Source organism: Butyrivibrio proteoclasticus, assembly GCF_900115735.1.
Taxonomy (GTDB): domain Bacteria; phylum Bacillota; class Clostridia; order Lachnospirales; family Lachnospiraceae; genus Butyrivibrio; species Butyrivibrio proteoclasticus_B.
The window spans coordinates 1-46868 of the sequence record NZ_FOXO01000030.1 but is presented as its reverse complement, the minus strand read 5'-3'; the positions used below and the strand labels follow the sequence as shown (position 1 = coordinate 46868).

Annotated in this window: 41 protein-coding genes; 3 read left to right on the top strand and 38 right to left on the bottom strand. The window is 39.1% G+C overall.

The features are described from left to right. The 7 genes from BM146_RS15360 to BM146_RS15330 form a co-directional block, all read right to left on the bottom strand. On the bottom strand, positions 1-533 hold a 533-nt coding region (locus BM146_RS15360; protein WP_074890959.1), incomplete at its 3' end, for a GNAT family N-acetyltransferase. A 453-nt stretch (positions 534-986) separates the two neighbouring features. Next, complete coding sequence (locus BM146_RS15355) at positions 987-2945, bottom strand: glycoside hydrolase family 31 protein (RefSeq protein WP_074890957.1); 1959 nt, start codon at positions 2943-2945, stop codon at positions 987-989. Further along, positions 2945-3778, bottom strand: a complete 834-nt coding sequence (locus BM146_RS15350; protein ID WP_074890954.1) for a carbohydrate ABC transporter permease — start codon at positions 3776-3778, stop codon at positions 2945-2947. Before BM146_RS15350 ends, BM146_RS15355 begins: the two co-directional genes overlap by 1 nt. Next, entirely contained in the window at positions 3768-4574 is an 807-nt protein-coding gene (locus tag BM146_RS15345; protein ID WP_242949418.1) for a carbohydrate ABC transporter permease, read from the bottom strand. Before BM146_RS15345 ends, BM146_RS15350 begins: the two co-directional genes overlap by 11 nt. Positions 4575-4744: 170 nt before the next feature. Continuing rightward, positions 4745-6085 (bottom strand): ABC transporter substrate-binding protein, encoded by a 1341-nt coding sequence (locus BM146_RS15340; protein ID WP_074890948.1) that lies wholly within the window; start codon positions 6083-6085, stop codon positions 4745-4747. A gap of 12 nt (positions 6086-6097) precedes the next feature. Next, positions 6098-7915 (bottom strand): glycoside hydrolase family 31 protein, encoded by a 1818-nt coding sequence (locus BM146_RS15335; protein WP_074890945.1) that lies wholly within the window; start codon positions 7913-7915, stop codon positions 6098-6100. Then, a complete protein-coding gene (locus BM146_RS15330) occupies positions 7912-8934 on the bottom strand; it encodes a LacI family DNA-binding transcriptional regulator (RefSeq protein WP_074890942.1) in 1023 nt (340 codons plus the stop codon). Before BM146_RS15330 ends, BM146_RS15335 begins: the two co-directional genes overlap by 4 nt. A gap of 131 nt (positions 8935-9065) precedes the next feature. Here BM146_RS15330 and BM146_RS15325 point away from each other — a divergent pair, with 131 nt between their 5' ends. Beyond that, positions 9066-9347: a hypothetical protein gene (locus BM146_RS15325; RefSeq protein WP_074890939.1), complete on the top strand. Its 282-nt coding sequence runs from the start codon at positions 9066-9068 to the stop codon at positions 9345-9347. 372 nt (positions 9348-9719) lie between these two features. On the opposite strand, the gene BM146_RS15315 is transcribed toward BM146_RS15325, so the two are convergent. Further along, a complete protein-coding gene (locus tag BM146_RS15315) occupies positions 9720-11126 on the bottom strand; it encodes an aldehyde dehydrogenase family protein (RefSeq protein ID WP_074890933.1) in 1407 nt (468 codons plus the stop codon). Positions 11127-11247: 121 nt separating this feature from the next. On the opposite strand from BM146_RS15315, the gene BM146_RS15310 reads away from it, so the two are divergent. Beyond that, positions 11248-12273, top strand: coding sequence for a DUF2804 domain-containing protein (locus tag BM146_RS15310; protein ID WP_074890931.1), 1026 nt, complete (start codon positions 11248-11250; stop codon positions 12271-12273). Positions 12274-12327: 54 nt separating this feature from the next. Here BM146_RS15310 and BM146_RS15305 read toward each other — a convergent pair whose 3' ends face one another. The 26 genes from BM146_RS15305 to BM146_RS15185 form a co-directional block, all read right to left on the bottom strand. Continuing rightward, positions 12328-13428 (bottom strand): HAD family hydrolase, encoded by a 1101-nt coding sequence (locus BM146_RS15305; protein WP_074890928.1) that lies wholly within the window; start codon positions 13426-13428, stop codon positions 12328-12330. A gap of 311 nt (positions 13429-13739) precedes the next feature. After that, positions 13740-14303, bottom strand: coding sequence for a biotin transporter BioY (locus BM146_RS15300; protein WP_074890926.1), 564 nt, complete (start codon positions 14301-14303; stop codon positions 13740-13742). A 100-nt stretch (positions 14304-14403) separates the two neighbouring features. Beyond that, entirely contained in the window at positions 14404-15216 is an 813-nt protein-coding gene (locus BM146_RS15295) for a biotin--[acetyl-CoA-carboxylase] ligase (RefSeq protein ID WP_242949417.1), read from the bottom strand. A 125-nt stretch (positions 15217-15341) separates the two neighbouring features. Next, the gene (locus tag BM146_RS15290; RefSeq protein ID WP_074890922.1) at positions 15342-15758 is read right to left on the bottom strand and encodes a DUF6608 family protein; all 417 of its coding nucleotides are present in this window, start codon (positions 15756-15758) and stop codon (positions 15342-15344) included. Beyond that, the gene (locus tag BM146_RS15285) at positions 15758-16228 is read right to left on the bottom strand and encodes a LytTR family DNA-binding domain-containing protein (RefSeq protein WP_074890919.1); all 471 of its coding nucleotides are present in this window, start codon (positions 16226-16228) and stop codon (positions 15758-15760) included. The genes BM146_RS15290 and BM146_RS15285 overlap by 1 nt, the downstream gene beginning before the upstream one ends. A gap of 9 nt (positions 16229-16237) precedes the next feature. Next, complete coding sequence (locus tag BM146_RS15280; RefSeq protein WP_074890916.1) at positions 16238-17200, bottom strand: alpha/beta hydrolase; 963 nt, start codon at positions 17198-17200, stop codon at positions 16238-16240. Positions 17201-17429: 229 nt separating this feature from the next. After that, positions 17430-19061, bottom strand: a complete 1632-nt coding sequence (locus BM146_RS15275; RefSeq protein WP_074890913.1) for an RsiV family protein — start codon at positions 19059-19061, stop codon at positions 17430-17432. Between the two features lie 30 nt (positions 19062-19091). Further along, positions 19092-19853 carry a tRNA threonylcarbamoyladenosine dehydratase gene (locus tag BM146_RS15270; RefSeq protein ID WP_074890911.1) on the bottom strand — a complete coding sequence of 254 codons (762 nt, stop codon included), beginning with the start codon at positions 19851-19853 and terminating at the stop codon, positions 19092-19094. 23 nt (positions 19854-19876) lie between these two features. Beyond that, complete coding sequence (locus tag BM146_RS15265) at positions 19877-20740, bottom strand: YitT family protein (protein ID WP_074890909.1); 864 nt, start codon at positions 20738-20740, stop codon at positions 19877-19879. A 354-nt stretch (positions 20741-21094) separates the two neighbouring features. Then, the gene (budA, locus tag BM146_RS15260; protein ID WP_083413589.1) at positions 21095-21916 is read right to left on the bottom strand and encodes an acetolactate decarboxylase; all 822 of its coding nucleotides are present in this window, start codon (positions 21914-21916) and stop codon (positions 21095-21097) included. A gap of 40 nt (positions 21917-21956) precedes the next feature. After that, complete coding sequence (locus BM146_RS19610) at positions 21957-22130, bottom strand: hypothetical protein (protein WP_177201694.1); 174 nt, start codon at positions 22128-22130, stop codon at positions 21957-21959. 137 nt (positions 22131-22267) lie between these two features. Next, positions 22268-23680 (bottom strand): radical SAM/SPASM domain-containing protein, encoded by a 1413-nt coding sequence (locus BM146_RS15255; protein ID WP_074890907.1) that lies wholly within the window; start codon positions 23678-23680, stop codon positions 22268-22270. Between the two features lie 9 nt (positions 23681-23689). After that, on the bottom strand, positions 23690-26203 hold the full coding sequence (locus BM146_RS15250; RefSeq protein WP_207649937.1) for a DUF4135 domain-containing protein: 2514 nt from the start codon (positions 26201-26203) through the stop codon (positions 23690-23692). A gap of 104 nt (positions 26204-26307) precedes the next feature. Beyond that, positions 26308-26613 carry a Nif11-like leader peptide family RiPP precursor gene (locus tag BM146_RS15245; RefSeq protein ID WP_074890902.1) on the bottom strand — a complete coding sequence of 102 codons (306 nt, stop codon included), beginning with the start codon at positions 26611-26613 and terminating at the stop codon, positions 26308-26310. Positions 26614-26901: 288 nt separating this feature from the next. Further along, entirely contained in the window at positions 26902-29109 is a 2208-nt protein-coding gene (locus BM146_RS15240) for an NHLP bacteriocin export ABC transporter permease/ATPase subunit (RefSeq protein WP_074890899.1), read from the bottom strand. A gap of 15 nt (positions 29110-29124) precedes the next feature. Further along, positions 29125-31299 carry an NHLP family bacteriocin export ABC transporter peptidase/permease/ATPase subunit gene (locus tag BM146_RS15235; protein WP_278308521.1) on the bottom strand — a complete coding sequence of 725 codons (2175 nt, stop codon included), beginning with the start codon at positions 31297-31299 and terminating at the stop codon, positions 29125-29127. A 5-nt stretch (positions 31300-31304) separates the two neighbouring features. Then, the gene (locus BM146_RS15230; protein WP_074890896.1) at positions 31305-31724 is read right to left on the bottom strand and encodes a hypothetical protein; all 420 of its coding nucleotides are present in this window, start codon (positions 31722-31724) and stop codon (positions 31305-31307) included. 30 nt (positions 31725-31754) lie between these two features. Then, entirely contained in the window at positions 31755-32060 is a 306-nt protein-coding gene (locus tag BM146_RS15225; protein ID WP_074890893.1) for an STAS domain-containing protein, read from the bottom strand. Between the two features lie 9 nt (positions 32061-32069). Next, positions 32070-33566, bottom strand: a complete 1497-nt coding sequence (locus tag BM146_RS15220; RefSeq protein ID WP_074890891.1) for a PP2C family protein-serine/threonine phosphatase — start codon at positions 33564-33566, stop codon at positions 32070-32072. 338 nt (positions 33567-33904) lie between these two features. Beyond that, positions 33905-34090: a hypothetical protein gene (locus BM146_RS15215; protein WP_074890888.1), complete on the bottom strand. Its 186-nt coding sequence runs from the start codon at positions 34088-34090 to the stop codon at positions 33905-33907. A 39-nt stretch (positions 34091-34129) separates the two neighbouring features. Then, entirely contained in the window at positions 34130-35263 is a 1134-nt protein-coding gene (locus tag BM146_RS15210) for a M20/M25/M40 family metallo-hydrolase (RefSeq protein WP_074890885.1), read from the bottom strand. 106 nt (positions 35264-35369) lie between these two features. Beyond that, complete coding sequence (locus tag BM146_RS15205) at positions 35370-36485, bottom strand: hypothetical protein (RefSeq protein WP_177201693.1); 1116 nt, start codon at positions 36483-36485, stop codon at positions 35370-35372. Between the two features lie 222 nt (positions 36486-36707). After that, positions 36708-38423, bottom strand: a complete 1716-nt coding sequence (locus BM146_RS15200; RefSeq protein ID WP_074890881.1) for a patatin-like phospholipase family protein — start codon at positions 38421-38423, stop codon at positions 36708-36710. Between the two features lie 303 nt (positions 38424-38726). Continuing rightward, positions 38727-39041, bottom strand: coding sequence for a hypothetical protein (locus BM146_RS15195; RefSeq protein WP_074890879.1), 315 nt, complete (start codon positions 39039-39041; stop codon positions 38727-38729). Between the two features lie 18 nt (positions 39042-39059). Next, a complete protein-coding gene (locus tag BM146_RS15190; RefSeq protein WP_074890877.1) occupies positions 39060-40277 on the bottom strand; it encodes an iron-containing alcohol dehydrogenase in 1218 nt (405 codons plus the stop codon). A 152-nt stretch (positions 40278-40429) separates the two neighbouring features. Continuing rightward, a complete protein-coding gene (locus tag BM146_RS15185) occupies positions 40430-40894 on the bottom strand; it encodes an Hsp20/alpha crystallin family protein (protein WP_074890875.1) in 465 nt (154 codons plus the stop codon). Positions 40895-41228: 334 nt separating this feature from the next. Here BM146_RS15185 and BM146_RS15180 point away from each other — a divergent pair, with 334 nt between their 5' ends. Further along, on the top strand, positions 41229-42236 hold the full coding sequence (locus BM146_RS15180) for an asparaginase (RefSeq protein ID WP_074890873.1): 1008 nt from the start codon (positions 41229-41231) through the stop codon (positions 42234-42236). A gap of 52 nt (positions 42237-42288) precedes the next feature. Here the strand turns inward: BM146_RS15180 and BM146_RS15175 are convergent, their stop codons facing one another. The 4 genes from BM146_RS15175 to BM146_RS19605 form a co-directional block, all read right to left on the bottom strand. Then, positions 42289-42696: a hypothetical protein gene (locus BM146_RS15175; protein ID WP_074890871.1), complete on the bottom strand. Its 408-nt coding sequence runs from the start codon at positions 42694-42696 to the stop codon at positions 42289-42291. Positions 42697-42809: 113 nt separating this feature from the next. Continuing rightward, complete coding sequence (locus tag BM146_RS15170; RefSeq protein WP_074890868.1) at positions 42810-44462, bottom strand: amino acid ABC transporter ATP-binding/permease protein; 1653 nt, start codon at positions 44460-44462, stop codon at positions 42810-42812. After that, positions 44455-46200 carry an ABC transporter ATP-binding protein/permease gene (locus BM146_RS15165; RefSeq protein ID WP_074890865.1) on the bottom strand — a complete coding sequence of 582 codons (1746 nt, stop codon included), beginning with the start codon at positions 46198-46200 and terminating at the stop codon, positions 44455-44457. Before BM146_RS15165 ends, BM146_RS15170 begins: the two co-directional genes overlap by 8 nt. 164 nt (positions 46201-46364) lie before the next feature. Continuing rightward, on the bottom strand, positions 46365-46541 hold the full coding sequence (locus tag BM146_RS19605) for a hypothetical protein (RefSeq protein ID WP_177201692.1): 177 nt from the start codon (positions 46539-46541) through the stop codon (positions 46365-46367). Positions 46542-46868: the final 327 nt, after the last annotated feature.

Sequence of the window (46868 nt, the reverse complement as noted above, 5' to 3'; positions counted from 1 at the left end):
ATCCAATATGCATCCATATAGGATCTATCAGCATATTTCATGTTATCAGGGAATGTACCAAACTTCTCAAATCCCAACTTCTCATACATAGCAATGGCATCCTTATTCTCTGCCATAACTTCAAGCTCTGCCTGCTCATAGCCTATGTTCTTCGCAACATCAAGTACAGTCTGAAGCATAGCTTTCCCTATACCGCATCCACAGAATTCTTTGTATAGAGCAATTTCAACATCACACCTGTGGCTGTACCTCTTATATGGTGCAATGCTCATAAGGGAGCAATTACCGATATGCTTACCATCAATAAAGGCAACAAGCATAAGCTCACGCTCTGCATCTATTTTAGCCTGAATGAATTTATTCTCTTGTTCCTCTGTAATTGTGATTTCTTCAGGTTCTCTGATCAGATAAGGAGTCTCGGCACTAGTTGTTCTCAGATACTCTATAAGAGCCGCTGAATCTTCCGGCCTTGCATTTCTCAGTATTACAGTTCTGCCAAGTTTATCCTTAATAGAAATTTCCCCAAATTCCATAATTGCCCTCCAACAAAAACATATTTTTACTATAACAGAAAAAGAGCCATTTAACAGTAAATTATACTGTCAAACGGCAATTTTTCTGACATATTGAGAACCATTTACGAAATATTATAGCCTTGTATCCTTAATAACATTTTGGATTTACAAGGCTTAAATTATTGCTATAATTATGCTATTTGGTCTTGGCTATTCCATCGGTAGGAATAGCAAGCATTAAAATAACCGCCCCAGTCTCACAAACTAAGCGGTTATTTTAATAACTGTCAAATTTCGGACTAACCGTTGCTGTACGGGTAGCACCTTTTTCTACTTACAATATAAGCGTTTACGTGGCTTGTGTCAATAAATATCAGCTCATTTTTATGAGAGTTTCATAAATCGACAGTTTATGAACCATTACCTATATAATTCTATATAATTTTTCCGTATCTATATAATACTATATAATCACCTGGAAATACCATCATCTGTAAACAGCTCATATGTGCTATTATCACAGTCATAGCATTCATAACTAATGTTATTGTAATCAATCTGTTCTGTTCTACCTGCAGGTACTGCAATGGGAAGCGCGTGGCCTTTTTTGATAAACACTAGTACTTCATTCAGCGCTGCCTCGATATAGTGATGACCCTTTGATATGATCTCAACATCGTAGTCATTGTAGCTTCTAAATCTGCAAAGCTTCATGTCTTCCGGAAGGTACACATATCTGCCGGTAGCATTCTGTTTATATACAGGCGCAACCATAATGCTCTCGCCCACAAAAAGCTGGTCCTCTACTTCGTAAGCCATTTCATCATCCGGATAATCAAAACATACAGGTCTGAACAGCATTTCGTCGTTATTTACTGCCTTCATGAACTCTGAATAAAGGTACGGAATCAGCGCGTATCTGAGCCTAAGAATGTTTTTAAAGCTCTCTTTGTCAGTAAATCTGTAGAATTCCTGTCTTCTGGTGCCATCTGCGGAATGATTTCTGAAAAGAGGCGTGAAAATACCAAATTCAGCCCATCTCATAAGCAGGTCCTCTGTGACATCAGCTCCAAACCCGCCTATATCTGCGCCACTATAGATAAATCCACACATATTGAGCGCCGGCATCTGCTGGATATTAAGCAGTAAATGGCTCCACCAGGATTTGTTGTCGCCACACCAGACTCCTCCGTAGCGGTGCATTCCAATATATGATGACCTTGAGAACATGAGAATTCTTTTATCTGGTGAAAGTCTCTCAAATGCCTCGCCCGCAGCTCTTGTCATATTATAGCCAAATAAGTTGTGAACTTTATCGTGGCGATATATCTTACCTTTATACTTGTGGTAAAATCTCCTGTAATCCTCTTCATTATTGGCAAGTCCCCCAACTATATCCTGAAATTTAAAGAAGGAGCTTATATCCAGATTTTTCCCCTCTAGCTCTTTTATCTGCTCAAAGACCTCTTTCAAATGGTCCTCGGTATAAAAAATAGCCGGTTCGTTCATGTCATTCCAAAAGCCGTCGATTCCATAGTCCAAAAGAACTTTATATTTTTCGCCAAACCATTTTCTGGCATCCTCGTTAAGGAAGTCAGGGAAATACACTTTTCCGGGCCAAACCGCAGCAACAAGGTTCTCTCCATTTTCTTTTTTGCAAAAGAAATTATTCTTTACCCCTTCTTCATAGACGTCATATCCTTCTTCAATCTTCACTCCTGCGTCAATGATCGGGACAAGATGTATGTTTCTGTCAGCCATTTCCTTCACAAATGCACTAAAATCAGGAAATCTCTCATCGCTGACAGTGAAGTCCTTATATCTTTCCATATAGTCGATGTCCAGGTACACGCTGTCAATAGGAATGTCCAGCTCATCGTACTTGTCAACGACTTCCCTTACCTGGTCTTCATTCATGTAACTCCATCTGCTCTGACCAAATCCAAAGGCCCACCTTGGAGGAATATAGCTCTTTCCTATTATTCCGCGGAACTCTTTTACAATCTCAAGGATGCTCTCGCCTTCAATCACGTAAACATAGGCATCGAAGTCCTCAAAGGCAATGGAAAAAACGTCCTTATCCGTATATCCTATATCAAAAGAGACCCTGCCTGGTGTATCAACATACATTCCAAAACCCTTACCGTTCCCCCAGATAACAAAGAAATTCTGGGCGGCGTAAAGAGATCTTTTGTCTTCGGTATGATTTGGATCATCAGAGCAATTGCTGACGTAGATATACCCTCTTTTATTTATTCCGCGCACAGTTTCACCAAGTCCGAAAACACGGTCTTTTGCACCCATATTATATTTCAGTTCATTTTTCCCCTGAACTCTTTCAAAATATGGGATTTCTTTTGTCTCATTGTCAAAAGAAACCACGACTGAATCTGTTTCTATTGGATTACCAATTTTGTATTTTTTGACCATTATCCCTTTACTCCTCCTACTGTGATTCCCTGTTTCATCTGGGTTTGAGCAATTATATAAATAATTATTATCGGCACCATCGAAATTAGGCTTCCTGCCATAAGTACATTATACTCTGTATCATACTGTCCGTTTAGTGTATTTAAGGCCAGTGTCAGTGTCATCTTGTTTTTATCAGATAGCATAACAAGCGGCCACAAGTAATCATTCCAGGCCTCCATGAACGTTGTTATTGCCAGTGTCGCAACTGTGGGAACCATCATGGGCATGATAATATCCCTGTAGATCTTGAACAGCCCTGCCCCATCTATTCTGGCAGCTTCAAGATAGTCGTCCGGAAGTGCTCTCATATTCTGAACCAGCAAAAAGATAGCAAACGCCTTGAAAATCGCCGGAGAAATAACGCTTGCATATTTGTTGATCAAAGAAAATTTATTCATAATAATGAACATTGGTATAAGCGTTATCTGAACCGGTATCATCATCGATGTCAGATACAATGCAAAAATGAAATTTGCACCTTTAAATCTTATCTTAGCAATGGCAAATGCCGCCATTGATGCAGAGATAATAGTTATACCAACATACATAACCGTAATAAAAGCACTGTTAAACATTGCTCTTGCAAATGGGAATAATGTAAATACTTTTTTGTAAGAATTAAGAGTAGGCTTTTTTGGAATCCACTGGATTGGGAGTGCCATCAGCGCACCTTTTGATTTTAAAGATGTAGATATCATCCAATACAGCGGAACAGTTACAATAACTACCAATACAGCTGCCCCAAGGTAAAACAAAATATTAAAGATTATCTTTTGTGTTTTATGATTCATAATGCACCCAAACTTTCTGCAGCTTAAGCTGTATCAGTGTTAACAAGAGGATTATCACAAACAGTAACCATGAATATGCTGCAGCATACCCCATCTTGAAATAGCTAAAGGCATATGTGTAAATTCGCTCTACCATGACCTGCGTGGCACCATTTGGCCCGCCTTCAGTCATGATCTGCACCTGTGGAAAAAGCTGAAATGCATTGATCAGCGACATTATCAGACAATAAAAAAGTGTTGGTGATAAAAGCGGCATTGTAACACTAAACAGAGTCCACATTTTTCCGGCGCCATCTACCTTTGCCGCCTCATAATAAGTAGGATCGATTCCTCTAAGTCCACCGAAAATATAAAGGCCGTAGTATCCCATATCTTTCCATACAGAGGCCAGTACAATACCAGGCATAGCCCAGTATTTGTTCGTAAGCCAATCCGGTCCTTTCATGCCAAACACACCGATTACTGAATTTATTACTCCATATTGTGAGCTAAGAACCCATTTCCATATGAGGCTCGCAGCTACCCATGAAGTTAATACGGGTATATAGAAAAGAACTCTCATAACTCCCGTAAATCTTTTCTCAGTATTCAAAACAAGCGCAATTACCATCGATAATAAGAATCCAAGTGGAATATATAGGACGATATAGTAAAGAACATGCAAAAGAGTACTCCAAAACTCTTCTCGCGTAAGTAGCTGAATATAATTCTGGAATCCCACAAAATGATCCGGAATAGTATGGATCGTAAATTTTTCCAGTCCGCTCCAATCCGTCATGCTTAGTGCTGTAGCCATAATAATTGGGAGAAAACTAAATATTATCATTCCTATGAAACTGGGTAGCATAAATGGAATCGCTTGTAGTATTTTCTTCTTCTCTTTTGTCATAATATCAACCTTTTTTAAGCAAAACTGAAATACAATATACGAGCCTGCAGTCCAATATGGATGCAGGCTCCATGTTTCTACTGAAGTGTAATCTGCTCTTCACAAAGCTTTTGCGCTTCATTAAGTGCTTCTTCCGGGGAACTCTCACCACTTGCTGCCTTACTTACTGCATTTGAAATAATGTCTGACATCTGACTGTAATCTGTAATAATTGGCGGTAATACAAGTGAATCAAGTGATTCAAATACAGCCTTTCTGTTATCAGGAGGAGTAATCTCAAGATAACTTGAAAGTGCGTTCATGTCACTAAGAGCAGGCAGATCCCATCCTGCATCCAGACGGATCTTGGCTGCCTCATCACTTGATGAAAGGAATGATATCCATTTCTGTGCAGCTACTTTTGCGGCGTCACTGGCATCATTATTTACTACAAGTGCATTAGCGAAGAAATGGGTAGCTTTCTGAGTCTGGCCTGGCTCAACGCATATATCCCATGCAAAATCGCATGCCTCTGTAAATGTATTGAAGCACCATGTGCCTGTAGGAATCATTCCAAGTCTTCCACTTTCAAATAAATCCCAGTCGCCCATTCCGCCCATCTGCTCTGCTGTAGGCTGTACATTGGTCTTCTGAACTCTGTCAACCATACTCTGAAGAGCTGCAATATTCTCAGGCGAATTAATTGTAAACTTAGAACCATCTTCACTTATGAGACTTCCGCCATACTGAGCTGCAACTTTATAAAATTCATTGTATGTGACAGGCTGGTAGATGCCGAAAATATTATCTCCGAGGGCTCTAATTGCTTCAGCTGCCTTATCAACATCCTCTCTGGTCCATGATGATGTAGGATAGTCAATTCCTGCCTGATCAAAAAGATCCTTGTTATAAACAAGTATTACTGTTGAAAAGTTTTCCGGCAGTGCATACTGCTTTCCGCCATATGAAAAAGCAGATAATGCCGTTTGATTAAGAGAGCTTGTATCTACTTCTGAAAGCTCAGCCAGTATTCCTTTTGAAGCATATGCTGCAAAGTTTTCAATGTTCATTTCAAAGCAGTCCGGAGCCGTCCCACCTGCTATCCTTGTCTGAAGTGTAGTGAAATAATCATCCATTGCAATAGTTTCAATTTCTACAGTAATATCAGGATTTTGCTCATGAAAAGCCTGATACATTGAATTCAGCGTTGCTTCGTTGCCACCGGATGCGTTAAAATTAGCATATGTAATTGTGATTGGTTCAGCAGTCTCCTGTGTAGTTTCAGCTGCTGGTTCTGCCTCTTTTGAGGCTTCAGTCTCAGTTACCTTTTCAGTTGACGCTTCTGTCTGCGCTGCGTCTGGATTCGCACTCCCACAGCCCGACAGAAGTGTTGCTACTATAGCTACTTGTGTCAATAAAGAAATAGTTTTTCGTTTCATAAATACCTCCCTCTAAAAATGCTTTTTTATATCTTCGAAGAAGCTGCAGTCTTCCTCGCAAATATCTGATTCTTTGCCGCCTTTTATGAAAACAGGATATTTTTCCAATATAGAATCTACGATTTGCCCGCCTTCATATTTCTTTTGACTAAAAAATCCTGTCCACTCTCCACTTGGTAAATACAACCGTCTGTTATTTATACTCTCCTCAAATATAGGCGCAACCAGCAAATCTTCGCCAAAAAAGTATTCATCTTCCCATTCAAATGAGTTGCAATCTTCCGGATTGATCATAAATAAAGGCTTCATCAACGGTTGTCCATTTTCAGCCGCCTTTACTGCTTCTTTATATATGTAGGGCAATAACTTCATCCTAAGATGATGCCATTTTCTTATTTCATCAATGAAGCCCGGTGCCTTGTATGATTCTGCGATATTCCAAGGGCTTCTTTCGTTATTACCTTCTGCACTTGGCAATAACTCTTTAAACTGGCCGCCATCCGGTTCAGAATGCCATTGCATTATCGGGCAAAAGCAGGCAAATTGAGTTGATTTTAGATATAAGTCCATAGCTGGCAACGGTCCTGCAAATCCCCCTATATCAAATCCCCAGAATATTATGCCTGAGCAAGCCGCTGAAATTGCAGCTGTATACACATTTCTTAGTTCTTCATATGTTGATTGATGATCTCCTGCCCATAAAATAGGCGTTCTCTGAGTTCCTGTATAACCCGCTCTTGAAAACAGTACGTGTTCTTTCCCAAGCGTCTCATAGTATGAATTTATGTACTGCTGACAATAAGAGTTCTTTAGCTCTTTTCCTGTTTTTTGGTCAAAAGATATTACATCATCTTCATATATAAACTCTCCGCCATCAGTTTTGAAGCCATCTATTCCCATATCAAGAAGGTACTTGCGCTTTGCAAACCATGCTCTTTTTGTATCAGGATTAGAAAAATCAGGTACAAGAGATCCGGCAAACCAGTTGCCTTCAGGAATCCTATATGGTAATCCATCTTTTTTATACAGGCAAAGCTTGTTCTTTATAGCGTATTCCTCATCCATTATGTTTTGGGAATTATATGCGCCTTTTTCCATCTTCTTATATACCGGAATCTGCCACAGCACAGTATGAATTCCTTTTTCTTTCAGCTTTTGGACCATTTCTTTAGGGTTGGTCCAATATTTGCTTTCTGAAAAATCCAGATCCTCATATCTTAATTCTTCATTTCCATCTATTCCTCTGCATTTTGCACCGTTCCATATATAGAATGTCGCCTCATCACTCCAGGCTTCAAGTACCAGAACTGTCGCAGGAAAATCGTATTTTTCAAGTTTTTTGACGACATCCTCAACATCTTTTTGTGAATTCCAGCGATTGGCTGAAATCCATGGTCCAAAGGCATATTTTGGTGGAACACTGATTTTCCCAAGATAGGTGTTAAACTCGCCTGTAATATCTGCGGGCGAACCACTAAACAGCAATAATGACGCGTCATTTGGAAGAACACACCTGATCTCATGGTTAAATTCAAATGTAGTAACACAATCCGTCTCTACAAATAAGCCCCAACCTGTATCAGTAAAGAAAAAGGGAACGCTGCAATATGTTTTTTCTCCCTGATTGCAAAACTTCTCTTCCACACAGTTAATGCATTTATGGCCTTTCTGATCTATATGATCAAACTTCTCTCCAAGGCCATATACATGATTGTAACTGGCTCTGATAATGGCATAACTTTGTTGGCCGTCTTTACTATATTCTATTGTCAGCAAGCCCTTTTCTAATTGAATTTCCTCTTTGTCTTTTTCTATATCCAGCTTAATCATTGAAGCTCCCTAACACTTTCTCTCTCTATTAATTCAAACGGAATAATTATGTCCTGTTTGGGATAAGACTTATCTTCAAGTGATCTTGACAGTATTTCAACAGCAAGTCGGCCTTTTCCATATATATCCTGCTTGATGGTAGTTAATCCCGGTGTAATATACTTAGAGATTTCCAAGTCATCAAAACCGACAACTGAATAGTCAGCCGGGACATTTTTCCCCTTATTATGGAATCCTTTAATTGCGCCTATTGCTAAAACATCTGCAGTAGTCACGATTCCTGTTACTGGAATTGTGTCTCTTACGATTCTCTCTGCAATCTCAATTCCACTGTCAAAATCAACTTCCCCCTCAAAAATCAGGTCCTTATCATAACGGATTCCATATTCAGAAAGCGCTCTTTTGTAGCCTTCATGTCGCTTTTTAATTACTCCATCTTCCTTCATCTTTCCGGAAAGGAATCCTACTTTTTTATGATGTTTATCAAGCATATATTTTGTGGCAAGGTATCCACCAAGTTCGTCGTCTATCCTAATGTTATGAAATCCCTCATCCTTGCAATAGCTATCTATAAGAACTGCAGGAATCCCTATCTTTTTGAACTGATCAAAAAACTCATCCGGATATACGCCAATAGCTATTACTGCATCAAGATTTCTCTCGTAGATATGCTTAATGTAGGACTCATCTACATTTGTCCCTGAAATCAATATATGATAGCCAATCTTTCTTGCGTAGTATTCAATTGAGCTGATTATTTCACTATAAAAACTGTTATGAAACATCAGTTGACTACCGGGCTCGGTCTGCGGAATAACAACACCAATCATCTTTGAAGTTTTATTTGTAAGAGATGCCGCACCCAAATCCGGAACATAGTTCAGTTCCTCCATGGCTTTTTTTACTCTTGCCTTTGTTTCCTCAGTAATAGGCTTATTGGAGTTATTTAATATGTACGAAACTGTTGCTTTTGACACTCCAGCTCGTTCAGCTACGTCCTTTAATGTAGTTTTTTTCATCTAGTATCCTCGCTCATTTAACCGGTTAAATAAATAATAAATCCATTCTGCGATAAATTCAATACTATATTTTATTTTTTCTTTTAAACTTTTAGTGTATTCTAATACTAAAGACTAGCAGGAGGTGCACTATGGAGATTACAGAAAAACTAGACGCATTATTAGAAAAAGCCAGCAATGACAGTGTTCTCAAAGACAAACTTTTAGCTACAAGGCAGTCTCCCAACCCCATTGCCGACTTTTGCGACATTGCAAATGAATATGGTATTCAGATAAGTGTTATGGATATAGTAAATCAAGGAGAAGAATTCTACGCAGAAATTAAGCGTAGCACCAATGGCGGCGGCGAAAATTCTCCTGACCTTGATTTTCAGAATGATGAATATTCTATTTTTATGATGAGACTACATTAAGGATTACGTCAAAGAGAAGGCTTTTTATACACGATTTTTATTTTTTAAGTTTTCACATTCTGCAGGCGTGATCCTTGAATACATATTTCTAGCCGTACAATGAGCATTTCTACAAGTGTGGCAATCAAATGAAATAGAATTGCCATACATTTTTTTGCAGTTTAAAGAGCAAAACACTCGTTTATGATTTGCAGCAAGAAACAATCGTCCACAGTTCACGCACATTCGTTTGTTACGTAGCATATTATCACTTCCTTTATACTATTCCCCAACATAATAATTATATATTACATCCATTAAAAGAGCCAACTATCAAGTATGATATTATTAGCTATTTTTCTTTTTCATTTATGTGCCACGAGGATGCACTCTTTATCGCTCAAAGAGCTCTATTAGTGCTCTTTTCCAGCTTCTTCCATACGGGTGCTCCCGCATTGACAGATTCCCTTTTGTTGCACCAATAAGGACTGTTGTTGGATGCGTAAATTCGTCAAATCCCCATATGCCATGGTATGCTCCCATACCGGAGTGGCCTACACCATTAAACGGAACGCCCTTGACCATCATATGAAGGCATACTTCATTTATGCATCCACCGCCAAACTGCATCCTTTGCATGACCTTTTTGGCCCATTCCACATTGCGAGTAAAGATATAGAGCGTAAGGCCATGCTCTCTTTCGGAAATTGTATTTAGCACATCCCTGACTGCACTGTCTTTATATTTTACTACAGGAAGAATCGGGCAAAAAAGCTCTTTTTGAACTAATTCTTCATCAATATCTACCGGATATATAACAGTAGGTTCGTATTTTAAAGAGCTCTCATCACCTTTTCCGCCATATACCACTCTCTCCCTATAGTCATTTACTATACCTGCGCACTTGTCATAGGCAGTTTTCCCAATGAGGTGCGGATACTCAGGATTATTTAGTGGATCGTCACCTATTTGCTTGGAAAAAGCTTTTTTCAGCTCATGGACAAATTCATCACTGACTTCCTCAGCAACGGCAATCTGGTTTATATTTGTGCATATCTGTCCGGAGTTTAACAGCTTAAAAAATGCGATTTTTCTTGCAGCATCTTTTAAATCCGCATCTTTCCTGATTATGCACCAGTTTCCTGTTTCTCCTCCGAGTTCAAGAGCAGTTGAAGTCAGATTTTTTGCAGCCTCTGAGAGTACATGAACTCCAACTTTCGGAGATCCTGTGTAAAAGATCTTGTCAAAACGCTGTGCCAGGCACATATCCGCAACATCATGACCGCCATCCAGTACTGTTACATACTTTTCCGGAAAGATCTCAGCAATCATCTTTTTTAAAAGAGCAGTGCTTGAAGTTGACTTGGAACTGGCCTTAATAACTGCAGTATTTCCTCCAGCTATACTTGCGATCAAAACGCCTATTGACAGCATAAACGGGAAGTTGAACGGGCTGATTATAAGCGATACTCCGTAAGGCATCTTGTAAGCTTTTGTTATCACGCTTGGGAAACAGTGAATACCGCTGAAATGGTTCTCCGGCTTTGCCCATTTCCTAATGCCTCGTATTGTCTCATTAATTTCGAGAACAAGGCTTCCAACATCACAAAAATAGGCCTCAAGAGGAGTACGTCCAAGGTCATTATAAAGAGCATCTTCTATATCAGTTCTATGTTCCAATACCAATTTTTTCAGCCTTTGAAGCTGCCTTATACGAAAATCTATGTCCAAGGTCTTTCCTGACCTAAAAAAATCTCGCTGCATTTCTACTATTCTTTTAACTTCAGTCTCTGTATACATAACCTGCCCTCCTTATGAGCTAGCCCATTAACAAAATTGTATCACGCAGTATATTAAAAAAACTCAGCGAGTGATAATATTATTATATCAATCAATAATAATCGTGAAAACGGAGGGGATTATGGGGAGAAATCATGAGGTTACAACTGTTCATCCACTTCTGGGGCCCGACGGTGAGCTGATAGAACCTGGCTGGTCAAGATCTCTTTTGCAAAAATATGACAGAGCAATGATAAAGGCTCCCAAGTGGCGAATTAAAGAGTGGGATTATTATCTCGTTTTATCAGATTCTTTTGCCGGTGCCTTCACAATTTCTGATGATGGCTACATTGGTCTGCAATCTGTCTCGCTCCTTGAATTTGGAGACAATCAATGGGAACACACAGAAACCGTACTTAACGCATTTCCTATGGGAAAGCTCGCTCTCCCTTCATCTTCCGAATCCGGTGTAACCCTTTATGAAGATGAGAGGCTTCAGATGAAATTTGAAGCCAATGATGGTAAAAGACATATCACATGCCATTTTGAGAACTTTTTTGAAGGAAAAACTTTTGCCTGTGACATTACCCTTGCGCAGCCACCAATGGATTCCATGGTAATTGCCACTCCTTGGGATAAAAAGCACGCATTTTACTATAATCAAAAGATAAACTGCATGCGTGCGTCAGGCTTTATGGAGTTTAATGGGAAAAAATATGAATTCAACCCCTCCACAGACTTTGGCACTCTTGATTGGGGACGAGGTGTTTGGACCTATGACAATACATGGCACTGGGGATCAGGCAATGCTGATATAGATGGTAACTCCTTTGGTTTTAACATAGGTTACGGCTTTGGAAACACCAAAGCCGCAACTGAAAATATCATTTTTTACAATGGAAAAGCCCACAAACTCGATGATATCACATTCCATATCCCAGAAAACAGCTATATGGAGCCTTGGATATTCACGTCATCAGATGGCCGTTTTGAAATGGATTTTGTCCCTGTTCTGGACCGAGCAGCATGTCTTGATTACAAAATCATCGTTTCAGACCAGCACCAGGTTTTTGGTAGAATGAGTGGCACTGCTATTCTTGATGATGACACGGAAATCAATGTTAAAAATATCATGTGTTTTGCTGAAAAAGTGCATAACAAGTACTAAGATCTGTTATACTGCCTGCTAAAACGAACCACTAACCCGTACCTCCGGGCCATTTTATGCAGCTCCCTCTCCTTCTTCCTGCTCCTCTGGCTCAACAAACTGTACTTCTGACCGCTTAATTGTATCTGGGTAGATTTTCAGAAAGTCATTTTTCATTGAAACAGGTACATAGCCCTGTTCTCTGTATTCAGCAGATTTCTCAGTCCAATCCTGCTTGCCCCACTCACGTACATCATCATCAGCTACGACCATGTAAGCCTGAGATGGATACGGGTTTCTCTTATCAAGAACATAATTCATCATACTTGTATCACTGCCACTGTTTCCAAAGGCAAGAACCGGTCGAACTCCAATCTCTCTTTCTATATAGATTACTTTGTTAGAATTTAGATTTTTCTGGATAAATCCGCCTGTAAACACCAGGTCATCGCCATCAGCGTACTTGTAATCCATATTTGACGGAACGTCCTCATTACCCCTTTGCTTAACTTCAAATTCAGTTCCAATTACATGCGCCGGTGAAACATACTCACTTATTGGTGAATTGGCAATAATGGCACGTGAAGTTGTTCGCTCTGTTCCGCTGACAACATAAATTGTAAAGTCGTTATCGTAGAGATATTTTACTACTTCCACCATCGGAAGGTAGAAGCCATCGATGTATCTCATATTTTGGAAGCTGTCTGTATTCTTCTGTCCAAACTCAACAGCATAATCGTATAACTCCTGAATAGTCATACCTGCATAAGCCTTAGCAAAGTTTCTCGCAAGTTCTTCGCCTGCTGTATATCCAGGTCGTATTTCTGCAGCGGCTGTTTTTAGCTCATCTGATACTTTTTCAGGATGATCTGTCAGACAGTAATTGATAAACATCATGGTGTCATAATATGTATAGAATGTTTCACAAGTCAGAGTTCCATCCATGTCAAAAACAGCAATTCTATCCTCTACAGGGATGAAATGCTCTTTATCTTTTTCATTGGTAACCATCGCTACATAACTTCTCAGGCTCTCTGCTGCTTCCGAATTCTCAGACCAATACTGGTTAAGCGCCTTGCCTTTCTGGCTGCCACATCCGGTTATTCCTGCACAAACAAATATCATTACCATTACCAACAGCGTGGATAATACCTTTAGTCTGCTTCTCTTTTTCATAATTATTCTCCTTTATCATGAAGTGATAATAACATTATAGCAATCATTTCAAAACGTGGAAATGATAATTACAAGCTATGCATTCTTGAATCAACAATTCAAGAATGCATCAACCAAGCCAATTAAAATCGACTTCGTCGATGAGGCTTGGTTGACTCTTCACTCATATTCTCACGAAATCCGCAGTATATGCGGATTTCTGGAATTTAGTTCAAGATGTCATGCTATTTTATACGAATGAAAAAGAAAAAAGAAAGTGTTGCAGCATATTTTGCCTCAACACTTTCTTAAATAATCATCAATTTATTTTTTTATTTTATCACAGGCTCAATTCTCTTTGCTACAACTACAGCAAGTGCCATCTTGATAAGATCAGGAATAATGAATGGGAATACGCACCAGCCAAGTACTGTAAGAAGTCCAACTTCGCCGCTGCTCTTAATATACACATGCATGAACCATGCTGTTCCAAATGCATAGCATACTGCAAGCCCAAGAACAAGTGCTACAATCTTCATAACAATATTCTTCTTAAAAAATTTTTCAAATAGAATGTAAATAAGACCTACAAATAAAAATCCAATGATGTATCCGCCTGTACTTCCCAGAAGAATTCCGATTCCTCCGCTAAAGCCAGCAAATACAGGTACTCCAACAGCTCCAAGCAGCACATATACAAGAGTCGCTATTGTTCCCCTCTCGCCTCCAAGTAAAAGAAGCACAAAAAATACAGCAAATGTCTGAAGTGTAAATGGAACTGCTGTAGGAATGCTTATCCAGGAGCATATAGCTATCAGTGCTGCGCTGATTGCTATGTATACCATATCCAATACTTTTGAATTCTCTCGTGTTTTAACTACTTCTGCATTACTCATGATGTATTAGCCCTCCAACTATAATCTAAATTCGCGAATACACGATTCAAAACGCTTATATGAAGGTACCACATCAAAAATAGATTGTCAACCAATTATATTATCTAGGTTGACAATCTAAAATTTTCTCAATTATTCGCGCTATAAGGGCATTTTTTGTAATTGTTGCCTTCCCGGCCTCAAACAAACTAGACGCTCGCTCTTTTACATCCTCGGGGAATCCGCTTATATCAGAATCAAAGTTGATTCCTATTCCGGCAACTATCCACTGAAGGGTATTACTGTCAAATTCACTGCCGGACTCAAGCAAAATACCACAGATTTTTTTGCCTTCAACATAAAGGTCATTGATTCCTCCGATATAGGCTTCTATACCCGAAAGTTCCCTAATGGCGTCTATTACAGCCCTACCGGTAAAAGAAGTAACTTCTTTACTGTCTGTACTAAACAAAAGCTCAGGTCTTAAAACAATGCTCATGTACAGTCCGCCCTCTGGAGAAAAGAATGAATGGTCCTTTCTGCCCCTTCCGCCGGTCTGTGTCGCAGCTACTATGACTGTGCCGTGCGGTGCTCCTGCCATAGCAAGCTCTTTTGCCTTATCACTGGTTGATTTAAGACTGTTATATACAAATATGTCAGCTTTATTAAAATCATCCGGTAATTCAGCCTTTATCCCCTCGACAGATATAATGTCATTATTATCTGCCAGTCTATAGCCTTTGTTGCTGACCGCCTCAATATTGTATCCCTTCTCTCGAAGATCCTTTATGGCTTTCCACACTGCATTCCTGGAAACGCTGCACTGCTTTGCCATCTCTTCTCCGGATGTATAGTTATCTTTATTGGATTCAAGTATAAATAAAACTCGCTCAGATGTGCTCATATATGTCTCCCATCTTATTGTCCTATTCATTTATACCATCATTTTCGTTTATCTGCTATAACTCCTTGCCTGTCGACGGATACATAACGCTTCAAAAAGAAAGCCCCTGACGCATATAACTTAATATAATTCCATAACTACTATCGCCCTGGCAATCATCCAGCCCGTTTCTGTAGGTCCTTAATTATGCTGTCCTTTTTCTTTGTATCAGCAAACACACTGTAGTAATATACCCCTGCAAGAATCACATATGGAATCGTAAATGAGCGGTATAGGTCCAGCCATCCTTGTATAGTTATAGTGTCAAAGTGACTCACGATTAAAAGCATTACTGCTATCAGTACACACGCTAACAGATATTGGATGACCATCATGGCCAGTGGGCTTATACTGTCAAAGAGCCTATGAAGGGATAAAACAACAGAGGCTATGATACAGATAGCAAGCATCATCAGCTCATTCATATTATTTGTCTGACCGCCAAAAATAATGTTGATGACAGCAGAAGAAACAGAAACCACTGTGTATGACATAAAAATCATTAAGGCTAAATTCTTAAAATATTCTTTCACTATACCATTCTCCGCATTTTCTGAAGATACTGATCAAATTCCTTCTTGTAACTTCTGTTGACACAGATTCTCTCACCATTATCAAAATAAGCATAAACCTTCATATTAAGATCTGGCTTTAACTGTTTTATTCTGAAAATGTTTATGAGATTAGACTTGGAAACTCTCACAAACCCATAGTTCCAAAGGAGCTCCTCACACTCTGCCAGTGTTTTCATAATACGATAGACCCCGGTCCCGGTGTACATAAAAAGTTTTCTGTCCACATAATCCAGATAATATACCTCTTTGGGGTCGATCAGTATCTCTTCCCCATCGTCAAGATCATCATCCGCAGGTCTTCCCGAAAGAGATATTCTCTCGGACTGCACAATATCTATTATCTGTTTTATCTGTGGTCTCATATTTGAGAAATACAGATCCACATGCTCATTTTTATTATTCTTGTCTTCGAACAGGTTTAACTTCATACTCACTTTTTACAATCCGGCACCGGCAAGGAAAGTTTCAACATATTCCATGTATCCATCCGGATCATCAATAACTCCTTCGATATGTGCACTGTTTACATAAGCAATGCTCTTTTCTGAACTGCCAACATTTTCATATACTTCCTCAACCTTTTCAGGAAGGCAGACTGTATCCTTTTGTGAAACAAAAATGAGTGTAGGCAGCTGATCATTTTCTACAACCTTGATTGTATCACCATCATTCCAGTTGATGCGATAAAAAATCTTTGAATATAGCTTACCTGCTTCTGTAAGATAGGATGTTACAAATGACTCCATTTCCTCCGGATCATCATCTGCAATCACACTTCTGATCATGTATTCCATTCCCGGAACAGGACTGTCACAGATAACTGCATCCGCTGCTTCTACTGTTCCAGGTGTTACGTTTGATGCATAAATTGCTGTGGCCTGTGCCCCCATTGACTGTCCATGAACAATAACCTCTGAACTTCCAAGTTCTTCTCTGGCATATCTTACAAGCGCCTTTATATCACGGAGCTCATGAATCCCAAAGGTTACTTTATCATCCGGATTTAATCCATGACCTCTGTCATCAAAAGCAACTACGTTATAACCTCTTTCGATATACTGCTGTGCAAGAGGATATGTGCTTACTCTGTCGCCACCTGCTCCGTGCACAAGTACTACACACTTATCGCTGTACATATCAAAAAAGGTTCCGGGAACAACATTGCCATCCTCTGCCGTAACAGAAATCTCTTTGCCTTGAGTGCCGGCGATAAAGCCGTCAAGGTCAAATCCGTACTTTGCCAGCTGCTTAACCGAGTTGCCCTGAGTATCATTGTTTTTATTCTGATAAAACACGCCATCAGTAACCAGCTTGGCCATTCCAACAGTTCCTGTGACTATCAGTACAGCAACTACTCCTAATATGATTTTAACCACCCTGCCAATTATATTTCTTTTCATTTGTTTTTACTCCCTTCCTTAAGATATTTTTACTTTATCAAAAACACACTTCTCATATCTTAAGATTTGCATAAGTTGCATTTTCTGATGTATAAGGTGCAATTAATATCATCATGTAACAAAGACAAGATCTTTTTTTACATTTTAGACAAAAGAAAAAGACGTATAAACCATATGGTCTATACGCCCTTCGTTTCTATTGTGCGTAATACTGCAATTTTAAACATTTTTATTGCGCAATACTGAATTCATATGCAGTGTTGTATGTAGCAACATAGAGCGTGTCATCAACGATCTGGAACTGATCAGCTGCAGAATTGACAGGTATCGAATCGTATTTTTCTCCCGTAAATCTGTCTAAAAGATAAATATAGTCAGGCTCAGCTGTAAAACCGTAGCCACAGATTATTGTATCTCCAACCACTTTAAAGTTCCCTGCATTGGCAACAAGCGGCTCACTTCTGAATAAAAGCTCGTTTGTGTTAACATCAATAGCTACAATATAGCTTGACCATGGCTCTTCAGATGCATATCCCCAGTGTCCAAGCTCAGCATAAAGAATGTTATCAACTACAGTAGCATATCTGATGAACTGATTCTGGGCTGATACTCTCTCTTCCTCATAATCCGGGCCATCACACAGTTCTGAAAGGTCAAAATTGTAATACATCTTTTCCATACTGGTATCATAAATCTGAAGCCCCTGGAATGTATTACCATAAGATACTTCATTTACCCCTGAGTAAAAATAATTCTCATCCTCATGAGTAAGTCCTTCCTGCATAAATCCGTGCTTTTCTGCCCACACTTCTGTATCAAGGAAATCTGTTTTTTCCTCTTTTGTCTTAGTAAGAGTGATATGTTCAGTACCCGCAACCACGCCTTCAGCCTTGTAGCTCTTCCATGTAGGGTTTGCTATTTTAACGCTATCAGGAATTGGTTCACTTTCCTTTGGTTCAACCTTGATAGGTTCTGCCTCAGTCCTTGTCACAATCTTTGTCATATCCTGTGCTTCACTCATCTGGAAAGCAGGCTGTATGAGGTTCGGATAATCTTTTACAGATAGAACAATATCAAGATCACCGGTAGCATAAGAAGCTATCTCATATGGTGAAAAGTGAATCCTAAGCCCCTCCGCATTTATGATCCAGGTATAGGTATCATCTTTTAGTTTCTGTACAAACTGATCAGGGTCTTCGTCCTCCCCCTGATAATAAAAGCTATCCACTTCTTCCATGATTCCCGGATAAGCCCTTTCCAGTTCTGTTCTGATTGCCTCTGAAAGTATAGAACTGTCATTTAGAACCTGATCGAGCCTTAACATCTGGCCCGTTATAGGATCAATATTGATAGAGGCACTGCCATGATTGGGATGCGCACCTCCTGAAAAGCTTTCATATTGCTCTTCCATTGAAAAAAGACGATCATCAATCCTTGCTACACTCACATTATTATCATCATAGTAAACAGCATCTTCGTAAAAAGTATCTTCTAAAACCCAGGAAGCATATTCAGCAATCCTCTCAGGTATTTCATAGCTGATATTGTCATTGTAGCTTGCAACATATTCAGCAAGCTTGGGATACTTTTCTTTATACTCGTCAGATAAAACAATCTCTGTATAGCTTCCGGTACATAATTCTCTTTCTTCATTACTTGATGTAACAGCATGATTAACAAGTGTGATTGGATAACCTGTATTTACACTTGTTTCAGCTGTCTCTTCAGATACTTCACCACTTTCTACAAATTCTGAAGTAACAGCTTTTCCGCTTTCGTCCGAGGTATTACCTACGTTTGTGCACGCAGTAAGGCCTATAGATGCAAGCATAACAATAGCAACTGCTTTTTTATTTTTCATAACATATCCCCCTGTAACCATAAATTATGGTTATCTTTTTATTCCTGTAATATCATTTATGATTTCACCGGCGATGATGAGTCCTACTACAGAAGGAACAAATGCCGTTGAACCCGGAATCGCCCTGCGTTTGGAATCTCTTCCTGCTGTTTCCTGAGAAACGGTGTTGTTATCATTTTCACTTTTTGACGTATCTGCCTGTGGCTGTATTGGCTTTTCCTTTGAATAAACAACCTTTAGATCTCTGATTCCTCTTTTTTTACACTCATGTCGCATTACCTTGGCAAGCGGGCATATGGAGGTCTCATATATATCAGCAACTTCAAACATCGAAGGATTTATCTTATTTCCTGCTCCCATTGAAGATATAACCGGGATGTTTGCCTCTTTTGCCATTTCTATGATCGTAAGCTTTCCGGTAACAGTATCAATTGCATCCACAACATAATCATAATCGCTGAAATTAAACTGGTGCTTTGTCTCCGGTAAAAAAAATGTCTTATATGTTCGAACCTTGCAATCAGGGTTAATATCGTGAATTCTTTCCTCTGCCACATCAACCTTGTATTTTCCAATGGTCTTTGTTGTTGCGATTATCTGCCTGTTGAGATTTGAAGCACAAACCTCATCATTATCAATGAGATCTAGCGCGCCTACTCCGCTTCTGGCAAGAGCCTCAACTACATAACCGCCAACTCCACCTACTCCAAAAACAGCAACTCGGGCAGAAGCAAGTTTTTCCATAGCTTCCGCGCCATATAATAATTCAGTTCTTGAAAACTTATCTGACATAAATTACATCCTTTCTATAGCTATCACTCGAATACCCTCTCAGGCATAGATTTGGATCTGTACTGCATTTCGCTTACTTTATATACTGTAACGAAAGCCTGTGGATCCACTTTATCTATAAAAGCCATCAGCTTTTGGAATTCGTTTTTATCCACGATAGTAATGATCTCGTCGTGCTCCTGCATGCGATAAGCGCCTATAGCCTTATAAATACTTGCTCCGCTGTGTAGCTCGTTCAGTATAAATTCCCGAATTTCCTTCTCAAAAGGTGAAACAATACATACTCTTCTCTTTAGCTTTTGATCGAAAATAAAATGATCCAGGATTACACCATTAAAATATGTCCCCAAAATGCTAAGCAGCAAAGTTTTTGAATCATAAACAAGGATCGAAGATACTGCCACACAAAGCCCTGCCGCTGACATTGCCTTTCCTAAATCAATCCTCAAGTACTTGTTGAGAATCTTTGCTACAATATCCAATCCACCTGAGGAAGCGTTTCTGTTAAAAAGAATTGCGATTCCGATACTTACAAAGAATATGTAACACAAAACATCAAGTGTAGCATCACCTGTAAAAGACACAAAATCAGGAAATGTCCTTTCAAATATGCCAATTACCACAGGAAGTAAAATAGACGTATACACTGTCTTATACCCAAACTCAGGTCCACAGGTAATAAAACCTATTATCAAAAGAAATACATTCAGTATCATTGTTATCACAGAAACCGGCAAAGGAACAAAATTTGTAAGAACGATTGATAATCCAGAAATGCTGCTTACTGATGCATGGCTTGGCATAAGGAAAAAGTAAACAGCCGCTCCGATTATTATTGTTGCCATTGTCAAAACAAATATTTCTTTTATAAGTGCAAACCTTTTCATTTAGATATTTCCCATCTTTTTAAACTTTTTTATAATTTCAGCATATAGAATTATATACTTAAAACTTTATAATTCAAACAGTAAATCCATCGATAGTTGATGGTTCCCTTGAAAATAAGATCTTCATTAGCTACGGATATATCAGTAAGCTCCAAAATCGGGCATCCCTTAATCTTAAACAATTCATTTGGAATTGTTTTATGATAAGAATCAAGAAAAATAGCCATTTTCGCAGGATTTTTGCACCTCGAAAATGGCTAATAATTCATTTAAATTCCGGGATAAACGACTACCAATTATAAAAAGTCTACAACTAATATACACTTTTTATGCATCTTCTTTATATTGCGCCCATTACTCACCAGTCTCGACTTCTTTTATATCTTCTGACTGGTCTATAGTCAGATCAAAGCCATCAAACATCTCATTATCAGGCAGTTTCATTTCAAATCCCTGGGTATAATCCAATGCAAGATCAGCCTTATCAATATTCAGGCCAAGTACATGGCCTCCTTTTTCCCTGTCTTTTGAAATAAAGTGCAGATGCCATCCTGCCGCATTTAACTTATCCATATATGGCGGACAGTATAATCCCACCACAGTTCCTTCTATATCGGAATAATCAAAAAATGTCTGGTCTGTCTCAAGAACCTTTGCAAGTGGCTTATAAGGTTCGTTTTGCTTATATTCGCTGCGGACATTCATCTCCTTAAATTTACCATCGATTCGTATAACGCAGAACCCATTCGGGAGTTTCCCTTCAAGTTTTTCATTCAGTAGCTCCTTTAATGCGTCAATATCAGTGATTCCTTCGAGCGTTACATTTTCATCCTCGTCAAAGAAAGTCACATTTGAAAAAGGGATTGTCTCATCATCACTTACCTTTTCGACTAAGCCATCACTCTTTGCTTTATAAACAACACCGTCAAGTACTATCATTTCGCCATCAAGTCCGTCAAAAGTACCAAGCCCGGTATCTCCGTTCTGTTTAAGTTCTCCGGCAGTAATACTGCCATGATAATCACCGAAGGTTAAACCCTGAAGCAATGAAACCTGAAAAAGAACCTCACGGTCTGCCCCTTCTCCACTCCCTCCGGTGCTTCCGGACGAAGCACATGCCGTAAATGACAAGACAGCTGCCATCATAATCGGTGCTAAAACCAGTTTCTTTCTCATTTTTACCCCCTTATATTCGCAAAAGCCTTTAAATTGTTCCTCATGGTTGTGTCATAAGAATCTTAATCAGTTCTGCAAAGCTGACTATTTCCTGTACAGTTGTGTATTCTTCAGTTGTATGTATGTTATGCATGGGACCGTATATATTTAGTCCGTCCATTCCGTGTTTTATCAAAGAATTTATATCACTTCCTCCAAAGGATTTCTTTGCCACGGCTCTCCTTCCCTGTTTCTCTCCTGCTATGCCAACCCTGTCATCTGCTCCCAGAGCAGTCGTATGATCGCTTGTGATTGTTCCGCCGTCATTTAATATGATCTTCTTATGTTACAGAAAGATGATTATCCTAACTGTCAGACGGTTCTGAAGGAACTCTGGATTTCCCCCGCATTCTTCCAATCCTTTAGCGCATCACATACTTTTTCATACCACCCATTTTCAAAGAAATAGCACTTAGTTATATCTTCACCATAAGAATCTTCTTTCTCGCCTGAGTACAAAAATCCCAATACTCTGCAACCGCCTGTACAGTACCTGAAATACTTACATTGTCCACATTTAGAATTATTATTCTTCACATCACCTACTGTTCTACATGCAATATCAAGATAATGACTCTCGGTTAGCACAGCTTTAAGTGTTGTATCGTGGAAATTTTCATATACAATCCCATGCTCTTTCAGAATACCCGATGTTTGCATACATGGCTGAAATTCGCCATCAGAATTAAGAGCAATCATCCCTCTGACTCCCTGACATGCCGGAAAACCATCACGATACTCACTTTCCAGACGATTTACAGGCACCAATCTAAAACTTTTTTGGGCAGGATATAGCCTGATAAATAGCCATACTATAATATCCATATTCATGCCACTATGAATATATTTTTCACAAAAATCCAACATCAAACTATAGTACTCTTCTAAGCTGAGGGTTCCCTCAGGGGCATTATTTCTCCATCGAGGTGTTTCAGTGGTGCGGATAATACGCATTCCCATAACACCCATCTCATTAAGTCTTTTTGCTGTATCCATAAGACTATCTACATTTGTCCTATTAGCCTGAGACTGAACAACAACAGGAAAACCATTCTCAACGGATAATCTTATTGCATCAAGAGTTTTTTGCTCAGCGCCTTTACAATTTCTCATCCAATCATGATATCCGATTCCATCAAACGATATCTTCATCTGTGGATAAGCACCTATTTCTTTAAATTGATCAAGTATGCCCTGAGTAATGTAGAAACCATTTGTATTAAGCTCATCTACTATCATATTTCTACTGTAAATCTCACGAACAACATTCATAAAATTCTTGTGTAGCATAGGTTCGCCACCGGTAATTGTAAAAGCATGTACCCCGCATTCCTCTGCCTCATCAAGCAAACGATGTAATTCTTCCAAACTCCACTCTGTCATGATGGGTGCATTATCAGCGGCGTTAAAGCAATGGAGACAATTATAGTTACACTTTCCTGTTATAGTCAGGTTTATTCTAGGGAAACATATATTTTCGTATTTACGAAAAGAAGACCAGCTAGATGGATGCTCGCCTTTTTCGCAAGATGCAATGATTTTTTTGTATAATAACTCCTGTACAACATCATCCAAATCCATATCATGTTCACCATCACATTTCAATAAAACATCTGCCTGCTTTACTGTAAGCGGATATGGATTTGGCAAATACTTTACATAAAAGGCATATTTCACATCCTTCCAGCTTCTAAGTGCGTAATCTTCTTTGATTCTGAAATACATTATGTCACCTCACAAAACTGATATAATCTTTTCAGGAAAAGCGAATCGGAGCATTTCATAACCAATTCCACTTATGCCATAAAACAGTGATGGTGTTGCCCCGTTATTAAACATATATGAATTGTAGCGATAGCTTCCCTCATCATCGCGTCGCTTTTGCATTGCACTAAGAACTTTATTAGCCATAGAATAGTCCCCAATAGACACATAGTATTCCACAATAGCGGAATTGCCACAGCACAAATGATCTCGTACATTTAACGGAAGCTTGGCAATACTTATTTTAACTTTTTTTTCAAGCGCCATTAGCACATCACTATTTATTCCATTTGCCTTTATTCTCTCCAGCATTATTCCTATGCCAGGTGGCCCAGAACAATACCCATTCATATAACTTTCTGTTGGAACCTTGCGCAAATCAGGCCAAGTCCCAAACTGAGAAATATATTTATTATGCAATTCATGTTCATATATGATTCCTTCGTACGCAGCCTTAAAATATATCTTATCTTCCAAAATTTTTGATACTGAAAAAAGCGCCTCTGCTATACCCGCTTGTCCGTGGCCAGCGCCACTTATAGCGCAAGGATTATTACTAAAGGATTTCCATAAATTCATTCCATCGCACTCTAATGTTTTTAATTCCAGTAACCTGTCGGCAAGTATTTTTAAAATTACTTTGTTATTCCTGTACTCTTCAAATCTGCATAATGTTGATAGCAATCCAGCCAATCCACACATTCTGTCAGGTAAATTACATAAGGAATAATCTATTGTATCCAAAAGCTTAACATATAATTGCTGTAGACTTCGAATTTCAGAAGAATCGTAATATCTTCTTATTACCGCTAAGCCAGTAAGTATTCCACCTATTCCTTCAGCTTCACCTAAATCAGGAGATTTTTCGCTATTTATGTATTTTAGTCTTATATAGTCGTGTGTATGCTCAAGATAAAATATACATTCATCTAGTATTTGTGACGATATATCTTTTATCTTTTCGTCAGCGGATACGCTTGCACAGGCAGTGGAAAAAACAGCCATCCCGCATAAGCCAAGCGCTAAATCAGCCTTACAAAAACCAAATTTCCCCCCATCTGCACGATTATATCCCCAATAAATATGTCCATCTTTACCTTTAATGCCAAGATCATATACTTCCTTTAGTATACTCTCAGCCTCATTAACAGCTATCCTTTCAGAACAAACCTCTCCGGAAGTTGATATGATGTTTTCTTTTGCTTCTGCATTCAATAATGCAGGATACTGTAGTATAGCTCGTTTTATAAAGCCTATATCAAATTCTCTATCATTGTCATCCAGATGCTGAATTATATCTATTGCGTGCTTAAATGAACTACTTTTTATAGCATTACTAACAACGCATTCCTTATCCATATATATTGAGCAACTATCAAGTTTGGTATAGGCATATGGTATATCTCCACACAGGAGTTGACTAATTTCACTCTCAATCATCGACTGAAATTTCAGTTCTGTATTCTTGTATAAAATCCGTTTTAATAAATCAATGGTTTTCCTTCTGCTTTCATCATCTGAAACAGCCTGACGATGATATAGTTTTCTTATATAATCATCGTAATCCTTTGTACTCCTAAGAATCACTCTTATCGGAATATCCTTGGGAAAACTGTTTATCTTTTGTATGATTATCTCCTTTTTGGCCGCAACTGTATCATAAAAAGTCCTATACCCATTTAGGTAGTCATCTAAATAACTGTATATAGTAACTGATCTCCCGTTTAAAACTGGTGAGTTTCTGTTGCCTGTCGGCATCAAAATACTGCATTCCATTCCATTTATTCTGGCTGGCAAAATGCCATAGCCATCCAAAGTTCTATTCTTTATACTTATCAAATTCGGGAAACATTCATCCTCGTCATCAAATATAAATATCGGTGAAAAGCTGGTTTCCAGATCTATAATATAGGGCTTAGCACCAATGAAAAGTATATTTTCACTATGCATATCAGCGGTTCCCAGTATTTTGGCAAAAGCAGTGACTGCCCCTAAATTGCGAAAAAACTTTCTCACTTCATCATCATCATCAATGATTCTCTTTTGTTCTATATATTCATTTACGCCATATTCTTTTCCACATGCATAACATTTGGGTATCCCTATATATTCATCGAAATATTCAGTTATCAATTCGTTAATGCACTTATCCACCCTTGAATCTCTTGGTTTATATACAAATATTCCAATATCAGTCTTAATAATGGTGACACTTCGTCCTTGATTATGTGTGTCCCCACTAATAAAACCCACATCTTCTATCTTTGAATAAACCTTATCCGGAAATATCGCATCACTTATAGCACATTTATCCCTTTCAAGCCTAATTAGCATTTCTATAAAAGCATCTGTCACAAGATAAAGTCTTTTCCTCAGAATTTCCTTTAAAGTAGTAGAAATAGTTCCGCTTTTATAAATGTCTGGTTCAATAAAAAAACCATTTGTTGTGCTAGTAACTATATCCTCGCCAATACTATTTAACATGTTTTCAAGGTGCACAAAAACTTTGTCCGCAAGCATATTTGCTTGCGGACAAGAATTCACTCGTTCTATTTGTTCATCAATAAAACTCTTAATCATAATATTCATCAGCAAGGATACCAATCAGGAATTAACCCTTTTTTCTTTGCCATTTTTGACATTTTCTTATATACAGAAACAGTTTTACAGATCAAACCTCCACCAGATACATTCTCAATGTCTTCTACAGACAAAGGTGTATCATCATCCTTTTTTATTCCACTAATATATTCCTTGATATCATCTTCTGTTACATCACAGCCATTAGCCTTTACAAAATCAAGCACTGCATCATTCTCGATAGCCGCAGCATATGCTTTTTGTAAATCCTTATTTGCGGAAATCTCTTTATGTAGTTCCTGTAAAGTTTTCATAGATAAATCCTCCTTAATGAATAACAACAATGAATAATAACAGCTAATATAATTATCACATAGAAACTGCGTAAGCACAAGTATTTTCGGTAGTTAGTCATCCGCATGATTTACCATGATTTTCCATGAGAAACTTCGAAAAAGCGTCATCATTATATCAGGTCTCTACGGTTGGAAATGTAGCACCCAAATATAAAGCGCTTACGATACTGCTGTAACCAGCAAGAATGTATTTGCATTATGAGAGGTATAGAAGGTTGCGATTTCCAGTACTGGAATTTCAACAAATCAGGGCTTTTTCTCTACTTCCCCCGCTGTATCCAATTGCTGCCTTTCTACCAGATCAGCAAAGTATCCACCCTTTTTAATCAGCTCGTCATAGGTGCCATCCTCAATGATACGACCTTTGTCCAGTACCACTATGCGGTCACAGTGACGGATGGTAGAGAGCCTGTGTGCCACAACGATACGGGTACATCCCATGGCATCAAGAGACTCTGATACTGCTTTTTGAGTCTTATTATCGAGGGCCGAGGTAGCCTCATCAAATATGAGGAGTTTGGGTTTGGGAGCGATTGCCCTGGCAATCATGAGCCTCTGCTTCTGACCGCCAGAGATGCCGCCCTGTCCCTCTGATATAATCGTAAACATTCCCATCGGCATGGCTCTGATATCATCTGCGATTCCAGCTTTCTCAGCTGCTTCCCATGCATCATCCATGCTTATATGCGGAGCTGTGATAACAATGTTCGAATAAATGTCCCCGGAAAACAGATCGCCGTCTTGTGTTACGGTTCCTATATTTCTCCGCAGTGTCCCTAGATCAAGACTTCTTATATCCTTTCCATCATAATAGACAGCCCCGCTTTCCGGAGTTTCAAAGCCAAGCAGAAGACGGATCAGCGTAGACTTCCCACATCCTGTTTTTCCCACAATAGCAACATACTCACCGGGATTAATCTTTAAGGAGAGATCATCAATAATATAGGGATTACTGTCATTGTAGCGAAATGATACATGATCCAACTCCACATTTCCGGAAATCCCTGTCACTATTTCCTTGTTTAGTGCCGTCTCCGGAACTGTCTTTAAAAATGGCTCAGCCATCTCCAGGAGAGGTCTTATCTGAGCCGCCTGGAGGGCGATACCTGATAGTGCGGTAAAGGCTTCCATTACCATTCCATAGGCAGACATAAATGCGAAGTAGGAGGGCTGATCAACGCCGCTTTCTACAGCCATAAAATACAGAATAATTGTTGAAAACAGACTGATACCCGTAGTTATGACATTTGTAACCTTCAGAATTGTAGGAGGATTGTATGTTAGTTCAGCCTTTTCAGCATACAGATTCAGCCATTTCGCAAATACTCTTTTCTCCGCCCCGGCAAGTTTGATCTTCTGAACTCCGGTTAGCAGAGAATAGCTTAATCCCGATTCCTTTGCTGCTTTCTCCATTATCTGTTTACTGATTCTGGCTTGCAGAAGTGTCACTAAAACAGAAAAACTGACAGTTACCAGTATGATGTTTAAGGAAGGGATGACAAGTGCAGGTGTAAAGCGGAAAATCTGCTGGATATATAAAAGTGAGACTAGTGATGTCAGTCCTGTATTCAATATCATATTCTGCATGATTGTGCATAATTCATTAACAGACATGGAACGGCTTTTTAATTCTCCTGGACTGTAGGCGCGGAAAAAACTAACAGGCAGGGATATAATACGCATCATCATGGATGATTCCACTGCAATGGATAGCTTTGTCTGCACCCTGCTGCTAAGCAGTCCCCTTATCGCGGAAAAAAGCTGCGAGGACAAGGCTACGCAAAATATGAAAATTGCTGCGCCTATAAGTGCCGATGTCCTTCCACTTGAAAGTACCGGGCCTGTCACAGCGGCGGTTATCTGCGGAAGCATTATTCCAGCAAATGTCACTGCCAAAGCTGCAATCACAACAAGAAAAATGTCGCTGACACTGATGCAGGATTTCATATACCCTAAAAGATCTGTTATCTTTAGTGCTCTAAGCGGCAATGGACGATAAAAACATATGGCATCGGTTTCAAATTCCTTTTCAGTTTTCCTGTTAAGGTAAACTTTTTTTCCTGTTTCGTTATCAATATAAAAATATCCGTGAAGCTTTTGCGGCAGCAATGCCACCGGCGTTCCATCTTTCTTTTTTAATCCTATGAGAGGACCGTATGCATCCTCATACCACCTGCTCTTAAGCTCAACGTCTCGTCGCATCAGACCGTACCGTTTGAGACAATAGTCCATCTGTTCATCCGTTGATTGTATATCTTCCGGAATCTCAACCGGCTTTAGATGATAACTTTTCAGCACTTCATCAATGGCACGCTTTGTCAGTATCCGCTCATCAGATAGTTGCTCTGCCATTCGCTGGCCTAATACAACGGAAGCGATCTTTTGAAACGAATCTTCAAGTACCTGGGCATCGGCCCTTCTTCGTTCTTCTATTTGGTCCTCAAACCACCCCATGTCATAACCCTTTCATTACTCGTTTGCAACCAGTTCTGCATAAGCTCCGTTCTTCTGTATAAGCTCATCGTGAGTGCCACATTCGACCATTTCACCATGATCCAGTACAAGTATCTTGTCACAGTCGCGGACTGTGGAGAGGCGATGCGCTATAACTATGCATGTAATGCCTCTGTCCTTTATGGCCCGTACCACATCATATTCCGTCTTAGCATCAAGTGCACTTGTTGCCTCATCCAGAATGATAATGGTCGGATCCTGTGCCAGGACCCTTGCTATCTCCATACGTTGTCTCTGTCCACCGGACAGGTCACGCCCATGGTCAGTAAGCTTACGGCGATAACCACCCGGCATTTTCATGATATCTTCATGGAGGTGTGCATCATGCGCTGCCATAATAATATCGGATTCTTCTATGGATTCATCCCACATACGGATATTATCAGCAATTGTGCCCTCAAATAGGATGATGTCCTGGTCAACCACGGCAACGGATCCTGTTATCACATCTCTTGGGTATTCGCTTCTTCCCTTTCCATCAAATAGCACCTCACCGCTCCATGGCTGGTACAGTCCTGAAATCAACTTGGAAAGGGTAGATTTGCCGCATCCTGAAGGTCCCACAATGGCAATTCTCTCCCCAGACTTTATAGAAATTGAAAAGTTCTTAATGAGCGGTTCAGCCAGCTTCGAATAGCCGAAAGTAATGTTTTTAAGTTCCACATTTCCCTCAAGTTTTGAGATCTCGCCGGCTTTTGCATTTTCAATAAGAGCTGGATCGTCGGGATATTCCATAACATCCTCGACCCTCTCCATTTGGGATCTCATCTCCTGTATGGTCTGTCCTGCGTTGACTAACATCATTGCAGGCGACATAAAGGCTGTGAGAAGCCCCTGGAACAGCAAAACACCTCCAAGGGTGAAGTCCCCCTGCATCACCAGATAAACGCCCAAAAGCAGCACAATATAATTGGCTGCTGTGCTGACAAACGCAGGAATAATTCCCCAAAACTGATCCATCTTTTGAGCGCACACATCTTGTTGATTTGCAGATGCCTGATATCCCGCCCATTTTCCGAAGAAACCATTCTCTGCCCCGCTCGCTTTGATGGTTTCTATCATTTGGAAACAACTCACGGTAGTTGCTTCCAGTTTGCCCATATCACGCATCGAAACCCTTGCTATGTTCATCCGCTTATCTGATATGATACGGGATACTATTATGTTAAAAAAAAGCGCTGTAAGACCGACAATGGTCAGCAGAGGACTTTTCCTAAGCATCAACACAAGATAAAACACCATCATGGCGGAATTTAAAAGAAGAGGTGCAAAGGTGTTCACCAGCGTGCCCGCAATAGATTCATTTAGTGTAAGCCTTGCCTGGATATCCCCCGCATAACGCTGCGAATAAAACTCCATGGGAAGCCGAAGTACCTTCCACATATACGAACAGCTTCCGATAGCTGCCATTTTCCCGTTTATTTTTAGTGAATAGACTGCCTGTGCCCACGCAACAACCAGCTGGAGCACTGCAAGAAAAACCATGATACTAATAAAAGGATACAGCCAGTCACGGTTTATTCCCGTCAGAAGCCGGTCCATAAAAATACGTGATGTAACGGAATTCACTATGCCAAAAAGGTAGGAAAGCATAGTTGTCACCATGACGAACGCCACAGCACCGCCAGCACCAATAAGCCTCTTCCTCGCAAAGGAAAGCGTGCTCTTTGGCTTTCCCTCCGGTTTGAATTTCTCTCCCGGAACCGGGATAATACACACGCCTGTAAACGCCCTGTCAAACTCCTCCCAGCTGACTGTCACCCTGCCCCTTGCCGGGTCATTTAGGTAAACCTTCTTTCCCTTAAACCCGTCTAGTACCACGAAATGATTCATGTTCCAATGGATAATGCACGGAAATGTACCATTATCCCTGAGCTTTTCCGGAGATTTGCGGAAGGCTTTTACGTCAAAGCCGTAGTTTTGAGCGGCAAGATATATGTTTTTTGCGTTGGAACCGTCTCGGGAAACGCCACAGTCTGAGCGTACCTGCTCTAAAGGCAACCATTTTCCATAATAAGCCATCAGCATTGCAAGAGATGCAGCCCCGCATTCGAGTGCCTCAAGTTGCATGATTAAAGGCACTTTTGCCACACCCTTATTAAGAGGTGGCGATATTTTTGAACTACCCAAATGAATCAACCCCCCTCGAGCAAAAACTCTATCGGATGTATCTGCTGCGTCACAATCTCAGCATCATAGTCTCCATCCGGAAGAGATACATTTGCAATGGCAATACTTCTGCCGTACTCATCTGTCACGACCTTGGAGATTAGATATTCATCGGAGGCCACACGTATGGACATGCCTGTATTTATTTCTTTGCTGCCTTCTGATATGATAACTATCTTTGCCTCTCCATCCTTCACAAAAGCTTTTGCAGCCACAACGGATTCAAGCACGCCAACAGCTGACCATGCGATAATTCCCAAAAGAAGCAGAACCACTGCTGACATTATTATCCATATGCCGGGATTTGAAACCTTAAGGTAATCCGATAACTGCTCTGGGGATGATATTCGGTCCAGGGTTTTCTTTCTAAAAACATTACTCTCCATATTGTATTCCTCAACTGAAAATACCTTATGCTATTCAAATACCAGCATTGCAGCCACACCGGTCATTTCAAGAATATCTTTTATTTCCGGCTTTAAATTCCTTATGGTAATCTGACTACCATTCTTGTCTTTCATTTTAAGTCTCACTCTCTTTATTACACGAAGTCCCGTACTGGATAAATACTCAACATTCTCAAAGTCCAGTACCAGTTTGTCAGCTTTACCCGCAATCTCGGAAAGAGCATCATCTGCTTTTGCCGCTGCGTTAACATCAAGCCTCCCTTCGAATTTTGCGATATATGTCGTCCCTTCAGTCACAGTAGTTATGTTGATCATCCTATACCTCTATACCTTACCCTTTCCTATGATATTCCCTGCTCCAAAGTACTTAAGCCCAAGCATTGTAATATCGTCAGACTGTGGTTCATCCTTTACGAAATCATCTATTTTCTCACTAACATGCAAAATCAATTCAAAAGGATCCGTGCTGCCTGATCTTGAAAGAACTGATATCAGGCGCTCTTCACCGAACAACTCTTCACTTCTGTCTGTCGCCTCTGTCACACCATCGGTGTATTGATATATCACATCACCCGGCAACAACTGAACCTTATGATCAGTAATCTTATACCTTTCCGGCAGTTCATCCATCTCCTCGGGAGCATACATACCAATAGCCACACCACTATGACCTTTTTCTTCCAGTTTCCAGGATCCATTTTGATATATAGCCACACGTTCATGCCCGGCATTAGCATAGGTAAGGATGCCGGTGGATATCTCCAATATACCAAGCCATACTGTTACGAACATGTCTTCATCATTATCTTCTGCTATCTTCGCATTTACGGCCATGAGTATTTCACTTGGATTCCGAAACGATGCTGCTTCAGATCTGATAAGTGTTTTCGAAGTCATCATTAAAAGAGCCGCCGGTATTCCCTTGCCCGAAACATCGGCTATGACCACATCCAGATGATCGTCATCCGGCATAAAGAAATCATAGAAATCACCTCCAACCTCGTTGGCTGTTCTCACAGTCGCATACAGGTCAAATTCATGCCTGTCAGGAAATGCAGGAAATTTACTTGGAATACTTCCAATCTGAATCTTAGAAGCAATATCAAGTTCCGCTTCCAGTCTCGCTGTTGTCTCAGCGAGTTCATGCTGCCTTATGATAAGAATACGCCCATGTCTGGTTATAAAAATACTCACAAGGGAAAGTATTAAATACATCAACAGATTAGGAAATATCTCGTACTCCACATTATTGATGAAAAACCTGAAATGATCGTATTCCATCCGTTCTATTACGTCTATTAGCCAGGTGGTATCGTCCATCACTATCTTGGTACCTATAGGAAGCTCTACATAATTTAAATCTATAATCCCATATTCCGCTCCCAAAATACCGGTGATGACATATACGATAAAGGTTAGTACCGATACATATACTGACAATCTCGTAGAAAAATAACGAATGGACAGTATGATTGGCAAGCATAAATACAGCGCGGCAGATGACGTAAAAAGCAGGTTAAAAGAGCCGCAACAGAAAACAAGTATGGCAAGAAGTACACTCTTAAGCCACGCTTTTTGACCGTTATATCTCTTCTCGAATACAAATCCGAAAATGAGGACTGCTTCCAAAAAGATCATAGCCGGCCGCCACTCAAATCTTGGCGCATCGAACTCTCCAATCTCCAGCATTATAAAAACAGGGATCAAGACCACCGCCATCATAAGAAGAGCCAGTGCGACAATGTAGTTTGCTTTAATTTCATTTTCTTCAAATATATCCATATCTTTTGTTTTTACAGATAATCCATCTTCTCTTTTCATTCCACTGATTGCTTTACATTATGATATATCTATTCTATCGCTAGAATTATACTATATTTCGTCGTATGATAATTTTAAATATGTATAAATAATACCGTACCTCCCATGGAAACCTTGCTACCTTCAGGAATTAGCTCTTATGCCAGGCACAAAAGCCTCTTCTTTATCACTGACGTAATAGCCTGTCATATTCCTCAATTTTAATCCGTCAATAACAGTTTTAGCCAGTAGCTCGTTTCTTATATTGTACCAAATCGCTTACGCGATGGCTATCGCCACGTAGTGTCTCGACGGCGTAAATTTACTGTAGGATTTGAAAGGGTAGATTGCCCCTGTGATCAGTTCACAGCAGTAATACTGCCATGATAATCACCGAAGGTTAAACCCTGAAGCAATGAAACCTGAAAAAGAACCTCACGGTCTGACCCTTCTCCACTCCCTCCGGTGCTTCCGGACGAAGCACATGCCGTAAACGACAAGACAGCTACCATCATAATCGTTGCTAAAACCAGTTTCTTTCTCATTTTTACCCCTTATATTCGCAAAAGCCTTTAAATTGTTCCTCATGGTTGTGTCATAAGTATCTTTATCAGTTCTGTGAAGTCTGCTATTTCCTGAACAGTTGTGCATTCTTCAGTTGTATGTATGTTATGCATGGGACCGTATATATTTAGTCCGTCCATTCCGTGTTTTATCAAAGAATTTATATCACTTCCTCCAAAGGATTTCTTTGCCACGGCTCTCCTTCCCTGTTTCTCTAATGCTCTCTTATATCTATCCAAAGCACTTCCTTCTGCGGCTTCGGGATCTATCCTGTAAACGGTGATTCTTTCTTTTTTATCTATGCAAAGCTCTGCACCTGCTCTATTCGCTTCTTCTGAAAAAATGCTTTCTACTAAGTCTATTGTCCGATGTGCATCTTCATGGACACCGCTTCTTATCTCACCTTTTATAAAACAGTTTTCCGGAACAGCGTTGGTAACACTTCCGCCTTCTATTATTCCGATATTCAGCGTGGTGTGATCATCAGCCCACCCCTGCTTTATTCTGCTGATTGCAGCAGCTGCTATTGCTATTGCATTTATTCCCTTTTCAGGCTCATAACCAGCGTGGGAAGCCTTACCCTTTATATGTACTTCGAATGAAATGAGTGTCGGCTCGCAGGATGAATAGACTCCATATTCTCCGCTGCAGTCGGGAGCAAAGGCTATCCTGGAGCGAATCCTTGAATAATCAAGAGCCGCGCTTCCAAGGCCGTAAACCTCTTCTGCCACCGTAAACAGAAACTCTATTGGCGGATGATCCAGATTTTCCTCGATTACTCTGGTGTACGCCTCGATAATTCCTGCTATGCCAACCCTGTCATCTGCTCCCAGGACAGTCGTATGATCGCTTGTGATTGTTCCGCCGTCATTTAATATGATCTTCTTATTGTTCCCCGGAGATACGGTGTCCATATGTGCACAGAACAGAATAGGCTCAGAGTCTGCATACTTTCCCCGCCCCTCTGCAAAGCCATACAGATTCCCACAGTTACCACCGATCTTACCGGCAATATCATCCTCAATAAGCTTTATTCCCAGCTTTTGGAATTCTGCTATAAGATAATCAGCGACAAGCCTCTCATTAAAGGATTCACCGTCTACCAGCGCAAGCTCTGTAAATCTGTCTACTACTCTCTTGTCATTTTCTCTCATAGAAAATTGCTCCTGCTTCTTCACAGTCATCTATCAATTTAATCGCTCTACAAATTCGAAATAAAAAGGCTGCAGGGCGTCATTCTATTTTCCAATCAGGGCAAGGTCAAGGTACAGCCACTACTTCTCCAGTCTGTCCATCGACCCAGTACCAGCCAAGAGTCTTTTCTCCAAAAAGTTCTTCATCTTCATAGTAGTCCTTGTGCCATTTAAACTGAAAACGTCCGTCCTCATCACAATCTTCAAGACTTACTATATTCTCATATGTCATCTCCTTGGTATTTTCATCAAAGCTCTCAACTCCCGTCTGCAGCACAACAGAGAATATTGCGCCCAAGCCATGTCTCATCTCGACAGGCTCATATGTAGAGAACTTTTCTTTATAGAGGATATCCCACATTTCTTCTGCATGCTCATCAAGGTATGCCTCGTCATATGTGATCTTTTCCTCACTATCTTCAGAAGACCCTATCTTTTCATTTGATATGAAAAGGAACTCATCTCCTCTTTTCAGGAGGATCGTTCTCAGCTCAGATATTCCATATACATTGGGCTCCTCAGCATGGATAATAACATCCAATCCGCCTACACTGTTTTTTACTCCTGACTCACAGGTAAAATCCACATAGTTTACATCCGCCTCTTCCCTGAAGAAAGCATCATACTCCGGTAGATATATCCCAATCCCACTAAGGTCAAGGGACTCTATATCACAGTCAAGACGCCTTGATAAAAGATCTTTTACCTTGTCCGCATCCAACTTCACGCAGTTAGTATAGATCTCGTCCTGGTCATTTGCCTTAAGATATGCAGCGACTTCCTCATCATTTGCCTGTTCCTGAAGGCCTGCCCCCACGAAAAAGACATCTGTCAGAGAAACATCTTCAGGCCTGCCGTACTCTGAACAGAGAAATCCGTATACATCTATACGTCTTATATACTCTGTGATCTCTTCAAGATCTGCCTCTGTCAGTGGCTCAAAAGTGTCCTGATCGGTATCCTCTTCCGCTTCGTATGACAATGTATCATCTGATGCCGTTACAGACGTTTCCCTCACAGGCTGGTCATAGGTTTCGCCCACTTCAGGAGCATTATCACTCTCAGCACATCCTGTAATCATGATCATAAGCAAAACAGCAACCAGGATCATACAGCACGATAGCTTCTTTATCTTTGAATCTCTTTTCTTAAACCATGATAACAGTCCCATCATCTTCTCCATTCGTATAGTTTTACCATCATTCCTAAAAAATTAAAACCGGTCATTCAGACCGGTAGTTTTTGGGAGGATGAGCTGCCATTTATCTGACAGCTCGTTATGAAAAAGAAGTTTTACTTTTTTATTTTCAAATCAAGTCATTTACTTGATATATACAGGATATCTTCTATTCTTTTCCTCCCATTAAACAAAATGTGAATGAATTGTAACTGAATGCTAATCTTTTCATAAAAAAGTCTTTGCTTCATTTGAATCTATCCATTTTACAGCATCGAAATACCCCCGTTTCATTCTTTCCAAAGTTTTTTCTTTACTAATTGTTAATAAACCTCCAAGCGGTTCTGAAGGGTAAATATGTTCGATTACTGCATCATTATACGATGATAAACTATATTTTTTCTTTTTCCTGTCGTTAGGATTCAAATGAATGACAAGAATTCTTTTGAATCCTTTTTCTGCAAGAATTTCATACGGAACATTTGAAATCCGTCCACCATCGAAATATTTTTTTCCTTTATAATTCGTAGAACCATAAATGATTGGAAGCGATGCAGATGATAGTACAACGTCTTTAATCTCATTTACTGTTAGTCCTGTTAAAGGTATGTTCTCTGGGGTTGAAAAAACAAAATTTCTGCTAACAAATGAATACAGTATTTTATTCCTATCAATTAAAGTCCAATCATCAATTGCACTATCAATAATACTACTTAAATTATTACTTGCTAATCTGAATTTCATGATTAACTGTTTATTTTCCTCATTTTCTAAAGCCTGATCATAAGCCAACGTGGATAAAGAACCTAGAAATACACTTGGTGCGACAGACAAAAAGGACTCCAATAATTTCAGACCTCCAATTTTTAATAACTCTAATAACTCATTGAAATCTTTTAGATCTTTTTCTTCAATAGTCATCCAAACACGTTCTGCTTTTTCATAATTCCCTTGTGCAAAAAGTAATGAATTGAGTGCTCCAACTGATACTCCTGAAATACCTGTAAATGAAAGACATGTATGTTCTATAAGAGCCTTCCATACTCCAATTTGATATGCACCGCGAGCCCCACCGCCGCAAAGTACCAACCCATAATTCTTGTCACTAAGAGATGACAATTTTTTCTTTTCGCAAATTTTATTATTTAAATAATAGCATAGTATTCTTTCATCGCAGCAGCGTATTATAGTTTTATTGTCTCTTATAACCCGGCATTTCCCAGAACGGCTTTTTTGTATAATATAGTTCTCCGGTAGGTTCCTATATGCTACAATGTCATCAAATAGTAATCCAATCTCATTTTTTAACGAAAAGCCATTGATAATACTACATATTTCTTTTATATCTTTCTCCTCTAATTGTGATAAATAATTCTGTTTATTACAGATTGTTCTAAGGGAATATACTCCGCTATGAAGCCCATCTAAACTATATACCCTGTTTCCTTCATAAGTAATAATGTCAACTGTCTTTTTGTCATGTACTACTATAAAAACTTTTTGTATATACCTAGCTTTATACTTCTGAATTTGCTCCGATGCAATCCTATAAACAGTCTTTACATCAAATCCATTTCGTATTCCTAATAGTGGAAAGGCAATGCTCTTGCATTTCAAGCCATCAGCAACTATTAGTGAGTTAGTATACGCATGGGCAATTTGATCGCATTCACTTTTATTTCCGTATCGTAGCTTTGGCACAACGGCATGAATTAGGAATTGAGCATCTAAAAGAAATGCATTTGTTGCAACGGCATCTCCATAGGCATACTTACCATTACCTTTTACTAATGCTTCGCATTCAATGCATAAATTCTTTCTTCCGGCAGCGTCATATATTGCATTTGATTCTCCATTGCTTTCTTTTAGCGCACTATTAGAAGGAACAACAATAGCATCTGCTTGTATATTAGCAATATTCCCCTCAAAAAAGCGTATATCCATTTCTTGTTATTGCTCCATGAATTCGAGGTGCGTTTATATTCACCACGCACAGACATTTTCCACCTAACTGATGTGTTCCACGATGTACTTTAATTCTCAGCATATATCTATCATACTCCATAAACCTCTGCCCATCCAATCTTGTTATCCTTTAGATATGCCAAAAAGAGACTTTGCTCTGTGTGCAAAGTACTGGTTCTTCTTATCCGAACGTAAAAGGGAAGCATTTCCTGCTCCCCTTTTCGCAAAATTTATATGAAATATCTTTTGTCTCACTAAAGACTTTAAGTTAACATATAGTCTTTAGGTTCCTTCTTGAAACTCTGATTTTATAACTGCTTTAACCCTAGGGTTCTGCATCATTTTTATGGATTCAATGGCACATCTGTAAATCATCGCCATCTGCCTTTGATTAGGGTCAGAAACATCACATTTCTTTTCCAACAATTCAAAATGCTGTAGCGCCTTCTCTGCAGTTGATTTTGTTATTGCCATGCCCTTGCAGTATAAAGTACCTGTATCAGCATCAAATCTTGAATCTTCATAAGATGTTTTTGCGAACTGACCTGCTCCCATAGATGCAGCCAGCTGGTTGATAAGCTCTTCTCGTCCTGCCATATCATTCTCCATTTTTTATCAGAAATCTACTTCTGTATCATAATAACAACACTTAAGAAGTTTCTCCATTTCTTCCTGACTAGGCTGACGAGGATTAGAGCCTGTACAAGCATCGAGAATCGCATTAGCTGCTATATCATGAAGTCGTTCATTGAATACTTCCTCAGAAACAAAACCTTCCTCTGCAGGAAGTCCATCAGCTCCATAATGCTTAATACAGTGCGGAATATTAAGATCATCATTCATCTTACGAAGATAATCAATAAGAAGTTTAACCTTCTCATCGTCACTTGATCCACCCAGCTTCATGTAATCAGCAATTACACCATATCTCTTTTTAGCTGTAGGATCCTTAGCATTAAACGCTATAACCTTAGGAAGATACATGGCATTAGCTGCTCCGTGGATAATATGAGCCCCCTTATCGGCAAATACAGCACCAGTCTTATGAGCCATAGAATGAACGATGCCAAGGAGTGCATTTGAAAATGCCATTCCTGCCAGACACTGCGCATCATGCATAATATCCCTTGCATCCATATCTCCGTTATATGACTTTACAAGACTATTCTGGATAAGCTCAATAGCATGAATTGCCAACGCATCAGTATATTCGCAGTTTGCTGTAGAAACATATGCTTCAATAGCATGTGTTATTGCATCCATACCAGTATGCGCAACAAGCTTTACAGGCATTGTATGCGTAAGTTCAGGATCTACTATAGCAACATCCGGAGTAATCTCAAAATCTGCTATAGGATACTTAATTCCCTTCTGATAATCAGTAATAATTGAAAAAGCTGTAACCTCAGTAGCTGTTCCAGATGTAGACGGAATAGCACAAAAATGAGCTTTTGTTCTAAGCTTGGGAAGTCCAAATACCTTACACATATCCTCAAATGTTGTATCAGGATACTCATACTTGATCCACATAGCCTTAGCAGCATCAATTGGTGAACCGCCACCTATAGCAACAATCCAATCAGGCTGAAACTTCTGCATTGCCTCAGCGCCCTTCATAACAGTCTCAACAGAGGGATCTGGTTCAATTCCTTCAAACAGTTCGACTTCCATGCCGGCTTCTTTTAGGTAATCCTCTACCTTTTGAAGAAAACCGCCTTTCTTCATAGAGCTTCCACCAACACAAACTATCGCTCTTTTCCCTTCCAATGTCTTAAGAGCCTCTAAAGCTCCCTTACCATGGTAAACGTCTCTGGGCAGTGTAAAACGTGACATCTGAAATACCTCCTTTATAATGTTAAAAAAATAACGTAACCCAACTTTAATTATACCCTTTGTCGCAATTATGCACAAGAAATATTCAATAAGACATAAAAAATCCCCAGCACTGTATGAGTGCCGGGGAACATGCTATTACCTGTTATATATTATCCTTCAATTGCAATCAGATTCTTTTCCGGGAGAGTCCTTTCCATAGCCTTTTTAGGTATTGTCAGGGTAAGTACGCCATGCCTGTAGGTTGCCTCCACATCTTCTTTCTTAACATTGTCACCAATGTAAAAGCTTCTGGTCATTGATCCTGCATATCTTTCCTGACGAATAAGCTTTCCCTTTTTATCATTATCATCGTGATCAATACCTTTAGAAGCACTAATCGTCAGATATCCTTTGTCAAGCTCTACTGCTATTTCCTCTTTTTTGAAGCCTGGAAGATCAATGGAAACTTCATAATTGTCATCTTTTTCTCTGATGTCTGTCTTCATCATTCTTGAAGCTTTCCTTCCATAGAGCTTACGCTCAAGACCTCGCTCCATATTGTCGAATTCCTTCATATACGGGAATCCAAACAAATCATCCATAATGTTTTCTTCAAAAATACTAGGTGCTAACATAACAATTACCTCCTTTGCACATAAACAATTGATTATTTGTAAATGAGCATTGGGACGGAGGGTTTGGATCATTGGAATCTTAAAGTCCTAACGGTCTTCTCTGTTCCTTTGTTCTATAAACACTATAACACCGTAATTAGCACTCGTCAATGCCGAGTGCTAATTTAGATAAAAATGTATTGTATAAAGCATTACATATTTAATAATGAATATACATATTATAAAAAACTTTTTTCCATATTGATTCTTACGTTCTGTATATCTTTTTTACCTTGCCATTAAGGAATTTGTATGTTCTAATAATCAATGATTTATATTTTAAGGAGAATTCATCTTGAGTAAAAATATACTTATTATAAACACAGGTGGGACCTTATCCTCGGTCATGAAAGAAAATGGTCTGGCTCCAGGTCTTACTACCATAGATATGCAAAAAGAACTTCATATGGTTTCAGGAGACACCACCCTCGAGATTGAAGATTTCTGCTCTTTAGACAGTGCAAACATCTTCCCTGAGGATTGGGCAAAACTTGCCAGACGGATAAGTGAAGTAAGAAATGATCATGATGGAATTGTTGTAATTCACGGCACTGATACCATGGCTTACACTTCTTCCATGCTTTCATTTATGCTCAGGAACATAAACATTCCTGTTGTTGTAACCGGATCACAGCTTTCTATTACCAATCCTGTCGCCGATGCAATGGAAAACTGCAGATGCGCCATCCACATGGCTGCAAGCGGTATTCCCGGCGTTTTTGTTGCCTTTAACAGAAAGGTTATACTTGGATGTAGAGCCTCAAAAGTCAGATCACTTAGTTTTGATGCTTTTGAGAGCATCAACTACCCTAATGTGGCAACTATCAGCTCGCTTGGTATGAGTATTGATGAAAAAGCTGTTCCTGTAAGAAACGGAGTTTTTCATCTGTCAGATTCCTACTCTACTAAGGTATGTATGTTAAAAATGTTTCCTGGAATGCACAGAAGTCTCTTGGAATCTTTGGCCGAACAGGGCTATAAAGGCATCTACATCGAAGCCTACGGAATCGGTGGTCTTCCTTTTGTAAAACACGATTTTATCAGTACTATAGAGAAATTGATTAGCAATGGCATAACAGTTGTTATCGGAACTCAATGTCCTTACGAAGGTTCAAAAATGGATGTTTATGAGACCGGAAAAAGATCTCTTGAAATAGGTGCTTTACAGGCTCATGACATGACAAGTGAGGCTGCACTCACGAAATTGATGTGGATACTTGGAATGACAGATAATTCTTCAGAAATTCGAGATTATTACTCAATTAATATTGCCGGCGAAATAAATACGCCTCTAAATCAGTGAAAAAGTAGGAGACAAAGTCATTTGTACGTTAACTTTGTCTCCTGTTTTAAAATCAATGCAGAAATTTCATTCCTCTACCTTCCGACTTGGGTACTATCTTTTCAATTCTTTCTATATCTTCAGCTTCAGATTCTTTAAATTCTTTGACTATATCTTTTTTACAATCAGGGCAAAGCTTTCCCGTACAAACAGGCTTTCCGCAAATATCGCAAACAGCTCCCAGATTCACTGCATTTGATGAAATAAGTCTCCCTTCACGTACCCACTTGATAAGAGTATTAATTGGAACTCCCGTTGCCAAAAAAACTTCTTTCCCTTCTGCTCCCGGATATTGGTCTAGGAATTTCTTAACAAGTTGGAACTGAGCTTCATCTGTCCGACGACATTCAGGGCACAAAATATACCCATATCCCTGATATTGAAAAACTCTATGGCATGTTGTACAGTTCTTTAACTCCATAGTATTTCTTTCCGCATAATAATTATGCACTATTATCGTTTTCACGATAATTATATCATTAGTCTAAACTTTGAAAAAGACTATTATTATGTTTCTGTATTTTTATAAAAATTCTATTGCAAAGTCTCAATTGATAGCGTTCTATCTGCTATGCACATCGTAGACTGCCTGTGTGAAACCAAAAGAACTGTTTTATCCTTTGAATATTCTTTTAACGCTCTCAATATGACAGCTTCATTAAGACTATCCAAACTGCTTGTAGGCTCATCCAGCAGCATAAATGGTGCATTATGCAGAAACGCTCTTGCTAATCCAATTCTCTGTTTCTCCCCTCCGGATAATGTACTGCCCAACTCACCAACTTCTGTATTATATCCCTCCGGCAGAGTCATAATAAAATCATGAATAGATGCTTTTTTGCAAGCCTCTGCTACTTCAGCATCCGTTGCATCAAGCTTTCCAATCCTGATATTCCCAATGATTGTATCTTTAAATATCTGTGTTTCCTGAGTCATATAACTTTCTATATCACGTAGGTTCTCTGTGTTGATCTGTTCTATATTTTTGTCTGAAACCCTGATCTGTCCACTTTTTGTTTTCCAAAATCTCATAAATAACTTAAGAAGAGTAGATTTGCCACAACCACTTGGTCCTACTATTCCAATTATCTCATTTTTATTTATATCCACTGAAATATTATCAAGTACCTCTTCATTTCCATATGAGAAAGAAACATTCTCTGCCTTAGCTCCATCAAAAGAAATATCTTCTTCTCCAAAAATATCTTCTGTTTCAGGTTCTTCATCTATTATAGACAATACCCTTGCGCCTGAAGCCACAGTGCTCTGTATTGTAGTTCCCAACGCAGAAAGAGCGGTTACCGGTCCAAATGATGACATTAAGGCAATCACCGGTAATATAAAACCTTCAAAACTGACTTTTCCAGAATAGTATAGATAATAGCTAACTATAAGCATTACAATATCCGATAACCAAATAATAGAATTTGCCAACGCCATATTTGTTCCGGTAAGGCGATTCAATGCCCCTTGTTTAAACGACAAAGTATTAGTCTTATCCGTTATCTCTTTTAACCTTTGCTGACCATAATTATATTGTTGTATCTCGTCAATTCCGCGAATACTCTCAAGCATATGCGCCGATAACTGGCCAGACTCTGACCTAAGCTCATCCCCCAAAGATCCACTTCTTTTTGAGATTATTACTGGCAAAATCACACCTACCAGAACAAATGAAACTAATGCAACACATCCCAAAATCAGGTGAAACTGCCCTATAAAAATACACATAATTGTTTCTGTAGCAATCGCGATGAATATCGGAGAAATAGTGTGGGCATAAAAAACCTCGAGCAATTCAACGTCTGAAGTTATAAGCGATATGAGATTTCCTTTATCCTTTCCTTCAAGTTTTGCAGGACATATCCTTCGAAGAGCCTTAAAAACTCTGTCTCTAATAATTGCAAGCAGCGTAAACGCAATATAATGATTTGTCCTTTGCTCCAAAAATCTGAAAATGGATCTCATAATTGCAAACGAAACAAGTAAAACTACTATGGTCTCAAATTTTAAACCTGTCTCATACCCGAGCCCATAAAGAACAGCATATCCTCCTAAAATTGGTATAAACTGAGCCGTCAGAAAACCCAGTGTTCCCAGGCAAACAGCCAAAATCATAAATCCGGAAAGAGGCTTAACAAGTATTAGCAATCTAAAAAGAACTTTTATTTTGCTTGTTTTATTCATGATTTCTAGCCTCCTTTCTAAAATCCTCCAGCTCTTTTTGAGTATTCCAAAGATGCCTGTATTCAGGACATTTTTCTAATAGCTGCTCATGAATACCAGCTCCCTTAATCGTTCCATTTTCAAGACAGTAAATTTTATCCGCAGATATTACATTTGCCAAACGATGTGTGATCATTATAATTGTCTTGGTCTTGCTGAGCCTCTTTATCTCATTAAGGATGTCCTCTTCGCTTTCAGCATCTATATTGCTTGTTGCCTCATCAAATATATATATTGGTGAATTATGTAGAAGCGCTCTTGCAAGAGAAAGTCTCTGTTTCTGTCCTCCTGACAAATTCCCTGCATTTTCAGTAAGCTCGGTATAAAGCCCTTTCTCATTTTTGAAAAGATCTGCCAAATCACAATCTTCTAGCACCGACCAAAGTTCTTCATCTGTTGCATCTGCCTTTGCTATAAGAAGATTTTCTTTTACTGTTCCCTTAAAAAATACACTTCCAAGCCCCACATAGGTAATATTTTTTAATAGCTTTTCTTCATTTATTTCACTGACATATACTCCGTTGATACTAACTTCACCATTTTGTACAGTATTTCTTCCCATAATAATTGAAGCAATTGTAGACTTTCCACTTCCACTTTCACCGACAATCCCGGTAAACTCCCCTACTTTAAAATTCATTGAAACATCATGTAAAACCTCTCTTTCAGAATCGTAAGTAAAAGAAACATCATGCAAAACAATCTCTGTTATATCCTTAGGAAAATCTTTCTCTTTATTATCTGGCTCGTTTTCTGATAAAAAATTAAAAATCTTGTTACTCGCCGCCATTCCGTTCATCGCCACATGAAAGTAACTTCCAAGCCTTCTCATTGGTAAAAAGAAATCTGCCGATAGAAGAAGCATAAATACTACTGCGCCAAGTCCGATTTTACCTTCAATAAATGCTCTACCTGCAACAGCAATTCCAAGAGCAGCACCACCATACGCGAAAAAATCCATTATAATGATTGAATTCAACTGCATCGTCAGAACCTTCATTGTCACAACTCTAAAATTCTCCGATTCTGCGTTCATCTGATCATTCTTATATGAATCTGCTTTATAAGTCTTAAGCGTTGTCATTCCCTGAAGATTTTCAAGGAAAGTACTCCCCAGCTTTGTGTACTGATCCCAGTATTTTGATAGAAGCTTTTTTGCAATCTTCTGGACCATCATAATTGCTCCTGGAATTAACGGAACGCAAACAAGTAAAATTGCTGCAACTTTAAAACTTCCTGCAACGCCAAACATAAAAAATAATGTAAGAGGAGCAAGGAAAGCATAAAAAAATTGTGGAACGTATTGCCCAAAATAGCTTTCAAGCTGTTCAACACCTTCAACTGATTCCTGCACCAATTCTGCTGTTGTAACATGTTCACGGTAAGAATTTCCCATCCTTAAGAGTTTTTTATAAATCTGCTCACGCATAGTTCTTTTTACTGTCTTTGATGCAAAATAGCTCATCCTTGTTGCCCCATAAGTTGCAAAACATCGCAGTATTAACGCTGTAAAAAGAATAAATAAGTTGATGGAAATAAAATTTGCTGTTATTTTCTTCTCATATAGTGCATCAATAAATGCTCCAATAACACTAATCATAACAGCATTTGTAAAAAGTTCCGCCCATTGAAATATTACATTTCCAACGATATATCTTTTACTTTCCGGACACATTTTCATCAATCTTTTGTCAAACATTTGTACTATTCCTCTTTTATATTACTAATACTCATAGCCATAAAATAAACTTTGACTATGATTGTATTTAGTATAGCTCGCTAACAAATACTGTTTCAAGAATATGCTAATATACAAATAATGAAAAAAAGCCAACCGAAGTCACCTCCAGTTGGCTAAAAAAATCACTTGTTATGTTTTGTCCTCACTCCAAAACTGTAATTGTACCCACAGCTTCTAGCTAGACTCCTTATTGACGGAACTTCTGCAACACTATCTACAACTACCGTCAAAACACTTCCTGTTAACTCAGCTTCATAGCCGTAATTATTTAACTCTTTCAAAAATTCTTCTTTTCTCATATAGGCTCCTCAACTTCATAAATCAGTTATAATCTAATTTTACGAAATTACACTAGCATCAATTAAAGGACTTTCTATGTAATCTTTGTGTATTCTTTTTGAATTATCATAATAATGATAATTAATTTCAATTTTACTTTAGTAGCTAGTTTTTTTATTCTTTAGCAAGTCCTATACCATTCATTCAGTATATAGCAATATTATGAGATAATAAAAAAGAATGTCGCTTGCGACATTCTCGCGCCGAGCGCGGTTGCATTTATGCAACATTTTCCATTCGCGCGAGTGCGCTTCCTTAGCGGAGCGATTTTTTATATCATAGGAAGC

Coding starts and splice junctions, on each gene's coding strand:
- BM146_RS15355 (WP_074890957.1), bottom strand. CDS start 2,945: ATGGTCAAAAAATACAAAATTGGTAATCCAATAGAAACAGATTCAGTC.
- BM146_RS15350 (WP_074890954.1), bottom strand. CDS start 3,778: ATGAATCATAAAACACAAAAGATAATCTTTAATATTTTGTTTTACCTT.
- BM146_RS15345 (WP_242949418.1), bottom strand. CDS start 4,574: ATGGCTACAGCACTAAGCATGACGGATTGGAGCGGACTGGAAAAATTT.
- BM146_RS15340 (WP_074890948.1), bottom strand. CDS start 6,085: ATGAAACGAAAAACTATTTCTTTATTGACACAAGTAGCTATAGTAGCA.
- BM146_RS15335 (WP_074890945.1), bottom strand. CDS start 7,915: ATGATTAAGCTGGATATAGAAAAAGACAAAGAGGAAATTCAATTAGAA.
- BM146_RS15330 (WP_074890942.1), bottom strand. CDS start 8,934: ATGAAAAAAACTACATTAAAGGACGTAGCTGAACGAGCTGGAGTGTCA.
- BM146_RS15325 (WP_074890939.1), top strand. CDS start 9,066: ATGGAGATTACAGAAAAACTAGACGCATTATTAGAAAAAGCCAGCAAT.
- BM146_RS15315 (WP_074890933.1), bottom strand. CDS start 11,126: ATGTATACAGAGACTGAAGTTAAAAGAATAGTAGAAATGCAGCGAGAT.
- BM146_RS15310 (WP_074890931.1), top strand. CDS start 11,248: ATGGGGAGAAATCATGAGGTTACAACTGTTCATCCACTTCTGGGGCCC.
- BM146_RS15305 (WP_074890928.1), bottom strand. CDS start 13,428: ATGAAAAAGAGAAGCAGACTAAAGGTATTATCCACGCTGTTGGTAATG.
- BM146_RS15300 (WP_074890926.1), bottom strand. CDS start 14,303: ATGAGTAATGCAGAAGTAGTTAAAACACGAGAGAATTCAAAAGTATTG.
- BM146_RS15295 (WP_242949417.1), bottom strand. CDS start 15,216: ATGAATAGGACAATAAGATGGGAGACATATATGAGCACATCTGAGCGA.
- BM146_RS15285 (WP_074890919.1), bottom strand. CDS start 16,228: ATGAAGTTAAACCTGTTCGAAGACAAGAATAATAAAAATGAGCATGTG.
- BM146_RS15280 (WP_074890916.1), bottom strand. CDS start 17,200: ATGAAAAGAAATATAATTGGCAGGGTGGTTAAAATCATATTAGGAGTA.
- BM146_RS15275 (WP_074890913.1), bottom strand. CDS start 19,061: ATGAAAAATAAAAAAGCAGTTGCTATTGTTATGCTTGCATCTATAGGC.
- BM146_RS15270 (WP_074890911.1), bottom strand. CDS start 19,853: ATGTCAGATAAGTTTTCAAGAACTGAATTATTATATGGCGCGGAAGCT.
- BM146_RS15265 (WP_074890909.1), bottom strand. CDS start 20,740: ATGAAAAGGTTTGCACTTATAAAAGAAATATTTGTTTTGACAATGGCA.
- budA (WP_083413589.1), bottom strand. CDS start 21,916: ATGAGAAAGAAACTGGTTTTAGCACCGATTATGATGGCAGCTGTCTTG.
- BM146_RS15255 (WP_074890907.1), bottom strand. CDS start 23,680: ATGTATTTCAGAATCAAAGAAGATTACGCACTTAGAAGCTGGAAGGAT.
- BM146_RS15250 (WP_207649937.1), bottom strand. CDS start 26,203: ATGTTAAATAGTATTGGCGAGGATATAGTTACTAGCACAACAAATGGT.
- BM146_RS15245 (WP_074890902.1), bottom strand. CDS start 26,613: ATGAAAACTTTACAGGAACTACATAAAGAGATTTCCGCAAATAAGGAT.
- BM146_RS15240 (WP_074890899.1), bottom strand. CDS start 29,109: ATGGGGTGGTTTGAGGACCAAATAGAAGAACGAAGAAGGGCCGATGCC.
- BM146_RS15230 (WP_074890896.1), bottom strand. CDS start 31,724: ATGGAGAGTAATGTTTTTAGAAAGAAAACCCTGGACCGAATATCATCC.
- BM146_RS15225 (WP_074890893.1), bottom strand. CDS start 32,060: ATGATCAACATAACTACTGTGACTGAAGGGACGACATATATCGCAAAA.
- BM146_RS15220 (WP_074890891.1), bottom strand. CDS start 33,566: ATGAAAAGAGAAGATGGATTATCTGTAAAAACAAAAGATATGGATATA.
- BM146_RS15215 (WP_074890888.1), bottom strand. CDS start 34,090: ATGAGAAAGAAACTGGTTTTAGCAACGATTATGATGGTAGCTGTCTTG.
- BM146_RS15210 (WP_074890885.1), bottom strand. CDS start 35,263: ATGAGAGAAAATGACAAGAGAGTAGTAGACAGATTTACAGAGCTTGCG.
- BM146_RS15205 (WP_177201693.1), bottom strand. CDS start 36,485: ATGGAGAAGATGATGGGACTGTTATCATGGTTTAAGAAAAGAGATTCA.
- BM146_RS15200 (WP_074890881.1), bottom strand. CDS start 38,423: ATGGATATACGCTTTTTTGAGGGGAATATTGCTAATATACAAGCAGAT.
- BM146_RS15195 (WP_074890879.1), bottom strand. CDS start 39,041: ATGGCAGGACGAGAAGAGCTTATCAACCAGCTGGCTGCATCTATGGGA.
- BM146_RS15190 (WP_074890877.1), bottom strand. CDS start 40,277: ATGTCACGTTTTACACTGCCCAGAGACGTTTACCATGGTAAGGGAGCT.
- BM146_RS15185 (WP_074890875.1), bottom strand. CDS start 40,894: ATGTTAGCACCTAGTATTTTTGAAGAAAACATTATGGATGATTTGTTT.
- BM146_RS15175 (WP_074890871.1), bottom strand. CDS start 42,696: ATGGAGTTAAAGAACTGTACAACATGCCATAGAGTTTTTCAATATCAG.
- BM146_RS15170 (WP_074890868.1), bottom strand. CDS start 44,462: ATGAATAAAACAAGCAAAATAAAAGTTCTTTTTAGATTGCTAATACTT.
- BM146_RS15165 (WP_074890865.1), bottom strand. CDS start 46,200: ATGTTTGACAAAAGATTGATGAAAATGTGTCCGGAAAGTAAAAGATAT.
- BM146_RS19605 (WP_177201692.1), bottom strand. CDS start 46,541: ATGAGAAAAGAAGAATTTTTGAAAGAGTTAAATAATTACGGCTATGAA.